Here is a 57671-nt window from a genome sequence, read left to right on the forward strand (position 1 = left end):
TCAGTTTGTAGAAGTCGGTGTCCAGCAGGTTCTGCACAATGCGATCGCCAAAGGCCTTATCGCTCATAACGGGTATCTCCATGCCGGTCGCGCGTTGCCGCCGTGTCCTGGCAGTTCTTGAATGAAGACCGCTAGTGGCGCATATCCGCTGGCGGTTTTACCAGCAATTTTTGTTGCTTGTGCCGGCCTCTTCGCGGGCAAGCACCGCTCCCACAGGTTCTCGGTCGTACATAGAACTCAGGTACGGCTCAAGACTGTGGGAGCGGTGCTTGCCCGCGAAGAGGCCCGAGAGAGCACAGGAAACCTCGCGGACGGCTCTCAAAGCTACACAGAGCTGTCGAGCTGCTCCAGCATCCAGGAGACGAAATCCCGCACCTTCGGTACCTCCGCCGAATGCTCCGGGTACGCCAGGTAATAGGCGTCGTGGTTGGGCATCGCATGGGGCCAGGCGAGCACCAGCTTGCCCTCGATCAGTTCCTCTTCGACCAGGAACCTGGGCAGCAAGGCCACGCCGCAGCCGACCTGGGCGGCGCGGATGCACATATAGAAGGTCTCGAAACGCGGCCCGTGGTAACTGTGCTCGGTGTGATAGCCCTGGCTGTCGAACCAGTCGTGCCAGGCCTGGGGGCGCGAGGCGTTCTGCAGCAGGACCAGTTCGCTCAACTGCGTCGGATCGCTGAAGGGTTGCGCCGGCAGGCAGGCCGGCGCGCACACTGCCACCAGCTCTTCGCCGAACAGCTTCACGCATTCGGTGCCCGGGCGCGAACCCTGGCCGAAATAGAACGCCAGGTCGCTACGGCCCTGCAGCAGGTCATCGGCTTCCTGTTCGTTGCAAAGGTCCAGGTGGATATGCGGATGACGCAGGCGCCAGCCCTTGAGTCGTGGTACCAGCCAGCGGGCGCCGAAGGTCGAGGGCGTGGACACCCGCAGGACTTCGGTTTCACCACCGTAGGAACGCAGATAGTGGGTCGACATCTCCACCTGGGTCAGGATTTTTCGGACTTCCACCAGGTACAGATCCCCGGCCGGTGTCAGTTGCAAGCGTCGCCGTACCCGGCGAAACAGCAAGTGCTGCAACAGCTCTTCCAGCTGCGCCACCTGTTTGCTCACGGCGCTCTGGGTCAGGTTCAGCTCTTCTGCCGCGCGGGTGAAGCTCAGATGCCGGGTGACGGCCTCGAAGCATTGCAGGGCCGTGATCGAAGGCAGGTATCTTTTATTCAGCATGGACGGGCCTTTTTCTTCTGTCTTGCGCTGCATGAATAAATGGAATGATATCTCGCCTAATCGTCGTTTGTTGGCAAAGCTGAAGGCCGCTACAACTGAAGGTCTGAATCGTCGTGTTGTTTTCGACGCAAGCTTTCCGTTTTTTGCCTACAGGAGTGACCCCCATGGTTGCCGCATTGCTTGATCGTCTTGGTGTGAACCCGGCGCTGTATCAACAGGGCAAACAGCCCGTGCATTCGCCGATCGACGGCAGCCGCATCGCCGGCGTGAACTGGGAAGGCCCGGCCGAGGTCGAGCAGCAGGTCAGCCGTGCCGAGCACGCCTTTGATGCCTGGCGCAAGGTGCCGGCCCCGCGCCGTGGCGAACTGGTGCGCCAGCTCGGTGAAGTGCTGCGTGAATACAAGGCCGACCTCGGTGAGTTGGTCTCCTGGGAAGCCGGCAAGATCACCCAGGAAGGTCTGGGTGAAGTGCAGGAAATGATCGATATCTGCGACTTCGCCGTGGGCCTGTCGCGCCAGTTGTACGGTTTGACCATCGCTTCCGAGCGTCCGGGCCACCATATGCGTGAGTCCTGGCATCCGCTGGGTGTGGTCGGCGTGATCAGCGCCTTCAACTTCCCGGTCGCGGTCTGGGCCTGGAATACCACCCTGGCGCTGGTCTGCGGCAACGCGGTGATCTGGAAGCCGTCGGAGAAGACCCCGCTGACCGCGCTGGCCTGCCAGGCTCTGTTCGAGCGCGTGCTGAAAAACTTCAGCGATGCCCCTGAGTACCTGAGCCAGGTGATCATTGGTGGGCGTGACGCCGGTGCCGCCCTGGTCGATGACCCGCGCGTGGCGCTGATCAGCGCCACCGGCAGCACCCGGATGGGCCGCGAAGTGGCGCCGAAAGTCGCCGCGCGCTTTGCCCGCAGCATTCTTGAGCTGGGCGGTAACAACGCGATGATCCTCGGCCCGAGTGCCGACCTGGACATGGCGGTACGGGCGATTCTGTTCAGCGCCGTCGGGACCGCCGGCCAGCGCTGCACCAGCTTGCGGCGTCTGATTGCCCATGAATCGGTCAAGGCGGAGATTGTTACCCGTCTGAAAGCGGCTTATTCCAAGGTGCGTATCGGCCATCCGCTGGAAGGCAACCTGGTTGGTCCGCTGATCGACAAGCAGAGCTTCGAGAACATGCAGGACGCCCTGGAGCAGGCCCTGAGCGAGGGTGGTCGGGTGTTCGGTGGCGAACGTCAGTTGCAGGACAAATTCCCGAATGCCTATTACGTATCGCCGGCCATCGTCGAGATGCCGGAGCAGAGCGAAGTGGTCTGCCACGAAACCTTTGCGCCGATCCTCTACGTGATCGGTTACAGCGAATTCGCCGAAGCCCTGCGTTTGAACAACGCGGTGCCGCAAGGCCTGTCGTCGTGCATCTTCACTACCGATGTGCGTGAGGCTGAACAGTTCATGTCGGCGGTGGGCAGCGACTGTGGCATTGCCAACGTCAACATCGGCCCGAGCGGTGCGGAGATCGGCGGCGCCTTCGGCGGCGAGAAGGAAACCGGTGGCGGTCGCGAATCGGGTTCGGACGCCTGGCGCGGCTACATGCGCCGCCAGACCAATACCGTGAACTACTCGCTGGAATTGCCGCTGGCCCAGGGCATCACCTTCGACTGAGGCTCTGCGCTCGGCCGCAATGTCCGGATGGGCGCGGATTCTGTAGGAGCCGGCTTGCTGGCGATGGCGTCCGTATGGACACCGCAAGGCTCAATGGCCTCATCGCTGGCAAGCCAGCTCCTACAGGGGCCGTGTTCGCCTTGACTGAGCGGTAGGAGGGCAATCTCCCTCGGCACAGTAGATCCTCTGCCACAAGGTCAGTCTGGAGTGTGTTTGTTGGGTTTCATTTTCGGAGTCTGGCAATGCCGTTACGCGAAGAATGTCTATGGGAAACACTGACGCCGCAGCGGCCTGAGGCGCCGTCCTTCAAGGGCGAGCTGAAGGTCGATGTCTGCGTCATCGGCGCCGGTATCACCGGGCTCTCGGCTGCGATTCACCTGCGTGAACAAGGCAAGAGTGTCTGTGTACTGGAAGCCCATCGCACCGGCCACGGCGGTTCCGGGCGTAATGTGGGGCTGGTCAATGCCGGGATGTGGATTCCCCCGGACGAGATCGAAGCCGGTTTCGGCGAAGCGGTGGGCGGCCAGCTCAACCGTATGTTGGGGGCGGCGCCGGCCCTGGTATTCAGCCTGGTGGACAAGCATGGCATCGATTGCCAGCTACGCCGCGAAGGTACCTTGCATATGGCCCACAACGCCAAGGGCGAGGCCGATCTGCGCAGCCGCGAAGCGCAGTGGAAACGGCGCGGTGCACCGGTGCAACTGCTGACTGGCAAGGACTGCGAAACCGCCACTGGCACGAAAAAAATCGGCGCCGCCTTGCTCGACCGACGTGCCGGCACCCTCAACCCCATGGCTTACACCTCGGGTCTGGCCAAGGCCGCGTCGCGGCTGGGGGCGCAGTTGTTCGATCATTCCCCGGTCACCCGCCTGGAACGCCAGGGCCAGCGCTGGTCGGTGCAGACCGCCGAGGGCGCGGTCAGCGCCGAACAGGTGGTGATGGCGTCCAATGCCTACACCGAAGGCGACTGGACCGAGCTGCGGCGCAACTTCTTTCCGGGCTACTACTACCAGGTTGCGTCCAGTCCGCTGACCGAAGAGGCCGCGCGGCAGATCCTGCCGGGCGGGCAGGGCTCCTGGGATACCCGTCAGGTGCTCAGCAGCATTCGTCGCGATGCCGACGGTCGCCTGTTACTGGGCAGCCTGGGCAATGGCAACCAGAAACCGACGTGGTTCCTGCGGGCCTGGGCCGACCGGGTGCAGCAGCACTATTTCCCCTACCTGAAGAAGGTCGACTGGGAGTGCACCTGGACCGGTTGTATCGCCTTTACCCCCGACCATCTGATGCGCCTGTTCGAACCAGCGCCCGGTTTAGTGGCAGTCACCGGTTATAACGGACGTGGGGTGACCACGGGTACGGTGGTCGGCAAGGCGTTCGCCGATTACCTGTGTAACGGAAATCCTCAGGCCCTGCCGATTCCCTTCGCACCCATGCGTCCGATCCCGGCGGTGGGCCTGCGCAGTGGTCTCTACGAGGCCGGTTTTTCGCTGTATCACGCGGGCCAGTGCCTGCGGATTGTCATTTGATACAACAAAAAAAGCTGATTCGGACGGTGCTTTTGTTCGAGACAGCTAGCCTGTAATGGTGCGCGATGTAGCAGTCGCGCACCGCGAGTGTGCACTTCGGTGACGCACGTTGTTACAGGGCGGTTGCACACCATTTGGTGCCACGGTTGCAATAGTGGCACCGATTGGTTGCACCTTTTTTATGAAAAGGTTCCACCTCCCGCGGTTTAGACGGTTGCACGCCCAGTTAAAAAGGGCCCGAAACAGTCCATAAAACAATAAGACAGCGACTTTTTGCAGAACAAAAAACCTATGGCACGCCCCTTGCTCTGAGCATTCATTGAAGTCGCAGTGCCAACTAAAAAAACCTTGGAGCACCACCTCATGTCCCAGACGTTTTACAAGAAAGGCTTTGTAGCCCTCGCAGTGGCTGCTGCATTGGGTGTTTCTGCGTTTGCTCAGGCTGACGTCAAGATCGGCGTAGCGGGTCCGATGACCGGCGCCAACGCTTCTTTCGGCGAGCAGTACATGAAAGGTGCACAAGCGGCGGCGGATGCTATCAACGCGGCCGGTGGCGTCAACGGCGAAAAAATCGTCCTGGTCAAGGGCGATGATGCCTGTGAGCCAAAACAGGCGGTAACGGTCGCCAAGGACCTGAGCAACCAGAAAGTCGCCGGCGTCGTCGGGCACTTCTGTTCCTCTTCCACCATCCCGGCTTCGGAGATCTACGACGAAGCGGGCATCATCGCGATCACCCCGGGCTCTACCAACCCTCAGGTGACCGAGCGCGGTCTGGGTGCGATGTTCCGTATGTGTGGTCGTGACGACCAGCAGGGCATCGTGGCCGGCAACTACATCGTCGATGTGCTCAAGGGCAAGAAAGTCGCGGTCATCCACGACAAGGACACCTATGGCCAAGGCCTGGCGGATGCCACCAAGGCCCAGTTGATCAAGCGCGGTGTGACCCCGGTGATCTACGAAGGCCTGACCCGTGGCGAGAAGGATTTCAGCGCCCTGGTGACCAAGATCCGTGCCGCCGGTGCCGATGTGGTTTACTTCGGCGGTCTGCACCCGGAAGCCGGTCCACTGGTCAAGCAACTGCGCACTGAAGGCTTGAAGGACGTCAAGTTCATGTCCGATGACGGCATCGTCACCGACGAACTGGTGACCACTGCCGGTGGTCCGCAATACGTCGACGGCGTACTCATGACCTTCGGCGCCGACCCACGTCTGCTGCCGGACAGCAAGGCGGTCGTTGACCAGTTCCGCAAGTCGGGCTACGAGCCGGAAGGTTACACCCTCTATGCCTACGCCTCGGTACAGACCCTGGCGGCGGCTTTCAATGGTGCCAAGTCGAACAAGGGCGAAGAGGCGGCCAAGTGGCTGAAAGCGCACCCGGTCAAAACCGTGATGGGCGAGAAGACCTGGGACGCCAAGGGCGACCTGAAGATCTCCGACTACGTGGTTTACCAGTGGGACGCGAGCGGCAAATACCACCAGCTGGAAAAACAGAAGTGACATGACGGCCTGACTCGGCTGGCGCCCCGTGCGCCGGCCTGTCGCCACGCGTGTCGTGCAGTACCTGTCTTTTCTCGTAGAACTGCACATGGCTGTGCTGCGACGGCGGTTGAACCCCGGTCCGTCGCGGTGCGCTTCTGTGCAGTCTCTCAAATGCGTGAGATTGCGTTATGGATGGTATTTTCCTGCAGCAACTGGTCAACGGCCTGACCCTCGGGTCGGTCTATGGCCTGATCGCCATCGGCTACACAATGGTCTATGGCATCATCGGCATGATCAACTTCGCCCACGGCGAGGTTTACATGATTTCCGCTTACCTCGCGGCAATCAGTCTGGCTCTGCTGGCTTACTTCGGTATTGAATCCTTCCCGCTCCTGATGCTCGGCACGTTGGTCTTCACCATCATCGTCACCGGGGTGTATGGCTGGGTCATCGAGCGCATCGCCTACAAACCCCTGCGCAACTCCACCCGTCTGGCACCGCTGATCAGTGCCATCGGTATTTCGCTGATCCTGCAGAACTACGCGCAGATCGCCCAGGGCGCCAAGCAGCAGGGCGTACCGACGCTGCTCACCGGCGCCTGGCGCGTCGATGTCGGTACCGGCTTTGTCCAGCTCACCTACACCAAGGTCTTTATCCTGGTGGCCGCGTTCCTCGGCATGGGCCTGCTGACCTATGTCATCAAGTACACCAAGTTGGGCCGCATGTGTCGCGCGACCCAGCAAGACCGCAAGATGGCTTCGATCCTCGGGATCAACACCGATCGGGTGATTTCCTATGTGTTCATCATCGGTGCGGCCATGGCGGCCCTGGCCGGTGTGTTGATCACCATGAACTACGGCACTTTCGACTTCTACGCCGGCTTCGTCATCGGCATCAAGGCGTTTACCGCCGCAGTGCTCGGCGGTATCGGCTCGCTGCCGGGCGCCATGCTGGGCGGGATCATCCTCGGCATCTCCGAATCGCTGTTCTCCGGCCTGGTCAACTCGGATTACAAGGACGTGTTCAGCTTCTCGCTGCTGGTCCTGGTACTGGTCTTTCGGCCGCAAGGCCTGTTGGGCCGTCCTCTTGTGTCGAAGGTGTAAGCAATGTCCTCAACCACTCAAAAATCGCTCGATATCAAAAAAAGCCTGGTTGACGCCATTCTCGCCGGCCTGGTCGCACTGATTGTCTTCGGCCCCATCGTCGGGGTTGTCCTGGAGGGCTACAGCTTCAACCTGCAACCCACCCGCGTCGCCTGGCTGGTGGCGATTGTGATGCTCGGTCGTTTTGCCCTCAGCCTGTTCCTGCAAACGCCCAAGGGCTTGCGGATTCTCGACGGTTTCGAGAGCACCGGCTCCGGCGTGCATGTGCTGGCGCCGGACTACAAGTCGCGCCTGCGCTGGATCATCCCGATCATGATCGCGATCGCGGTGATCTTTCCGGTGTTCGCCAACTCCTACCTGCTGGGCGTGGTGATCCTCGGCCTGATCTACGTCTTGCTCGGTCTTGGCCTGAACATCGTGGTGGGCCTCGCCGGTCTGCTCGACCTGGGCTACGTGGCGTTCTACGCCATCGGTGCCTATGGCCTGGCGCTGGGTTACCAGTATCTGGGGCTGGGCTTCTGGACCGTCCTGCCGCTGGCCGCCATCACTGCCGCGCTGGCGGGTTGCATCCTCGGCTTCCCGGTCCTGCGCCTGCACGGTGACTACCTGGCCATCGTGACCCTGGGGTTCGGCGAGATCATCCGTTTGATCCTCAACAACTGGCTGTCGCTGACCGGCGGCCCGAACGGCATGCCGGCACCGCTGCCGACCTTCTTCGGCCTGGAGTTCGGCAAGCGCGCGAAGGAGGGCGGGATTCCCTTCCATGAGTTCTTCGGTATCGCCTACAACCCGGATGTGAAGTTCTATTTCATCTACACCGTGCTGTTCCTCGTGGTTCTGGCCGTGCTCTACATCAAGCATCGCCTGACCCGCATGCCGGTGGGCCGCGCCTGGGAAGCCTTGCGTGAAGACGAGATCGCCTGCCGCGCCATGGGCTTGAACCACGTGCTGGTGAAACTCTCGGCATTCACCCTGGGCGCGTCCACCGCCGGTCTGGCCGGGGTGTTCTTCGCCACCTACCAGGGCTTCGTCAACCCGACCTCCTTCACCTTCTTCGAGTCGGCGTTGATCCTCGCCATCGTCGTGCTGGGCGGCATGGGCTCGACCATCGGTGTGGTGATCGCGGCCTTTGTCCTGACCGTGGCGCCGGAGCTGCTGCGCAGCTTCGCCGAGTACCGCGTGTTGCTGTTCGGCGTATTGATGGTGTTGATGATGATCTGGCGGCCACGTGGCCTGATCCGCATCAGCCGCACCGGGGTGACCCCACGCAAGGGCGTCCTGGTGGGAGGGACTGGCCAATGAGTAATGACATCGTTCTGAAAGTCGACAAGCTGATGATGCACTTCGGGGGGATCAAGGCCCTCAGCGACGTCAGCCTGCAAGTCAAACGCAACTCGATCTTCGCCCTGATCGGCCCCAACGGCGCGGGCAAGACCACGGTGTTCAACTGCCTGACCGGCTTCTACAAGGCCACCGGCGGCAAGATCGAACTGAATGTACGCGACAAGCGCACCAACGTGATCCAGCTGCTGGGTGAATCCTTTCGCCTGGGGGATTTCGCTTCGCCGAAAACCTTCTTCAGCCGGCTTTACTACAAGATGTTCGGCGGCACCCACCTGGTGAACCGTGCGGGCCTGGCCCGGACCTTCCAGAACATTCGCCTGTTCAAGGAAATGTCGGTGCTGGAGAACCTGCTGGTGGCCCAGCACATGTGGGTCAACCGCAACATGCTCTCCGGCATCCTCAATACCAAGGGCTACCGCAAGGCTGAAAGCGATGCCCTGGACACCGCGTTCTACTGGCTGGAAGTGGTCGACCTGGTGGACTGCGCCAACCGCCTGGCCGGTGAGTTGTCCTACGGCCAGCAACGCCGCCTGGAAATCGCCCGAGCCATGTGCACGCGGCCGCAGATCATCTGTCTCGACGAACCGGCGGCGGGCCTCAACCCCCAGGAAACCGAAGCGCTGAGCGCGATGATCCGGCTGCTGCGCGACGAGCACGACCTGACCGTGGTGCTGATCGAACACGACATGGGCATGGTCATGAGCATTTCCGACCACATCGTGGTACTGGACCACGGCAATGTGATTGCCGAGGGTGGTCCGCAAGACATCCGTAACGACCCGAAAGTGATTGCCGCCTACCTGGGCGCCGATGAAGAGGAGCTGGTATGAGTCAACCTATCCTCGAACTGAAGAACCTGGAAGTGTTCTACGGACCGATCCAGGCCCTGAAAAAAGTCTCGCTGCACATCAACGAAGGCGAAACCGTCAGCCTGATCGGCTCCAACGGCGCGGGCAAGTCGACGCTGCTGATGTCGATCTTCGGCCAGCCGCGGGCCGCCGCCGGGGAGATTATCTACCGGGGGGTCGACATCACCCACAAGTCGTCCCACTACATCGCCTCCAACGGCATTGCCCAGTCGCCGGAAGGTCGCCGGGTGTTCCCGGACATGACTGTGGAAGAGAACCTGCAGATGGGCACTATCCCCATTGGCGACCGGTTCGTCGACGAGGACATGCAGCGCATGTTCGAGTTGTTTCCACGGCTCAAGGAGCGGCGCAACCAGCGGGCCATGACCATGTCCGGCGGCGAGCAGCAGATGCTGGCGATCGCCCGGGCGCTGATGAGCCGGCCCAAGCTGCTGTTGCTGGACGAACCGAGCCTGGGGCTGGCGCCGATCGTGGTGAAGCAGATCTTCGCCACCCTGCGCGAGCTGGCGGCCTCGGGCATGACCATCTTCCTGGTGGAGCAAAACGCCAACCACGCGCTGCGCTTGTCGGACCGGGCCTATGTGATGGTCAACGGCGAGATTCGCCTGAGCGGTACCGGCAAGGAGCTGCTGGTCAACGAGGAGGTGCGTAACGCCTACCTGGGCGGGCATTGAGCCCTCGCAACAGCGGTTGACAAGGTCACTGTAGGAGCCGGCTTGCCGGCGATGACGCCCTGAAGTCTTGCGTCGCGTTGACGAACGCCATCGCCGGCAAGCCGGCTCCTACAGGTTATGCGCCACCCTGAAACGCCCCGTGATCTTCGGATCCGGGGCGTTTTTTTTTCCTGTCCACAGCCTGGATCGGAAATTGTGGAAAACAATCTGCGCAACCTGCCAAAGTGCGACATGAAACCGCTGCAAATGATTGTTTTGTCATCAATTTGACTTGTCCCCGTTTGCTGTGGAGGTGGCTGTGGGTAACGTGGGAGTAGCTGGCTGAGAGCCTTTGAAACCGTGGCTCGCAGCGCGTTGGTTGTTTTTTGATCGGCTCTGTTTTGCAGAGCGCCAGGTGATTTTGTCAACAGGTTTATTGTCACACCTTGCGCCTGGAAAACACCCGGCACAGCCTGTGGATAACTCTGTGGGCAAACTCTGGAAACATGTCCCTGGACGGCGTAGTTACTGGCCTGGAGCCACTGGGGTGAAATCGTCCACCGGGGCTTTTTCCGCGATGGCTGCACAACGGGTGTTACGGGGTCAAGGGAAAAACTTTGGAAAAAGCGCTGGAGGCCTTGTGTACAGTGCGGTGGAGGGTTTTCGAGTTGCCCCCGGATACTGTGGACGGGGCTGTGGATAAGGTGCGTACAGCAGGCTCCAGGCCACGGCTTGTCTGGCTTTGCTGCGATTGATCGTTTTTTGTACAGAGTTGTGCCGTGCAAGATTCCATTTCTTCACTGGCCGGCGTTGAGGCATGCTGCGCAACGACCGTATTCATATCTGGCGGCCCACGGGCCGAGCAAGGAGAACTCCATGACATCCACGTTGTTTATCACGGGCGCGACTTCCGGTTTTGGCGAGGCTTGTGCCCGTCGTTTTGCCGAGGCCGGCTGGAAGCTGGTGCTTACCGGCCGTCGCGAAGAGCGCCTGAATGCCCTGTGTGCGGAGCTGTCGCAGCAGACCGAAGTGCATGGCCTGGTGCTGGATGTGCGCGACCGCAAGGCCATGGAAGATGCCATTGCCAACCTGCCGCCGAGCTTCGCCAAGCTGCGTGGGCTGATCAACAACGCGGGCCTGGCTCTGGGGGTCGACCCGGCGCCCAAATGCGACCTGGACGATTGGGACACCATGGTCGACACCAACATCAAGGGCCTGATGTACAGCACCCGTCTTCTGCTGCCACGGTTGATTGCCCATGGGCGTGGGGCGGGGATCATCAACCTGGGTTCGATTGCCGGCAACTACCCGTACCCGGGCAGCCATGTCTATGGGGCGAGCAAGGCGTTCGTCAAACAGTTCTCCCTGAACCTGCGCTGCGACTTGCAGGGCACGGGCGTGCGGGTGACGAATATCGAGCCGGGGCTGTGTGAAAGCGAGTTCTCGCTGGTGCGGTTTGCCGGTGACCAGGCGCGTTACGACGCGACCTATGCCGGCGCCGAGCCGATCCAGCCGCAGGACATCGCCGATACGATTTTCTGGGTGCTCAACACCCCGGCCCACATCAATATCAACAGCCTTGAGCTGATGCCGGTGAGCCAGACCTGGAGCGGGTTTGCCATTGAGCGGAACAAGGGCTGATAGGCGTTTGTGAAACCTGTAGGAGCCGGCTTGCCGGCGATGGCGGCCGAAAGATCGATGCAGGGCTCAAGGGCCTCATCGCCGGCAAGCCGGCGCCTACAGGGATCAAGGCTCAGCCGAAATACTCGGCCAGGCCGCTCAGGCAGGTCGCCAGGTGATAAGGCGTGGTCGACGGCATATCGCGCCGGCTGACCTTGCCCTTGGCGTCCAGGCATTCGTGCCAGCCAGCCGGGTGCAGGAAGTGCTGCTGCAAGGCGGCCAACTGACGCTGCAAGCGCGCCGAGTTATCCACACGCAAGGTTAGCGCTCGCAGGTATTCGGCCTGGGCCCAGATGCGTTGGGTGCCGTCGCGCAGGTTGCCGTTGGTGTCGAGCATACTGTTGACCGCGCCGCTGTGCGGATCAACCCCTGACTGCTCGGCAAACGCGAACGCGCGATCCAGTGAGCCATGCAGCGCCGTGCCACGCAGCAAGGGCGATGATTCCAGCAGGAACAGCCATTCGAACTGATGGCCCGGTTCGAACCAGTTATCCACAGCTCCCAGCGGTTTCTCCAGCATCACGCCGTGATGACGGTCGATAAAGCGTTGCTGCATGGCGGCGACCAGAGCCAGCAATGCCTCCTGCGTGGCGGCATCTTCGCGTACCGACAAGGTGGCCAGAAAGGCTTCGGCCAGGTGCATCAACGGGTTCTGCAGCGGCCCGCTGCCCAGCGGCGACCAGTCGCGCTCCAGGCTCGCCTCATACAGGCCGTCGCCATTGGCGAAGCGCACGGCGATCACTTCCAGGGCGGCGTTGAGCACAGACTCGACCAATGGCTCGCGGACCTTGGCCCAGTAGTGGGCACAGGCGAAGAGAATGAAGGCGTGGGTGTAGAGATCCTTGCGGGTGTCCAGCGGCTTGCCTTGCGGGTCGATGCTGTAGAACCAGCCGCCGTACTCGGCATCGTGGAAATGCCGTTGCAATGAGCGGAACAGCGCGCTGGCGCGCTCACCGGCGGCCGGGAAGGCGGCATCGCCGATCAGGCTGGAAAACAGATACAGTTGCCGGGCGCAGGCCATGGCGCGATAGCGTTGCGCGGGCAACGGCCGATGGTCGGCGTCCAGTGCCTCGTAGGGCAGCGCCATATCGGCATTCCAGCCGGGGCCTTGCCACAGCGGCACGATGACCTGGCGGAAATGGTCTTGCACGGTGTTGAACAGTGCGCTCAATTCAGGCGTGGAGGCGGAGCTGGAAACATCGGGCATTGGCTGGCGTCGTCAGGGCAAGGGCAGTTGCGCGACATGTTAACAGGCGGCCGCTGGCGATGCTGTTCCTTGTGGTGAGCGAGTTTGCTCCAATCAATGCCATTCACTTAAGGCCGAACACGGTTCCTGTGGGAGCAGAGCTTGCTCGCGAAGAGGCCAGTGAGAACGCTAAAGGCTTCGCGGGCAAGCTCCGCTCCCACAGAGATAGGGCGTTTTCAGCAGCGCTATTCCTTTACTGAGCGGCATCGCGGCGAGCCCGCGCGCCACAAAATCTGGCTGTCACGGGGGGGGCGCTGTCTAGCCCGCCAGCAACCACACACCGGTCGCCGCCGAAGCGACACCGGCTACCCGCACCAGCGGTGCCGCAGCCTGCGGTAATACCCGCACCACGGCATAGCCCAGCGCATGCAAAGTCGCGGTCACGACCACAAAACCGGCCGCATAGGTCCACGGGCTCGACATCTCCGGCAGCTCCAGACCATGAGCGACACCGTGGAACAAGGCAAACAGCGCCGTCGCCGCCATCGCCAGGCGCAAGGGTGGCCGTACCGCCAGCGCCACGGCCAGACCCAGGGCCAATACCGAGGCGGCAATCCCGCTTTCCAGTGCCGGTAACGCCAGCCCTTCGAAACCCAGTAGCCCGCCGATCAGCAGGGTGCCGACAAAGGTGCAGGGCAACGCCCAGCGCGCGGCGCCTTGTTGCTGCGCCGCCCACAAACCGACCGCGACCATCGCCAGCAAATGATCGATGCCGCCGAGCGGATGGCTGACACCGGCCATCCAGCCGCTGTCGCCATGACCGGGATGGGCAAAGGCGGCGGCTGGCGTCAGCAACAGGGCGAGGGTGCCGAGGATTTTATTCCATGTCATGAGCAAGGCTCCTGGTTTGTTGAGGGGGGGCCAGCATCAGGCCGCGGTCAGCAGGCCCTGGCGTTCGATAAAGGCGACGATGGCTTCCAGGCCATATCCGGTTTTCTGGTTGCTGAAGACAAACGGCTTGTCGCCGCGCATGCGGCGGGTGTCGCTGTCCATCATCTCCAGGGACGCGCCCACCAGCGGTGCCAGGTCGATCTTGTTGATCACCAGCAGGTCGGACTTGCAGATCCCCGGCCCGCCCTTGCGCGGCAGCTTGTCACCGGCCGAAACGTCTATCACATAGATCGTCAGGTCGGAGAGTTCCGGGCTGAAGGTCGCCGAGAGGTTGTCGCCACCGGACTCCACCAGGATCAGGTCGAGTCCCGGGAAGCGACGGTTCAATTGGTCGACGGCTTCAAGGTTGATCGAGGCGTCTTCACGAATCGCGGTGTGCGGGCAGCCACCGGTTTCCACGCCGATGATCCGCTCTGGGGCCAGGGCCTCGTTGCGCACCAGGAAGTCGGCGTCTTCACGGGTGTAGATATCGTTGGTGACCACCGCCAGGTTGTAGCGGTCGCGCAGGGCCAGGCACAGGGCCAGGGTCAGGGCGGTCTTGCCGGAGCCCACCGGGCCACCGATACCGACGCGCAGAGGTTGTGTGTTCATCATGTTCTCCTAGGAACGAAACAGGCGGCTGTACTGGCGTTCATGGGCCATGCACGCCAGGGACAGGCCGAAGGCGGCGCTGCCGATGGATTGACGGTCCTGGGCCGTGGCGGCTTGCTGGGCCTGTTGCAGCAGGGGCAGCAATTCGCTGGTCAGGCGTTGGGCGGCTTGCTGGCCCAGCGGCAGGGTTTTCATCAGCACCGCCAGTTGGTTTTCCAGCCAGCTCCAGAGCCAGGCGGCCAGGGCGTCCTGGGGGCTGATATGCCAGGCGCGAGCGGCCAGGGCCCAGCCGAGGGCCAGATGCGGTTCGCCTTGCTGTGCGAGGAAGGTGCGGGCGGCGTCATCCAGTTCCGGCAGACCACTGAGCAACTGCTGCAGGGAATATCCCATCTGCCGGCTTTCCTGATACAGCTCGCGGGTTTCACGGCTGGCGCGGTGTTCTTCGCCGAGCTGTTTCAGCTCGGCCCAGTTGTCGTCCGCCGCGGCGTGACAGTGGGCGAGCAGCAGCGGCGCTTCAAAGCGGGCCAGGTTGAGCAGCAATTGATCGGCGATCCAGCGCCGGGCGCCGTCCGCGTCCTTGACCCGGGCTTGCTCCACGGCCATTTCCAGACCCTGGGAATAGCTGTAGCCGCCGATCGGCAGTTGCGGGCTGGCCAGGCGCAGCAGCGCCCAGGCCGGATTCATGGGCGCACACCGAACTGGTGCAGGCGCGGCGGGTAGTTGAAGTCTTCGTCGCCGTGGCGGGAATGGTGATGGCCGCCGCCGTAGGCCCCGTGTTCCGGCTGGAACGCTGCTTCGAGGGTTTCGGTATGGGCGCCGAGCTGTTCGAGCATGGCCTTGAGCACGTAGTCGTCGAGCAGCCTGAGCCAGCCGTCGCCGATTTGCAGGGCGACATGGCGGTTACCCAGGTGATAGGCGGCGCGGGTCAGTTCGAAGGCATTGCGGCAGGTGACGTGCAGCAGCTGTTCGGGGCGGGCGCAGACGCGCACGATACGGCCATCCTCAGCTTGCAGGTATTCGCCGTCGTACAGCGGTGGCTGGCCACGTTCGAGGAACAGTCCTACGTCTTCACCCTCGGCACTGAAACAGCGCAGGCGACTTTTGCTGCGGGCTTCGAAGTTCAGGTGCAGCTCGGCGGCCCAGGTCGATTGCGCTTCGATTCTGCGATGAATCACCAACATCAAGAGGCTTCCGGCAATGAGCGATGCTTGAGCTAGAGCAAGGGGCTTGCCAATCGCTCGCCACGTAGGAAAACCCTGTCAGAAAGCGTTGGATGCCTGAAAAGGGAGCGTAGTCATGTTTCAGAATGTTTCAATGTGGTGCGTAGGTGGTATTGGCGCGCTTTTGTGGTGCCTTTCTGGCCTCATCGCCGGCAAGCCAGCTCCTACAGGTCGGTGTTCCACCACTAAGATAGCGTCGTGCTCCTGGGTGGCGGCCGGGATACATTGAATCCTGATGCGGTATGAAACCTGTAGGAGCCAGCTTGCTGGCGATCCGGGTGCAGGCACCCGCTCCGGTTACTCGGTACTCCCGAGTCCTTGCCAATGCTTCAAGCCGATAAAGATGAAGCGCAACTGCTGGGTAATCTTGGCCTGGGGTGTCAGGTGCTCCGGCAGGGGTTCGGAGGGTGGGTCGATGATGTCCGGCAAGGTGGCGAACACGCTCTTGACGATCAGATCGGCCATGACTGCCAATCCGGCCGGGCCCAGATGGTCGAGCTTGGGCATCAGTCCCAGGTCGGTGGCCAGGTCCGTGCTGATATTTTCCCGCAACGCACCGATGGCCTGGCGCACCGGTAGCGAGCCGCCGTATTGCTCACGGGCGAGAAACAGGAACTGCGAACGATTGGCCGCCACTACATCGAGAAAGATCCGTACCGACGCATCGATGATGCCGCCCATGACGAACTCGTTGTGGCGCACCAGCCGAATGGTTTCGCGGAAGGTCTGGCCGACTTCGCGCACCAGGGCCAGGCCGAGCTGGTCCATGTCGTCGAAATGCCGGTAGAAGCCGGTGGGCACGATCCCGGCGGTCTTTGCCACTTCCCGCAGGCTCAGGCTGCCGAAGCCACGGCCGGATTCCATCAGGTGCCGGGCAGCGTCCATGAGCGCATGTCGAGTCTGTTGTTTCTGTTCGGCGCGGGGCAGCATCGCAAAGGTATTTTCTGGATGAAGAGAGCGGCGCACTCTAGCAAATCAGCTTTGTCGGCGTCGAACCAAGAGAGAGGGGAGCGAATGTTCAGAACCCTGAAATGTCAAAGCCCGATCCAAGGGACCGGGCTTTTTTCCAGGCCAGCAAGGCCTTAACTCAGGCTGCTGTTGCGTTCGATCACGCGGTCACCGCCGCCTTCGACCAGGCCTTTCTCTTCCAAGCGAGCACGACCGCCTTCGGCAACTTCGCCATTCTTGCCGGTGAAGGTGTGGTCGGAGCCATCGGCAGCCAGGGTTTGACCTAGAGGTGTACGGTCAGAACCGTTCTCGCTGACGGTTTCGCCGTGCTTGCCGACGTAGGTGTGGTCGGAGCCATCGGCAGCCAGGGTTTGACCCAGAGGTGTGCGGTCAGAACCGTTCTCGCTGACGGTTTCGCCTTGCTTGCCGACGTAGGTGTGGTCGGAGCCATCGGCAGCCAGGGTTTGACCCTGAGGTGTGCGGTCAGAACCGTCGGAAGCCAAGGTTTGACCCTGAGGGGTACGGTCAGAACCATCGGAAGCCAATGTGTTCAGCACTTGGCTAACGGTTGCATGGCTGGCTTGAGCTTGTGGTGCGGCCTGTTCACGGGCTGGCAACGCGTAGGCATTGGCAGCCAGGACGGCAAGGGTGAGGCTAAGCAGCAATTGGCGTTTCATGATCGGGTGCTCCGTAGGAGGGCGATAAAGTGGGTACGAAGCTAATGCTACTCTTGCAAAGTCGATATAAAAGTTCATAAGCGCAATGGTAATAATCAACGGAATTGATTGTTCTACCCAAACCCCTCTAGACCGGGGCTTACAGGCTGTTACCTATGCCCTGTGATGGGTATTTTCGACCCACTGCTGCGCCACACAGGTGCGTGCATGGAACGAAAAACTGGCGGATCGGTCAGGACCGTTCGTTGCCGGCCGTTGTCGATTAATGGCTTTTGGGGTTAAACCTTGTCGGGTATTTGCCGGTCGTAAAGGCATAATGCGTCGATTTTTGGACGCTCAGTCGTTCTAGGAGCCCTGTGCAATGACGCGCACTCGAAAGATTCTTGCCGGGACCGGTGCCAGCCTCGTCCTCCTCTTGGCCGTACTGGTTGCCGTCATCGCCCTGTTCGATTGGAACCGGGTCAAGCCGCCGATCAATGCCAAGGTCTCGGCCGTCCTGCATCGCCCCTTCGCCATCAATGGCGACTTGTCTCTGCACTGGCAGCGGGAAGCGGACGAGGGCGGCTGGCGGGCCTGGGTGCCGTGGCCGCATCTGATCGCCGAGGACCTGACCCTGGGCAATCCTGACGGGTCGAAGAACCCGCAGATGGTCACGCTCAAGCGGGTCGAGTTGCGTCTTTCGCCGTTGCCGCTGCTGGCGCGGCAGGTGGTTATTCCGCGTATCGATCTGACCGAGCCGAATGCCAACCTCGAACGGCTGGCTGATGGCCGTGCCAGCTGGACCTTCCAGTTCGATCCCAGGGACCCGAATGCCGAACCGTCCAGCTGGGTGGTGGATATCGGTGCCATCGGCTTCGACAAGGGTCATGTCACCCTCGACGACCAGAACCTGAACGCGCACCTGGACCTGGTGATCGATCCGTTGGGCAAGTCGATTCCGTTCGGCGATATCGTCGGTGACAAGGCGGCGAAAAAAGCCCTGGAAAAGGGCTCGGCGCCCCAGGACTATGCCTTTGCGCTGAAGGTCAAAGGTCAGTACCACGGCCAGAACCTCGCCGGCAGCGGCAAGATCGGCGGCTTGCTGGCCTTGCAGGACGCCGCCAAGCCTTTCCCGGTCCAGGCCGACGTGAAGATCGCCGACACCCGGATCGCCATCGCCGGGACCCTGACCGACCCGCGCAACCTCGGCGCCCTGGATCTGCGTCTGACGTTGTCCGGCTCCAGCCTGGGCAACCTCTATCCGCTGACCGGCGTCACCCTGCCGGATTCGCCAGCGTATGAGACCGACGGCCATCTGATCGCCAAGCTGCGCGATCCTGCGGGTGCGGCGTTCACCTACGAGCGCTTCAACGGCAAGATCGGCACCAGTGATATTCACGGTGACCTCACTTATCTGGCGAGCCAGCCACGGCCCAAACTCAGCGGCACCCTGGTCTCCAATCAACTGCTGATGACCGACCTGGCGCCGCTGATCGGTGCCGACTCCAACGCCAAGCAGAAGGCCCGTGGCGGTGAAAGCCAACAGCCGGCGGACAAGGTGCTGCCGGTGGAAGAGTTCCGTACCGAGCGCTGGCGCGATATGGACGCCGATGTGGAGTTCACCGGCAAGCGCATCGTCCACAGCAGCGAGTTGCCGTTCACCGACCTGTATACCCACCTGGTGCTCACCGACGGCGAACTCAGCCTGGAGCCCCTGCGTTTCGGTGTGGCGGGAGGCAATCTCGATGCGCAGATCGGTCTCAATGGCCGTACCACGCCGATGCAGGGCCGGGCCAAGCTGACGGCGCGCAACTTCAAGCTCAAGCAACTGTTCCCGACTTTCGAACCGATGCAGACCAGCTTCGGTGAACTCAATGGCGATGCGGACATCGCCGGCACCGGCAACTCGGTGGCGAAATTGCTCGGCAGCGCCAATGGCGACCTGAAGATGCTGGTCAACGATGGCGCCATCAGTCGCGGGTTGATGGAGATCGCCGGACTTAACGTGGGCAACTACGTGGTCGGGAAAATCTTTGGCGACAAGGAAGTGAAGATCAACTGCGCGGCGGCGGACCTGGGGATCAAGAGCGGCCTGGCGACCACCCGGCTGTTTGTCTTCGATACCGAGAACGCGATCATCTACATCGACGGCACGGCCAACTTTACCAACGAGCAGTTGGACCTGAAGGTCACGCCGGAGTCCAAGGGTTTGCGCCTGTTGTCCTTGCGCTCGCCCTTGTATGTGCGGGGCAAGTTCATCAAGCCCGATGCGGGTGTGCAGGCGGTGCCTTTGATGTTGCGCGGTGCGGGTATGGTGGCCCTGGGCGTGATTGCCGGGCCGGCGGCGGGGCTGCTGGCGCTGGTAGCACCCAGTGGTGATGTGCCGAACCAGTGCGCGCCATTGCTGGAGCAGATGAAAGCGGGCAAGGCGCCGAAGACGGTGAAGGGCTGAAAGAGCGACCTGGTACCGTCGGGTCTGCTCGCCACAATGCATTTGTCATCTTCAATGCCGATGCTTTGCTCTTCGCAATGCAGCCAGGCGTTGGCTTTTGACCTTCAGGGACACTCACGGGATGCCGCAAGAACTTGCCACACGTTATCCGCTGGTGCTGGTACCGGGCATGCTCGGCTTTGTTCGCCTGGTATTTTTCCCCTACTGGTACGGGATTGTTCCGGCGTTGCGTCGTGGTGGCGCGCAGGTGTTTCCGGTGGCGGTCTCGCCGCTGCATTCCAGTGAGGTGCGCGGTGAGCAGTTGCTGGCGCGGATCGAGCAGATCCGCCGTGATACCGGGGTCGACAAGGTCAACCTGATCGGCCATAGCCAGGGCGCGCTGACTGCCCGTTATGCGGCGGCGAAGCGGCCGGAGTGGGTGGCCTCGGTGACCTCGGTGGCCGGCCCCAATCATGGCTCGGAACTGGCGGATTATTTTGACCAGCACTATCCCCGTGAGGGGCTGCCGGCTCGTCTGCTCAGCCTGGCGCTTTGTATGGTGGCGCGGGTGATGGGGTGGCTGGACACGGGCCATTACGGGCTGAGGCTGCCGATGGACCTGCCGGCGTCACACCAGTCGCTGACCAGCGAAGGGGTTGCACTGTTCAATCAGCAATATCCCCAAGGGTTGCCGCAGAGCTGGGGCGGGCAGGGCGATGAGTGGGTGAATGGGGTGCGTTACTACTCCTGGTCCGGGATCTTGCAGCCGGGGATCACGGATCGTGGGCGCAATCTGTTCGATGGCACCAACCGTAGTTGCCGGCTGTTCGCCAAAACCTTTGTGCGTGAGGCCGGGCAGTGCGATGGTATGGTCGGCCGCAACAGCTCGCACTTGGGGACGGTGATCGGTGATGACTATCCGCTGGATCACTTCGATATCGTCAACCAGTCGTTCGGGTTGGTGGGCAAAGGCGCGGAGCCGATCCGGTTGTTTGTCGAGCATGCTCGGCGGTTGAAGCAGGCGGGTGTCTGAAGCGAGGTGCTTAAAGCTGATTGCCTTGCCGCAGAGAGTGAAAATGCCATCGCTGGCAGCGGTACTGGCACGTATTTCAGGGTGTAAAAGCGGCAGCTATTCGGCGGGGCGCTGGACTATAGTTCGGTGGTCATCGACGAATCGGTGACCGGTCTTAGCCGATCGAAACTGTTACGAAACGCAGAAGCGCCCTATGATGTCGGCGCTTTTTGCTGCCTGGTTTTTTGCTATGGCGGCTGTACGTGGGACACCTGCGGGTGTGCCGGGTTTCGTAATAGTCCCCGGTCGGCTAACCCGCGTACAGCTGCCACCCTCGTTTGTTTAGCCGCAGATGTTGGTGACTCTATGACTATTACGGAGTGACACCATGACCAATTTCCGCCCGCTACAAAGCAACCTCACTGACGCCCCGGTGCTCTACCTCAAGCTCGATGTCCCGGTGCGCAATCTCTACGAATTTGCCATACAGCGCCTGAAGGCTGCTCGCGACCTGAGCCACAGCCTGACCTGCATGAGCATCGGCAATACCTGCGACCGCGATCTCCAACACTTCGCCTCAGCGGCCTATCTGCTGTTGCAGGATGGCTGCGATGCGTTGGATGCAATGCAGGGGCGATTCACGGATCGTCAGCCAAGTGCCTGGCAGGCCTGATCGGAAAAAACGCGGATCTGAAAACACCACACAACCTTGTAGCAGCGTGGCTTGCCCGCGAAGCTTTTAGCGATCTTGAGGGCCCCTTCGCCGGCAAGCCAGCTCCCACAAGGGATCGCACCCGGTCTCAATCGTGGAAAACCATGCTCCGCGTTTCCCCCATCAACAGCGCCTGATTGCGCTCCGTCACGTCCCGAATGTAATCCCACAACAAGGTAATGCGCTTCAGCTTGCGCAAATCCTCCCGGCAGTACATCCAGAACTGCCGGGTGATATTCACCTCATCCGTCAGCACCGGCAGCAACCTCGGGTCCTCGGCCGCGAGGAAGCATGGCAGGATCGCCAGCGCCCGGCCTTGCTGCGCCGCGACAAACTGGGCGATCACGCTGGTGCTGCGCAAATTCGCCGTGGCATTCGGCAGGGCATTGGCCAGGTACAGCAGCTCATTGCTGAACGCCAGATCATCGACATAGCTGACAAACCGATGCCGCCCCAGATCACTGGCACGACGGATCGGCGGATGCTGGTCCAGATATTCCTGGGTCGCATACAACTGCAAACGATAGTCACACAGCTTGCAGCACACATACGGCCCATGCTCCGGGCGCTCCAGTGCAATGACGATATCCGCCTCGCGCTTGGACAGGCTGATGAAGTGCGGCAACGGCAGGATATCGACGGAAATCGCCGGATACGTATCGACGAAATGGCTCAGCTGCGGCGTGATGAAAAAGCTGCCGAAGCCTTCCGTGCAGCCCATCCGCACATGCCCCGACAACGCCACCCCAGACCCAGACACCTGCTCGCAAGCCATATGCAAGGTGCTTTCGATGGACTCCGCATACCCCAACAAACGCTGGCCTTCGGCGGTCAGCACAAAACCATTGGTCCGGGATTTTTCAAAGAGCAAGGTGCCTAGCGCACCCTCCAACGAGCTGATACGGCGCGACACCGTGGTGTAGTCCACCGCCAGACGCTTGGCCGCGCTGCTAGCCTTGCGGGTACGGGCGACCTCGAGGAAAAACTTCAGGTCGTCCCAGTTCAATGAGCCCAAAGACGTGATGTTTTTTTGCATGTTGGTCCGGTTTTTATGTGCATTCTTATTAGAAGAACGCACATCTATACTCCAAAAACAGTCCAGTCACCATGCTCGGGCGCTGCCTCGCCCGCTACGGATTCGGCCCCACAATAATTCAGGAGACTTCCATGAACGTTTCTCTCAAGCCCGACACCACCCTCAAGACCGCCAAGCTGCTGATCAATGGCGAGTGGGTCGAATCCCAGACCAGTGAATGGCACGACATCGTCAACCCGGCCACCCAGGAAGTCCTGGCCAAAGTCCCGTTCGCCACCGCCGCTGAAGTCAACGCCGCCATCGACGCCGCGCATCGTGCCTTCCAGACCTGGAAGCTGACCCCGATCGGCGCGCGCATGCGCATCATGCTCAAGCTGCAAGCGCTGATCCGCGAACACTCCAAACGCATCGCCGTGGTCCTCAGCGCCGAGCAGGGCAAGACCATTGCCGACGCCGAAGGCGATATCTTCCGCGGCCTGGAAGTGGTGGAGCACGCCTGCTCCATCGGCTCCCTGCAAATGGGCGAGTTCGCCGAGAATGTCGCCGGCGGTGTCGACACCTATACCCTGCGCCAGCCCATCGGTGTCTGCGCCGGGATCACTCCGTTCAACTTCCCGGCAATGATTCCGCTGTGGATGTTCCCGATGGCGATTGCCTGTGGCAACACCTTCGTCCTCAAACCGTCCGAGCAGGATCCGCTGTCGACCTTGCTGCTGGTGGAACTGGCACTGGAAGCCGGTGTACCGCCAGGCGTGCTGAACGTGGTGCACGGTGGCAAGGAGGTGGTGGATGCGCTGTGCACCCACAAGGACATCAAGGCCGTTTCCTTCGTCGGTTCGACCGCGGTCGGCACCCATGTCTACGACCTCGCCGGCCGTCACGGCAAGCGCGTGCAGTCGATGATGGGCGCGAAGAACCACGCGGTGGTGCTGCCCGATGCCAACCGTGAACAGACCCTCAACGCTTTGGTTGGCGCCGGTTTCGGCGCGGCCGGCCAACGCTGCATGGCCACCTCGGCGGTGGTGCTGGTGGGCGCGGCGAAACAATGGCTGCCGGACCTCAAGGCCCTGGCGCTGAAGCTCAAGGTCAATGCCGGCAGCGAAGCGGGCACCGATGTCGGCCCGCTGATTTCCAAACGGGCGAAAGCGCGCGTACTGGGCCTGATCGAAAGCGGTATCAAGGAAGGCGCCAAGCTCGAGCTGGACGGTCGCGATATCCAGGTGCCGGGCTTCGAACACGGTAACTTCGTCGGCCCGACCCTGTTCTCCGGGGTGACCACCGACATGCAGATCTACACCCAGGAAATCTTCGGCCCGGTGCTGGTGGTGCTGGAAGTCGACACGCTCGACGAGGCGATTGCCTTGGTCAACGCCAACCCATTTGGCAATGGCACCGGCCTGTTCACCCAGAGCGGCGCCTCGGCGCGCAAATTCCAGAGCGAAATCGATGTCGGCCAGGTCGGCATCAATATCCCGATTCCGGTGCCGGTGCCGTTCTTCAGCTTCACCGGTTCGCGCGGTTCCAAGCTCGGCGACCTCGGTCCGTACGGCAAGCAGGTGGTGCAGTTCTACACTCAGACCAAGACTGTCACCAGTCGCTGGTTCGACGATGACAGTGTCAACCATGGTGTGAACACCACCATCAATCTGCGCTGAGCGAGGAATCTGCCATGAAGATTGCATTTATCGGCTTGGGCAACATGGGCGCGCCGATGGCGCGCAACCTGATCAAGGCCGGGCACAGCCTGAACCTGTTCGACCTGAACAAGACCGTGCTGGAGGAGCTGGCCGCCCTCGGCGGGACCATCAGCGCATCGCCGAAAGCCGCCGCCCAGGGCAGCGAGCTGGTGATTACCATGTTGCCGGCCGCGGCCCATGTGCGCAGCGTCTGGCTGGGCGAGGACGGTGTGCTGGCCGGTATCGGTCGCGGCGTTCCGGCGGTGGATTGCAGTACCATCGATCCACAGACCGCCAAGGATGTCGCGGCGGCGGCGGCCAAGCAGGGCGTGGCGATGGGCGATGCGCCGGTGTCTGGTGGGACTGGCGGTGCGGCGGCCGGGACTCTGACCTTTATGGTCGGCGCTTCGGCGGAGCTGTTCGCCACCCTGCAACCGGTGCTGGCGCAGATGGGTCGCAATATCGTCCATTGCGGCGAAGTGGGCACCGGGCAGATTGCCAAGATCTGCAACAACCTGCTGCTGGGCATTTCCATGGTCGGGGTCAGCGAAGCCATGGCCCTTGGCGCGGCACTGGGGATCGACACCCAGGTACTGGCCGGAGTGATCAACAGTTCCACTGGGCGTTGCTGGAGTTCGGAAACCTATAACCCCTGGCCGGGGATCGTCGATACGGCGCCGGCCTCGCGTGGTTATACCGGTGGTTTTGGGGCCGAGTTGATGTTGAAGGATCTGGGGTTGGCTACGGAAGCGGCGCGTCAGGCGCATCAGCCGGTGGTGCTGGGCGCGGTGGCGCAGCAGCTTTATCAGGCGATGAGTTTGCGCGGGGACGGTGGCCTGGATTTTTCGGCGATCATCAATGCCTATCGCAAGCCGTAGGTCTGTGGGGGCGGGGATTGGGGGATTGACGGATCGTTGCAGCGCCGCGAAGGGAGCACCGCGGTGTGCCTGCAAGACCGCGGTGCTCCCTTCGCGGGCAAGCTCCGCTCCCACAGGGTTTTTCGTATGACGGTATTGTTGTGTTGGAACACCGCTTTGAATGTGGGAGCGGAGCTTGCCCGCGAAGAACGATAATGCGGTGTATCTGTAAGACCGCAGCCTTCTCTTCGCGGCGCAGCGGCGATGCGACAAGCTCCGCTCCCACACACCTGGCCGCCCAGGACGCGTAGAATCATCCCCCTGAAAATGCTTTCGAGGTGCGGGTGGTGGATCTACAGCAGGGTTTTGTCCTGACCCGGCATTGGCGCGACACCCCCGCGGGCACGCAGGTCGAGTTCTGGCTGGCCACCGACAACGGTCCCCGGCATGTCCGGCTACCGCCGCAACCCTCCGTCGCCTTCATTCCCGTCGCCCATCGTCAACGTGCCGAAGCCTTGTTGCGCGGTGAGCGCGGAGTCGAACTGCGCCCGCTGGAACTGCTGGACTTTCACCACCGTCCGGTTCTCGGCCTGTATTGCCAGCAACACCGGCAGCTGATGAATATCGAAAAGTTGCTGCGCAAGGGCGGCGTCGATGTCTATGAAGCCGATATACGCCCGCCCGAGCGCTTCCTGATGGAGCGCTTTATCACCGCGCCGGTTCAGTTCGACGGCACCGCCAGCGCGGACGGCCCGCTGCTCGATACCCAGATGAAACCGGCGCCGGACTATCGTCCGCGCTTGAAGCTGGTGTCGCTGGATATCGAGACCACCATGCAGGGCGAGCTGTATTCCATCGCCCTGGAAGGCTGCGGCGAGCGCCAGGTGTACATGTTGGGCCCGGCCAACGGCGATGCCACGCAGGTCGATTTCAAGTTCGACTACCGTGACACTCGTGCTGGGTTGCTCGAAGCCCTGAACGACTGGCTGGCCCTGCACGACCCCGACGCGATCATCGGCTGGAACCTGGTGCAGTTCGACCTGCGTGTACTGCATGAGCACGCCGAACGCCTGAAGGTGCCGCTGCGCCTGGGACGTGATGGCGACGTCATGGGCTGGCGCGACAACGGCGCCCGCAATACCCACTACTTTGCCGCCGCCGCCGGCCGCTTGATCATCGACGGCATCGAGGCCCTGCGTTCGGCCACCTGGAGCTTCCCTTCCTTCAGCCTCGAATACGTGGCGCAACACCTGCTCGGCGAGGGCAAGTCGATCGACAACCCGTACCAGCGCATGGACGAGATCGACCGCATGTTCGCGGAGGACAAGCCCGCCCTGGCGCGCTACAACCTCAAGGACTGCGAGCTGGTGACGCGAATCTTCGACAAGACCCAGTTGCTGACCTTCCTGCTGGAGCGCGCCACGGTCACTGGCTTGCCCACCGACCGCAGCGGCGGTTCGGTGGCGGCTTTCACCCATCTCTATCTGCCGTTGATGCATCGCCAGGGCTTCGTCGCGCCGAACCTGGGCGAGCGCACCCCCGAAGCCAGTCCCGGCGGTTTTGTGATGGACTCGCGGCCCGGCCTGTACGAGTCGGTGCTGGTGCTCGATTACAAAAGCCTCTATCCGTCGATCATCCGCACCTTCCTGATCGACCCGGTGGGGCTGGTGGAAGGTTTGCGCCATCCCGAAGACAGTGACTCGGTGCCCGGCTTTCGTGGCGCACGTTTCTCGCGCACGCGGCATTGCCTGCCGGCCATCGTCGAGAGCGTCTGGCAGGGGCGGGAGACGGCCAAGCGCGAACACAACGCGCCGCTGTCCCAGGCCCTGAAGATCATCATGAACGCCTTCTACGGCGTACTCGGCTCCAGCGGCTGCCGCTTTTTCGATACGCGCCTGGCGTCCTCCATCACCCTGCGCGGTCACGAGATCATGCGCCGGACCCGACAGTTGATCGAAGCCCAGGGTTACGCGGTGATCTATGGCGACACCGACTCCACCTTCGTCTGGCTCAAGCGTGCCCACAGCGATGAAGACGCCGCGCAGATCGGCCGTAGCCTGGTGGCCCAGGTCAACCAATGGTGGCGTGAGCATCTGCAACAGGAACTCGGGCTGAGCAGTGCCCTGGAGCTACAGTTCGAAACCCATTTCAGCCGCTTCCTGATGCCGACCATTCGTGGTGCCGAGGAGGGCAGCAAGAAACGTTATGCCGGCCTGGTGACCCGTGCCGACGGTAGCCAGGAGATGATCTACAAAGGCCTGGAAACCGTGCGCAGCGACTGGTCGCCATTGGCCCAGGACTTCCAGCAGGAATTGTATCGGCGGATCTTCGACCGGGTGCCGTATCAGGACTATGTACGTGACTATGTGCGCCGGACTTTGGCGGGGGCGTTGGACGACCGGCTGGTCTACCGCAAGCGCCTGCGCCGCCAGTTGGGCGACTACCAGCGCAATGTGCCGCCGCATGTGCGGGCGGCACGCCTGGCCGATGAGTACAACGATGCACAGGGCCGGCCTCGGCAGTACCAGAACGGTGGCTGGATCAGCTACGTGATCACCCTGGCCGGGCCCGAGCCGCTGGAGATACGCCGCGCGCCGATTGACTACGACCACTACATCACCCGGCAGCTACAACCGGTGGCGGACGCAATCCTGCCGTTTGTGCAGGATGATTTCGGCACCCTGATCGGCGGGCAGTTGGGGCTGTTCTGAGCTGGGTCCCGGGGGTGAACTTCAGCGATATCTGGCACCAGATTGGCGCAAGGTGTGCACCGCTCTCGCTCCTTGGCGCGGCCAAGCCGCCACCCCCGTATCGCTCGAATGATCTTCGGTACGCCTTTGCAGCACAAAAGCGGCCGCGATGCCCTTGCTCGCAAAATAAGCGTCTACGCTGAACGAGCACTCCAATGAACAATTTTAGCCATTGGATGTATCCATTTTTATGCGTTTAGTCGCGTCAATCGAAAAGTCTCCATGCAGTACAGCCCCTTCAAGATCGGATCTGCGTGTACCCATAAGACGGAGCATGATTTTTCTGGCGCGTATTTTGCTGAAGCGTGTTTATCAGGCTTGAGGTTGTAGCCAATATCGCGCGCATATGTATTCAAAAATAACGCCAATCAGAATGCGAAAAATCATGGGAGTTACCCAATGTCTATCGATGCAAATCAGGTCCCGGTGGTCGTCATCACCGGCGCACACGCCCAGCTCTACAACCAGGACCTTGCCCCCACGCCGCCGGAGGGACGCACCTGGGGGACGTTCAGCCTGTTCTCGATGTGGATGTCCGACGTTCACTCGGTAGGCGGTTATACCTTTGCCGCCAGCCTGTTCTTTCTCGGGCTGACGGGTTGGCAGGTGTTGCTCTCGATGATCGTCGGGATCACGATCGTCTACTTCCTGATGAACCTGATCGGCAGGCCGTCGCAAAAGTACGGCATCCCGTTTCCGGTGGTCGCGCGCATGTCTTTCGGTGTCAGGGGCGCCAACCTCGCGGCGGTCGTGCGCGGGGTCGTGGGTATCGTCTGGTACGGCGTGCAGACCTATTTCGCCTCCAAGGCCGTGCAGGTTCTGGTGATCGCGGTGCTGCCCTCGGCGGCGGCGTTCACCCACAACAGCCTGCTGGGGCTTTCCACGCTGGGCTGGATCAGTTTCGCCTTCATGTGGTTCTTTCAGCTGGTGATCTTCCTCGCCGGGATGGAGACGATTCGCAAATTTATCGATTTCTGCGGCCCGGTGGTCTATGTGGTCATGTTCGCGCTGGCTGGCTGGATGATCTCGAAGACCGGCCTGGACAGCTTCTCGATGCAGTTCACCGACAAGCACTTCACCGGCCTGGAGTCGATCGGCCTGATGGCCGGCGCGGCGATGCTGATCGTGGCCTACTTCGCCGCGCTGCTGCTGAACTTCGGTGACTTTTCCCGTTTCGCCAAGACTGAGGCGGTGATGAAAAAGGGCAACTTCTGGGGGCTACCGGTGAACTTCATCGTCTTCGCGATCATCACGGTCATCGTCACGGGCGGTTCGATGAAGGTCTTCGGCGAGGCCATCATGGACCCGGTGCTGATTGTCGAAAAAATCAACAACCCACTGGTCTCGATCATCGGCGCGATCACCTTCATCGTCGCCACCATGGGCATCAATATCGTGGCGAACTTCGTCTCGCCCGCCTATGACATCGCCAATCTGGCGCCGCAGAAAATCAACTTCAAGCTGGGTGGTCTGATCACGTCGATCCTGTCGGTGCTGGTCTGCCCATGGCTGTTCGTCTCAAGTCCCCAGGCGATCACGATATTCGTGAGTATCTTCGGCGCTGTGCTGGGGCCGATGTTCGGCATCATGGTCGCCGACTACTATCGGGTGAAGCGCCAGGTCATCAAGCTGGAGGATTTGTACAGCCTGTCGCCGAGTGGCTCGCTGTATTTCGAAGGTGGTTGGAACACCAAGGCGTTGTTTGCGCTGATCGTGTCGGGAAGCCTGTCGATCGGCCTGGCGTTGCTGGGTGCCTTTGGCTTGATCGTGAATGTCGGTGACTGGGGATGGCTGATCGGTGCCAGCAGTGGCGCGCTTATCTATGTGGTGGCCAGTCGCGTCGGGACGACGGTTTCAGCGCTCGGCGAAACCGTCTAGCAGAACCGCGGGGGCCGGGTGAAACGACGTGACAGGGTTGTCCGTCGGTTCACCAGCGGTCAGTTCCGGCTGCGCGAAATCAGGCGAAGACGAAGTACTTGCGCACGGTTTCCACCACTTCCCAGGTGCCTTTCATCCCGGGTTCGATCACGAAGATATCGCCGGCACGCAGGTGGATCGGCGCCAGGCCGTCCGGGGTGATGATGCAATAGCCTTCCTGGAAGTGGCAGTACTCCCACTTCAGGTACTCGACCCGCCATTTGCCCGGGGTGCAGATCCAGGTGCCCATGATCTTGCTGCCGTCTTCGCTGGTGTAGGCGTTGAGGTTGACGGTGTGCGGGTCGCCCGCCAGTTTTTCCCATTTGCAGGCATCGAGGACCGGCAACGGGTGGGTGTCGCGCAGAACGGTGATCGGTGGATTGGACATGTTGGGCTCCGGGCGCAGGTTCGTGAGGAAGCCTGCACCCTAGCGGTCGCCGGAGCCGGGCAGTTGTCCAGGTTCGACATCGACCTGCCCATGAGCGCATAAAGCCTCGAGCAAGGCCTGGGCGTAACCCGGCAGGTGTGCGAACGAACGGGCGCACAGCAGCAGCTTGCGCCGGGCCCAGGGCTCGGGCAGTGGACGGCTGGTAAAGGCCGCCGCGCCCGGCCAACGCTCCAGGGTCGCCTGGGGCACAATGCCGGGACCGGCACCGCGGGCGACCATGCGCAACACGCCGTCAAAGCTGTCGGCTCGCACCCGCAGTTGCAGGCGCGTTCCCAGGTGCAAGGCCTGTTCCTCCAGGTACACCGCCAGGGCGCTGCCGGCGGGCAGGCCGACCTGTTCGTGGCGCAGGGTATCGCTGAAGCGCAGATGCGGCTGCTGTGCCAGGAGGTGGTCCAGGGGGATCGCCACCACCAATGGATCGTCGCAAAAGGGGCGGGTCTGCAGGTCCAGGGTGTCCACCGCATCGGAGACGATGCCGATTTCCGCCGCGCCCTGGCTGATGGCGTGGACAATGCGCAAGCTGGGCAACTCCTGCAGGTCTAGGTCGATATGCGGGTGGTTGCGCAGGAAGTCGGCGAGCCGTTCTGGCAGGTATTCGCTGATCGCCGCGCTGTTGCCCAGCAGGCGGACCTGGCCTTTCACGCCATGGGCGTACTCGGCCAGGTCCTGGCGCAGGCGTTCGGCCTGTTGCAGCATCAGTCGGGCATGCTGGGCCAGGGCCTTGCCGGCGGGTGTGGGGCTGACGCCACGGCGACCGCGCAGGAAAAACGCTGTGCCGAAGGAGGTTTCCAGGGCCCGTATCCGCGCACTGGCGGCCGGCAGCGACAAATGACTGCGCGCGGCTCCGGCGGTGATATTGCCGGCATCGAGGATATTCAGGTACAGCCGAAGGTCGATCAGGTCAAAGTACATTCATACACTCGATTCGGTACGCCGCTCCCCTAATGTAGGAGCCAGCTTGCTGGCGATGGCGGCCGTCAGGGCAATGCAAGACTCAAGGATCTCATCGCCGGCAAGCCGGTTCCCACAGGTTGAATCTGCCTCTCATTATCCAAGAGGCTAGCTCAATGCATGACAGATTTTCAAACCCATCGCCCGGGTCCAGTCTGTCGCCATGAATACATTCCTCGAGTTTTACCAAAGCCTGGGCCTGGCCCTTTCCCTGCTGGTGCTGGGCACCTTTCTGCTGGCGGGCATGATCAAGGGCGTAATCGGCCTCGGGCTGCCGACGGTTGCCATGGGCTTGCTCGGCCTGGCTATGGCGCCGACGCAGGCTGCGGCCTTGTTGATCATCCCAGCGACCTTGACCAATGTCTGGCAACTGGCGGCGGGCGGGCACCTGTCGACCCTGCTCAAACGTCTGTGGCCGATGTTACTGGCGATCTTCCTCGGCACCGCTGCCGGCACCTGGTGGTCGGGCGGGATGGACGGCGGTCATGGGATGGCGCGGGCGTTGGGCGCCGCCTTGCTGCTGTATGCCTTGAGTGGCCTGTTTCTACCGGTGCTGCGAGTCGGTACTCGAACGGCGCGCTGGCTGGGCCCGGTCTGTGGGCTGGTCACCGGGCTCATCACCTCGGCTACCGGTGTGTTCGTGATTCCTGCGGTGCCTTACCTGCAGGCGCTGGGCTTGAACAAGGATGAGCTGGTGCAGGCGCTGGGCCTGTCGTTCACCGTTTCGACCCTGGCGCTGGCCCTCGCTCTGTTCTGGCGTGGGGCGCTGGGGGAGGGGGCCCTGGGGGCTTCATTGCTGGTCTTGCTCCCGGCGATTCTCGGCATGCTGTTCGGGCAATGGTTGCGCCAACGGGTCAGTGCCACGTTGTTCAAGCGGGTGTTCTTTATCGGCATGGGCCTGCTGGGCGGGCATCTGCTGATCGGTGGTTGATGTTTGACGTAACCGGGAACGGAGGACTCCGGCCCCGGTCTGTTTCAATCAGTCTCGTGGGTAGCTGTGCAGCGGCGTGGTATCGCCAGATGGCCACATCGAGCTTTCGGAGCCGGGCTGGTAGAAGGTCACCGTCATGCTTCGGCGCGAGATTCGTTGCTCAGAGACGACGGGAGAGACGGCGTGCCAGGAGTTGTTCGAACGCACCAGCACGGCAGAGTTGCCCACCAGTGGCTCGACCCGCGCGGCCACCGCGGCGGGGTCCTTGCCGCGCAGGATGTTCAGGCAGCCGCCATGGGCCCGATCCCAGGACTCATTGAAATAGAGAATATGCGTGACCCGTTTGTCCGGCAGGTCCGGATGGGCGCCGAGGCTGGCCCCCGGGCCGTAGTGGAAAACATTCACTTCCATCGGTGCCTGGCGCAGGTCCTGGTCGGTCAAGGCGCTGAGGGCCTCGCGATAGGCGGCGCTGCACAGATCCCGGGCAAGCCGGCGCCAGACATCGCTCAGTTCCGATTCGTAGGCAATGGCCTTGCTACCCATGGGTAACAAGGCGCGGGCCTCATACTCATAATCCTTTTCGCCGCCATAACCGGCCACGGTCTTGAAATGATCGTGGGGATAGGTCGCGGCCAGGGCGGCCGCGTCTTGCGCCGAATACAGGTTGCCGATTTCGGCCCATGCAAACGGGTCGCTCTTGAGTGCGCCGTGTTTGAGCGCCGACAGGTTCAGGATGGGTTGCATTTGTCGCGCTCTCAATTTTCTGAAACCACGCCCCAGCGAGCGCAAAGGCGCTGTGAGTTTGAAACTGTTGGAGTTTTGCAGCGTCATGATCGCCTTCTCGCTGAGCGCAAGTTGTTCTGTCAGTAGGAAGATCTGTCGCTGCCGTGCGTTGAGCTCGATATTCAGAAAGTCGAGCGTAGGTGCTGGCGGTTCTGTCAGTGCCGGGGGCTGGTTATCGCCGCGTTCAAGCAAGGTGGGCAGATGTTGCCAGAAGCGATTGAGGGCGCGGCGCGACGAGGTCTTCCCTTGGACGATGATGTTCGCGACCTGGTCCCAATAGGTGTTCAGCTCCACCGCTGCGGTTTTTAGCGACAGGGGCGGCTGGGTTTTGCCAATCCGTGAAGTGAACCATTGCACCGTCAGTTCTTCCTCTTTCGGCAGTGCATGCATCTGACCCATTTTGGCCAGTGCGGTGTATTTGCCAGTGCTCAGGTCCGCTGTGGAAAACACCGGCACGCCAAAGACCAGGGCGCTGATGGACAAGTGATAGCTGTGACCGATGACCGCTTGGGCATGGCCGAGGATCTCCGCCAGCAGTAGCGGGTCCGGCCAGAAAGGCAAGGTGATGGTGTTGGGGATACGCGTTGTCACCACCATGTGATGGTCACCCAGCACCGGGCCGATCGGCATGACCAGCAGGCGGTAGCCGGCTAACGCCTCCGGGTGTTGTTCGAACAGTTGTAAAAACGGCTCAACCACGTGAATCGACTGGATAACGATATACGGCGCACCCAGCCCGCAGGTCCCGCACAGCTTGGCAAAGGCCGCGCTGGGGTGTTGCTCGTCGATCAGGCTCGGCAGGTTAAAGGCGGTATCGGGCAGCACTTGAATGTCGGTGTTGGGGCTGAGCTCTCTCAGGCTGGCGCGTGACGGCTCATCCCGGACCCGCACACATTGGCTGTGTTCCAGCGCGAGCTTGAGCAGGGGCGTGCTCCACTCGGGAATATCATTGCAATGCATGCCCGGAGCGTTCCAGACCACCGGGACGCCATGCTGCTGGGCAATCAGCGCCGGCGATAGCCAATAACCCGTGGGGTGATGAATATCCGGGCTGGGAGGCGCGTAGCCATGGGCGACGACCTTGTCGAAGCGGATGATGAAACCACCGCCGATCAGGACGCCGTCGAGTTGCTCGGCCAATTCCGGCAGTTCGGTTAGCGAAGTAACGGTATAGGGCCACTCGGCTTGAGTTTTTGCATTGTAGGAAAAACGATGCAGTTGAACCGAGCCAAGGCGCTTGCTTAATTCGGCTTCGGCGAGGATCGGGAACAGCAAGTCACCATAGTTCTCTACATCGAAAGTGCCGAAGATTCCGATGTGCCAGGTACGTGCAGTCATTTGCATGGTGCGATTCCGTTATTGAATAGAGGATTTTCCCGGGCGGATACGTCGACGGCCTGTAAACCCAGATCGACAACCCCAAGAAAATTTTCGGCGTTGGGCAACATCTCGAAAGCCAACGGCGCGACTTGCTTTTCGATCAGTTGGGCGGTGTGTTCGATCAGCCCATCCATGAGTTTGAGGGTGATGTGATAACGACCTGCCGCCAGCTTTGCCTTGAAGGTGATAGTGATTGAAGCGCGCTGCCAGCCGTTTTCCTCCGGCTCTACCGAAAGCGCCAGGTTGGCGCCGCCGATGACCAGCAGGTGGGCTTCTTGAAGGGTGAGGCTGATCGACGGGTGGCGGACCGATGTTTGAATCCGGGCCTGGACGTGGATCTCGATATTTTCGCCGTACAGGTAGGCGGATGTCAGCGCTTGTGTATTGGTGAACACGGCGCTGCTGATATGCCCCTCGGTGGTGCCGAAGGCGATACCGTCCCGGGTGTCGAGGAAGGACTTGCGTGTGACGGCGATATTGCCTCCGGAGGCCCCGCGTCGCTGTTCATCACGCATGTCGAGCAGGTACAGCTCGGCCATGTCTTCGGGAGTACCGCTGGCAACCAGTTGGCCTTGGCGCAGGTAAATCACCCGGTGGCAGAAGCGTTTGACCAGGCTCATATCGTGGGACACGAACAGCAGCGTGGTGCCACTTTTGGTCAGGGCCTCCAGACGGTTCAGGCACTTGAACTGGAAGGCCGCGTCGCCCACGGAAAGCGCTTCGTCGACGATGAGGATGTCCGGCTCCACGCACACCGATACCGCAAAGGCCAACCGTACCAGCATGCCGCTGGAGTAGGTCTTGGTCGGTTGGTCGATAAAGTCGCCAATGTTGGCGAAGGTCTGGATCTCTTCGAAGCGGGCGTCGATCTGCGCCGACGTCAGGCCCAGGACCGCGGCGTTGAGGTAGACATTCTCTCGACCGCTGAATTCCGGATTGAAGCCAGAACCCAACTCCAGCAGGGCGGCAATCCGGCCTCGGACCTGGAGGTTGCCCTGGGTGGGCGTCAAGGTGCCGCAGATCAACTGCAAGAGCGTGGATTTTCCGCTGCCGTTGCGGCCAATAATGCCGACGGTTTCGCCTCGGCGAATTTGCAGTGACAGGGCTTTGAGCGCCCAGAACTCACGATAAAACTGCTTGCGGTTGCGCAGCAGCATTTGCAACAGGCGGTCTTGGGGAGCGTCGTAGATCTGATAGCATTTGCTCAGGTCTTGGACATCAATTGCGAAATCAAGCGACATTGGCAAGTCCGTTACACATCATACAAGCATCCTTAAAGCACCCGTCTCGTTTGCCTCGGTGCATAACCGAAAGGTCGGTGAGGCACAGTTGTTTTCGTTGTCGGCGAAAGGAGTCGTTCTTTTCTCGGCTTTGAGCGGGAGCCTGTCCCGTGTCTATCGTGTCATGCTTGCGCGACTGAGAATAAGTGATAATTGAGGCTTTCGATATATCGAATTATACCGGTGTGGCAAACAGTCTGTCTTGAAGCGCAGCGACGTGGAACAGGGCGAGTTTTGCCGGGATATTGGCGTCAATAAGCCTCTAAAAATCGTAAGTTAGTTAAGGGAAGCAACGTCTGAAGACGGAGCAGGCCAGTGTGATAATTGTGTTTGGATTAATACATTTCAGACAAAATAAAGTGGCCGTGGAATACGGCGACTGTTGAGCAAGTTTTCCATGAGGGATAGCGGTTGAAAGCCAGATCCGATGAGTTGCAGATCTTCGTGTGTGTCATCGAGTGCGGCTCGATTTCCGCCGCGGCTGAACAGGTCGGCCAGACGCCCTCGGCGGTCAGCCGGAGCCTGTCGCGGCTTGAGGCCAAGTTGGAAACCACCTTGATCAACCGCACCACGCGGCGCATGGATTTGACCGAGGAGGGCAAGTTCTTCTTCGAGCGGGCCAAGCAGATCCTGGCGCAGATGGATGAACTGGAAGAGCGGCTGTCCTTGCGTCAGCAGACGCCCGCCGGACGCCTGCGGATCAATGCCGCTTCGCCCTTCATGTTGCACGCGGTGGTGCCTTATATCGCGGAGTTTCGCCGCCTGTATCCGGATATCCAGCTGGAGCTCAACAGCAACGACCTGATCATCGACCTGCTGGAGCAAAGCACCGATATCGCCATTCGTATCGGCAACCTGGCGGACTCGACCCTGCATGCGCGCTCCCTGGGCAGCAGCCCGCTGAATATCCTCGCCAGCCCCGCGTACCTGGAGACGCATGGGATACCGGCCAGCGTCAGCGAGTTGTCCGGGCATACGTTGCTCGGGTTCACCCAGACCGAAAGCCTCAATCACTGGCCGTTGCGGCATGCCCAGGGCGACCGCTGGCAGATCCAGCCGGGCATCAGCGCGTCCAGCGGCGAGACCTTGCGCCAGTTGGCGCTGGAAGGGCAGGGCATTGTCTGCCTGTCGCATTTCATGACCCATCAGGACATTCAGGCCGGGCGCCTGCAGGTGATTTTGCCCGAGGCCAACAGTGGCTATCGCCAGCCGATTCACGCGGTGTACTACCGCAACTCGCAACTGGCATTGCGGATCCAGTGCTTCCTCGATTTTATCCAGGGCAAGCTGGCGGGTTATGCCGATCCGGTGTTGGTCGGTTAAGGCAATGCGCCGCCTGAGACCACGGCGTCACCTGTAGGCGCCGGCTTGCTGGCGATGGCGGTGGTGAATGTGGCATCGCAATCGCCGGCAAGCCGGCTCCTACAAGGACCGTGCAGAGTCAGCGTTTTACGGGGAAGTGCCGGTTGTACTCAGGCAATTCGTGATTCCTGCGCAAGAGTGAATTGGGTCATCCAGGCTTATTCGGCACGGATAAGTCTTCGATACTGGATCCATCACTGACCCCTGCACGGAGTTTCTCCATGAACGTTTTCATTACCGGCGCCGCCGGCTTTATCGGCGGCTCCATCGCCACCGGCCTGGTCAAGGCCGGTCATCAGGTCACGGGCCTGGTACGTAGCGCCGGGCAGGCCGAAGACATGCGCCAACTGGGCATTACCCCGCTTATCGGTACCCTGGATGACAGCACCCTGCTCGCTGAGCAGGCGCGTCGGGCCGATGCGGTGATCAACGCCGCCAGCAGCGACCATCGGGGTGCGGTTGAAGCCTTGCTCGGCGCCCTGCGCGGTTCCGACAAGGTGTTCCTGCACACCAGCGGTTCGAGCATCGTCGGCGACGCATCCGGCGGCCTGGCCAGCGACAGCATCTACCACGAAGACCAATTGCCCGCACCCACCGTCGACAAGGCCGCGCGCGTGGCCATCGACCATCTGGTGCTGGACGCGGCGGCCTTTGGCGTGCGTTCGGCGGTGCTCTGCAACACACTGATCTACGGCCACAGCCAGGGTGTGAACCGCGACAGCGTGCAGTTGCCGCGGCTGCTCAAACAGGCGCGCAAGAGTGGCGTGGTGCGGCATGTCGGCACGGGCCGGAACATCTGGTCCAACGTGCATATCGATGATGTGGTGGCGCTGTATCTGCTGGCACTGGCCAAGACCCCGGCGGGCGCCTTCTACTTCGTGGAAAGCGGCGAGGCGGCGTTTTTCCAGATGACCACCGCCATGGCCCGGGCCCTGGGCCTGGGTGAACCGCAGGACTGGCCGCTGGCCGACGCCGAGGCCGAATGGGGTTATGAAATGGCCAACTATGGCCTGGGCTCCAACAGCCGGGTGCGCGGCAGGAAGGCCCGCGAACTGCTGGGTTGGGTGCCCAAGCGCACCTCGGTGACCGAGTGGATTCTCAACGAGATGGTGTGAAGGAACAGCGGGTCGATCGCTTCCGGGCCTGGGTGGCGATCAGCCCGACCAGGCTCTGGGATCTGCTCGCTTGTCTGCGCGCACGGAGGCTTTACGACGCGGTTTTTGCGAGGCGCTTCGCGCTTTTAGTAGTAGTGGCATCTGGCTATTAAAGAATCTGCTTTCCAGGCCGAAGCGCTTTAACTCAGGTAGCCAGGAAGACCCGTCATGAGCTTCGGTAAAACCACTCCCATCTTGCGTATCGAAGACGAAGGCAAGGCCTTGGCGTTCTACGTTGACTTCCTTGGGTTCAGCGTCGATTGGCGGCACCGTTTCGAGCCCGGGTTTCCCCTGTACCTGCAAGTGTCCCGGGGGGATTGCGTGCTGCACCTGAGCGAGCACACTGGCGATGCCGCGCCGGGGGCGGCGTTGCGCATCGAAACCGACGAACTGGAAGGCTTCAGGGCGCAGTTGCTGGACAAGGCCGGCGATGCTGAACCGCTGGAGATCCAGGCGATGCCCTGGGGCAGCCTGGACATGGCGATTTACGATCCGTTCGGCAATCGGCTGGTATTTACCCACGCGATTTGCGTCTGACAGCGTCCGCCGGCTCCACAGTTTCCGTTCTGTGGGGCCTGGCGAGACAGTGGCGTTACACGCGGAAGTGGCTGACCATCATCTGCAACTGATTACCCAACCGGGCCAGCTCGACGCTGGACGCCGCGGTTTCGTCGCTGGCGGCGGCGGCCTGTTCGGACACATCGCGCACATTGACGATACTCCGGCTGATTTCCTCGGCCACCGCGCTCTGCTGCTCGGCTGCCGCGGCGATCTGCTGGTTCATCGACTGGATGTTCGACACCGTGCGGGTGATGTTCTCCAGTGAGACGCCGGCCTTGCGGGTCAGGGCGACACTGCTGTCGGTCAGGTTGCGGCTGTTGTTCATCACGTTCGCCACTTGCTGGGTACCGTTCTGCAAGGCGGCCACCAGGCCCTCGATCTCTTCGGTGGACTTCTGGGTACGCTGGGCCAGGCCGCGCACTTCGTCAGCCACCACGGCAAACCCGCGTCCGGCTTCACCGGCCCGGGCCGCCTCGATGGCGGCGTTGAGTGCCAGCAGGTTGGTTTGTTCGGCCACGGCCTTGATCACATCCATGACCGCGCCGATCTTGTCGCTTTCCTGTTGCAGCACGGTCATGGCTTCGGTCGAACGCACCACTTCGGTGGCCAGGCGTTCGATCTGGGCAATGGCCTCGCCGACCACCTTGTCACCTTCACGGGCTTCACCGTCCGCGGCGGCGGCGGCCTGGGAGGCCTGTTCGGCATTGCGCGCGACCTCCTGAACGGTGGCGGTCATTTCGTGCATCGCCGTGGCCACCTGATCGGTTTCGATTTTCTGGCTGTTGACCCCGGCGCTGGTCTGTTCGGTGACCGCCGAGAGTTCCTCGGCGGCGCTGGCGATCTGGGTGACACCATCGCGGATACCGCTGATCAGGTCGCGCAGGGTGCTGCCCATGCGCTGGATGCCTTGTTGCAGCACACCCAGTTCGTCACGGCGGGTCACCACCAGGTTGTGGGTCAGGTCACCGGCGGCAATGCGCTCGACCACACCGAGGGTCTCGCGGATCGGGCGGGTGATCTGCCGAGTGATGACCACAGCGGCGAGAATCCCGACCAGCAACGCCAGCAGCGTACTGCCCAGTTGGAAGGTGCGGGCCTGGGCGCTTTCGCTGTCGCGTCGGTCCAGTTGGATCTGATACAGCGCTTCGCTGCGAGTGACGATGTCGGTGCCCTGGTCGGTCATTTCCTTGCGCGCCTGGGCGATGCCGGCGTTGGCCGCTTTGTAGGCCTGCAAGGCGCTGCGGTAGTTGCCCAGGGCCGTCTCGAGCTGGGTCACGGAGGCCTGTTCGGCACTGCTGAAGGCTTGCGCCAGTGCTTTGAGCCCGTCGATCGCTTCGCTCAACTGATTGAAGGCTTTCTGCTCGGTGTCCGGGTTGCTGTTGGCGGCATAACCGCGCACTTCATAGCGGGTCAACTGAAACTGTTCCTTGGCCCGGGTGATGGCCTGGAAGCGTTCGAAGCGGCCTTCCTCGCCAGGCTGCATGTTCAGCACCTGGTCGTGGATGGCGTTGATCAGCTTGTTGACGGTCTCGGCGTTGTCACCCATGGTCTGGCGGGCGCCGTTGCCGGTGCGATAGGCATCGCGCATCTTGTTCAGCGATTGCTGGTATTGCGAGATAAGGTCGGCCTGCTCTTTGAGCAGCTTGAGGTTTTCCGGGCTCTTGAAGCTGCCGATCAGCTTTTGCTGCTGGGCGATGAAGGCTTCCAGGGTGACCTGCACGTTCTGTGCGGCGGTTTCGTTGCCATCGGCCAGCATATATTGCAGGCGGGCCACGCGCAGTTTGGTCAGCGAGGCGTTGAGCTGGGTGATGTCGCTCATCCAGTTGCTGCGATCGATCAGGCCGCCCAGGCTGTTCCAGCCGGTCAGGGCCAGCATGGTGGTCAGGAGCAGCACCAAGCCGAAACCCAGGCCAAGTTTCAGGTTGACGCTGATATTGCCAAACCAGCTATTCATCGAATTCCTCCAGGAACGTTGTGTTGCGTGCTATCGGGTGGCTGGAAGGTGTTGTTTTTGGAGCCAGCTGAATTTGTTGGTAGAGCTTCTATCGGCGGTAACACAGATAGCTGAACGATATTTTGTCATACAGCATGTTTCTGTGTTGTGGGGGCGAGGATAGCCGTGTTTGTCGTTTGGCTGTTCGTGAAGTCGGTTTCGGGTGAAAAAAAACCGGCGCTACGAAGGCACCGGTTTTTTGGGGGGGAGCGTATGGGGGCGTTTATTGCCCGTAGAAGTTATACAGACGCTTGCCGCCGATGGTGACACTGCTCAGGACCTTGGCCGGTGCCGGAGGTGCCGGGATTTTCAGGCCCTGGTCGACAATGACCACATTGTCCGGCGAGGCAGCCAGGAAAGCGCTCAACTCGGCTTCGGTCATCAACACTTGTTGCTGGCGTTGGGTATAGAACACGGTCGAGGCCAGGCGCTCTTCCGGCTGGAACAGCGCAACCTGCTTGCCGTGGGCCTGCAGTTCGATGACCTGGTCGGTCAGCGGTTTGAAGGAGTTCTTGACGTCGGAGCGCGACTCCAGCGCTGCCGCTACCAGGTAGCCGCCGACCACCAGCGCCATCAGCCCCATTGCCAGGGGCCGGTGATGTTTCACCAGTTTGGCGCTGAAGGTCGAACTGGCCGAGCGTCGACGCAGCCACTCGAGGATCACCACCGAGTACTCGGCGGCGATGATGGCGGCGGCCGGAGCCATGGACATCAGGTAGACCATGCGCTTGCTGGAGGCCAGGGTCAGCAGGGTGAACTGGGCCAGGATCCAGACACTGGCGAACAGCAGGTGGCGGTTGTCCACCAGGCGTTTGCGCAGGTTCCACAGGCCCAGGTACACCAGCAGGTTCCAGGGCAGGAAGGCTTCCGGCAGCTTGGCCAGGTAGTAGTAGAACGGTTCATAGTGTCCGGCGGAGGTGAAGGAACCGCTGAAGCGGCCGACGCTGTTGGCCCACAGCACTTCGCCGATGGCCTGCAGGCCGCCGCGCTGGTAGAGCAGGCATAGCCAGATCAGCAGGGGGATCAGCCCGAGCGCGGTGAACAGCGCCGGACGCAGCCAGTCGCCAAGGCTGAAGCGTTTGTCGATCAGGCTTTGGCTCACCAGGTAGACGAAAATCACGATACCCGGCAGGGCAAGGCCCAGTACGCCCTTGCTCAGGGTCGCGATCACGATGCCGAGGGCGAAGACACACCAGGCGCTGAGGCTCGGGTTACCTTTTGCGCGTTGCTCGGTGGCGCGGAAGAAGGCCAGCAGGGCCAGGGTCACCCCGAGGCTGAGCAGCGCGTCTTCGCCGACCTGGCGCGCGTTGCCCAGGTAGCTGGCCATGGTGGCGAGCATCGCGGCGGCGGTCCAGGCCAGTACGCTGGGGCGACCGATTTTGCGCAGAAACGCAAAGAGCGCAAGCACCGTGAACAGGCCGGCGAAGGCCGAGGCGAGGCGCACGGCCAGGGGCGTGCCGCCAAACAACTGGATGGCGCCGGCGTCGAGCCATAGGCTCAGCGGTGGTTTTTCCAGGAAAGGTTCACCCAGCAGGTGCGGAGTGACCCAATCCTGGGTCAGGTGCATTTCCATCGCGATCCCGGCCACCCGGGATTCCGTGGAGCCTTGCAGCTCGTGGTTACCCAGTCCGAAAAAGAACAGTAGGCCACCCAGAAGGAGCAGGAGGAGAAAGGGGCGTGTCATTCGCATAGTGATACCGAAAGAGAGGAGCGGGTCGCAAGGCAAGCTGTGGATTGGAAAAGTATACGGGGCGATTTCTCAACATATTGTGAAGAGCCGTCGCCCCAGAGTGTTCCAAGATATTTCAGTCGCCCAGCGCCTCACCCTCGCGCCGAGGATCGGCGCCGCCGGCCCATGACGACTGCCCCTTGGCATCGCGCACGCGCATGATCGCCTGGGTGCCGCTGGTCATGTCCAGCTCGCTGACGGGGTGTCCCTTGTCCTGCAATGCTTTCACCAACTGGGCTGAGAACAGGCCTTGTTCCAGTTCGGTAGGGCCATTGCGGCTGCCGAAGTTGGGCAGGTTGATAGCCGATTGCGGATCGAGCTTCCAGTCCAGCAGGCCGACCAGGGTCTTGGAAACGTACTCGATGATCTGCGAGCCGCCGGGCGAGCCGACGGTACCGAGAAACTCGCCACTCGAACGGTCGAACACCAGGGTCGGCGCCATGGCCGAGCGTGGGCGTTTGCCCGGCTCGACACGGTTGGCCACCGGCTTGCCGTTTTCACTCGGGATGAAGGAGAAGTCGGTCAGTTGGTTGTTGAGGATAAAACCCTCGACCATCAGGTGTGAGCCGAACGAGCTTTCCACCGTGGTGGTCATCGACACGGCACCGCCCTGGTCGTCCACGGCGACGATCTGCGAAGTAGAAATGCGCATTGGCGAGCGGTCCGGGGCCAGGGCCACCTGGATGCCGGCCGGCACGCCGGGCTCGGCCTGGCCCAGGCTGCGCTCACCGATCAGGCGGGCGCGGCTGGCGAGGTAGGTGGGGTCGATCAGCCCGGCGACCGGGACCGGGATGAAGTCGCTGTCGGCGACATACAGACCCCGATCGGCATAGGCCAGGCGGTCGGCTTCGGCGATCAGGTGCACGGCTTGCGGGCGCGGTTCGAGACCGGCGGGGCTGGCGCTTTTCACCGGACCGAGCGCTGACAGCGCCTGGCGTTTGTCCTGGGCCTCGAGAGCCTGCAGGGTGCCGAAGATCTGTGCGATGGCGATGCCACCGGAGGAGGGGGGTGGCATGCCGCAGAGCTGCCATTGCTTGTAGTCGGAGCACAGCGGCGTGCGTTCCTTGGCCTGATAGCTTTGCAGGTCGGCCAGCGAGAGCGTTCCGGGGTTGGTGCTGCGATTGACCGCCGCGACGATCTCCTCGGCGATGACGCCCTTGTAGAGCGCATCCGTGCCTTCGTTGGCGATGCGCTTGAGCACGGCGGCCAGTTGCGGGTTCTTCAGCATCGTACCGACGGCTTTCGGGCTGCCGTCGGCATTGAGGAAGTACGCGGCCATGGCCGGCGAGTGGGGCAGGAACGGACTGGCGACGATCTGCTTGTGCAGGCGCGGTGAAATCGGGAAGCCCTGTTCGGCCAGGCGGATGGCCGGGTCGAAGAGCTTCGCCCAGGGCAGGCGGCCCTGGCTGCGATGGGCCAGTTCAAGGGCGCGCAGCACCCCGGGCGTACCGACCGAGCGTCCGCCGATCTGGGCCTGGGTGAAGGCCATTGGCGTGCCGTCGGGTTTGAGGAAGAGTTGCTCGGTGGCGCCCGCCGGTGCGGTTTCACGTCCGTCGTAGGCATGCACCTGTTTGCCATCCCAGACCATGATAAAGGCGCCGCCGCCGATGCCGGTGGCTTGCGGTTCCACCAGGGTCAGTACGGCTTGCATGGCAATCGCCGCATCCACGGCTGAGCCGCCCTGGCGCAGGATCTCGCGCCCGGCCGCGGCCGCCAGCGGGTTGGCCGCCGCGGCCATGTGCCGGGTGGCGTGTTGGGTGAGCATGCCCGTGCGATAGCCCGTGCCGATTTCCGGGGCGTCGGGCAGGCGGGTGTCGGCTGAGGCAAACGGGACGTTGCAGAGGGTGAGCGCGAGGCTCAGGGTCAGGGCGCGAAGAGGGAAGCGGCGTGATGGAAAACGTGAGTGCACTGTGTAGGCTCCTGCCTTGGACATGCGGAGCACTATAGTCCGGGTGCGTTGGCTGGAACAGTCGTCGAACGGGGGGATGCAAAAGTGTCAGCGCCGCCGGCACAGGGGGACGGTGACGGCGGCGCTGAACTCAATATGCCCGGATCCAGCGCACTCTCGTCGAGGCCTGGACCGCCCCGCCGCCGCCACCCGTGCTGGGCGGGGTGGTGGTGATGGTCTGGTCGCTGGTCACGCTCGAGACGTCGACGGCGATGCCGCCCTGGGAAATGGTGGTCGTGCTGGTGCCGTTGCCACCGCTGGAAAGCGCGCCCTTGATACTGGTGGTGGCCCCCGTGGTACTGACGAGACCGCCGAGGATGACGTTGCCGTATAGGGTCCAGCCGCTGCTGTTCAGCCCGCCGTTGGCTTCAATGGCGATGTTGCCGATGGGCAGGCCGCTGTGGCTGACGTTGGAGGCGTCGGTCCAGGTGGTCAGGGCCCCCGCTGTCTTGTCGCACAGGTTGGTCGGGTAGAACGACCCGCCGCACAGGTTGGTGTAGCCGGAGAAGTTCGGCGAGTACAACGGCACCATGCCGCTGCTGGTCAGGGTAACGTCGCCCTTGTTGTTATTGCTGCTGTTGCTGTTGCTGAGCACGGTATTGGTCAGCCGGGTCAGGCTCTGCACGCCATCGAGGGTGATATTGCCATCGAACCAGAGCACACCTGGCGGCATGGCCTTGATACCCGTAAAGGTCCAGCCGCTGCTGGGGGTCGCACTGCTGCCGCAACTGGTGTTGCCATAGTTGCAGATCATGAAGTTGGCGCCCAGCAGGGTGCGCATATCGGTTTTCGTGAGGTCATAGGGCCCCGCTGGCACTGCCGTGCCCGCGGAGGTTTTGACGTTCTGAATCGTCAGCGTCGGTGTGCTCCCGGAAAAAGCGAACACATAGTTGGCCTGGCTTTTCAGGGCCGTGACGTCCACCGTGGAGACGGTGATGTTGCAGTACGGCACGCCGGGCAGGCCGGGCGAGGCGCCGGCGACATTCTGCGTCAGGTTCGCCAGTGCCGTGCCGGTGTAGGTCGTGCCGTCCTGGTTGAGCAGCGTGCCGGCGATCTGGCTGGCCGCGCTGAATGACGGGGTATTGTATTGCTTCACGTTCAAATTTCCGCCGCCCTGGAACTGACCTACTGTCGCGGTGAGGATCGATACGTCGCTGTTGGCTTTGAGTGTGGTGTAGGTGCCGCTGAAGCCGGTGATCGCCAGGGTGTTGCCCCACAAGGTCCCGACGGTGCCGGTCAGGAAGTTGACGCCGCCGCCGTATATCGAGTTGTAGGTCAGCGAGATGCTGGCGGGCAGGGTGCCGGTCCCTGAGATCAGCACCGCGCCGGCCGTGGTACTGATGACCCCACTGGATTGGCTGACCTTGCTCAGGTCCAGGGTATAGACCGTGCCATCGGTGAGGGTGATCAGTGCGGTGCCGGTGCTGGCGGCGGTGATCGAGTTGTCGGTGTTTTTTGTGCCGCCGACCAGGGCGGTGCCGATCGTCGATCCGCCCGACAGCACATTGGCCTTGAACGCTCCCGCCGTGATCGCCACATAGCTGCCGCCGGACTGGGAGATGTTGATGGTCTTGGCCCCCACGGTCAGGTTGACCGGCTGGCTGCTGGAACTAAAGGTAAAGGTACCTTCGGTGTTGAGGGTTGCATTGTCCGCGATGCCACCGCCACTGAGGTTGATACCGCCCTTGGCGCAACCGGAGACATAGGCTTTCGAACCACTGGAAATGCTCAGCGTGCCCATCACGGCGATATTCGCCAGGGCCGTGCCGTTGGTGATCGACAGGCTGCCGCCGCTGTAGTTGAAGTCGCCGTTGAACTGCAGTGCCGGCGGCAGGTTGCCGCTGGTGACCGTGCTCGCGGCACTGGCTGGGGTCAGCAGATAGACCACTTGCACCGTGTTGGTCGCCAGGTTGCCGCTGGCGGTGATGGTCGCGGTGACCAGGGTGCTGCTACCACTGGCGACCTTGGAGATGATCTGCGCGCTGAGCTTGGTGTCGCTGATGGACAGGCTGCCCACCTTGACATTGGCCAGGGTGCTGTCTTGCAGCAACTGCGCCTGCAAGTACAGGCGCACCCATTCCACGCCGCTCCAGACTCGCGATTCCGCCGGCGAGCTGGCGTGGGCCGCCAGTTGCTGCTGCTGGGTCGCCCGTATGCCGTACATCATTCCCAGCGCGCTCACGGTCAGGGCCATGCCGACGAACAGGATCATCAGCGTTGCGGCCATGCCGCGCTGAGCGGCGCGTGTCGATGTGGAAAACGATGGGGCTGGCATCGAGAGCTCGCTCAGGAAGTGGGTTTTTCGAAATTGATCAGACAGGCCGTTGCCTTGCTTTTGACATAGGCGGGCTGGGCATTGCTGCTGTTGGGGTCCAGCGTGCTGTTATTGGCGCTCAGGCTGACTTGCAGGCGGTAGGCGGTATTGGTGCTGTCGGTGGTGCGGCCGTAGGGCCAGCAGGTGGCGAAGCCCACCGAAAACAGTGTGGCACTCTGGCCGGCTTCGATCAGCGTGGTGCTGGTCCAGGTGGTGGTGTTCCATTGCGTCGAGGCCTGGGTACAGCCGGCCGCGCCCTTGAGGCTGACCAAGGCGCCGTTGATGACCGCCAGCCCCGCGCAACTGGCCGTCGTCGCCGTGGCACTGGTCTGATAGGACCAGACAATGGCGTTGCCCGTGATGCCGTTCGGTGCGGCGCTGGTCAGGGTCGGGAAGTTGGCCTGAGCGGTGGCGGTGCCGGCCAGGGTGCCGTTGGTCAGGGTGGCGCCGGACAGCAGCACGAAATAATTGTCGATATCGGAGCTGGCGCGGGCGGTGGCACTGCCGCTCCAGAAACCGCCGTTCATCAGTTCTCGTTGGGCTGTCAGCAGGGCCAAGGCCACCTGGCCATCTTGCCGGGCGCTCTGGATCGATGCCGCCGAGGTGTAAACCAGGTTTTTATACAACGAGAGCATGGCCAGGATGCTGAGCAGGGAAATGACCGTGCCGACCATCAGGCTGATCAGCGTGAAGCCACGCTGATCGCGGCTCATGAGTCGTCTCCCACGCGGATGATGCCACCCAAAGTGCTGCTGTCCGTGGAGCCGGTGGTCAGCACTACCGAACTCTGCGGCGTTCCGCCGGTGAGCGTGTTGGTGCCGACGGTGACGGCTGAGGCGCTGGTGCAGGTTGCCGTGATCGTCAGGGGGGTTGTCTGGGTGGGGATGGAGACGACGAGCAAGGCGGTGTTGGCGGCGTTGTTCGTACACAACTGCGCGCCATACTGCTCCAGCAGACTGCGCATCTGGGCGACCACGATATTTTCCAGTTTCATGTCCCGCTGGCTTACCGCCGCCCGCGACGCGGCATAGGTGATGCCCAGGCCGACAATCGCCATCAGCAGGATACCAATCAGTGATTCGAGCAGCACGTCGCCCCGTTGTCGCTTCGAGGCCAGCTTATATAATCGGGACATCGACTGAACTCTCGCTGCCGGCCGTGACTTGAATGGTGCTGGTGGTGCACGAGCCGGAGCTGACTGCAAAACCTCGGTTGTTGAAGGCGATGCAGACCAGATCGACACCGCCAGTCTGGATCACCGCGGCGTTCGGAAGCAAGGTGCTCCAGATCTGTGTGGTCGCAGTACAGTCGATGGCGCTGGAAAGGCTGTACAGCCTGAGGTTCTGCCCGGAGCGGCACAGTACGGCAGCGGGCGCGGAGTCCTGCATTTTACCCTGGTTGCGCAGGGCGATTGCCTTGGCGCGGCTGATCCCTTGTTTCAAGAGGCCGGCGGCATCGCGCTGATAACCACTGTTGGTCCATGACTGGGTCAAGGGCATCCCCACGAACAGCAGGAGGCCGAACAGGGTGATGGTAATCATCAACTCGATCAGGGTGAAGCCGCGACTGTTCATTACAGCCAGCCGCCGTTATACGAGCTGCAGGAAGCGATGTTGCGATTATTGCCTTGATCCAGCGTGATGACGCAGCCATTGACACTGCCGCTGCTACCCGTTGCGGTCACGGTATAAGTTGTGGCGGTGGAGCTGATGGAGTAGCTGAACAGGCTGGACTGGCTGGGTTGCCAGCCTGACGACGGGGCGGTGCAGGGTGTAGGGTTGCCAATCAGTGCGCACTGGATCGAGGTTATGCCGCTGGCCGTCGAGACCGGGTAGGCCAACTGTTTCTGATAGTAGTTTTCCAGATTGAGGCTCAGCGCGACCAGGTCGGCCTGGGCCGCCTTGATATCGCTCTTGGTGATGTAGCTAGTGTAGGCCGGAAGCGCAATGGCGGCGAGGATCGCGACGATGGCGACGGTGATCATCATTTCGATCAGGGTGAATCCCGATTGTTTTCTGGCGTGGTTCATAGACATTTGATTAGCGCGTCCCCGTGACCCTGTAGTCAGGTCGCATTATGACATCAGTGAGTCGCACTTCGGTGACCGGATCAGGGTGACTGGTCGGATCTGCAGAGCATTTCATCGTCGGTGTTGTCCCGGGCCCCGTTAGCCTCATCAATTATTCGTCGGCTTGCGCTGATATTGACCGAACATAAGCGAGCAATAAGCAGGCCCATGCTCGGTCGGCTTCAGTAGTTTTTGGCTCGACCCGAGGGGGTCACGCCATCGCCAACTGGACCACCTTGAAAATCACCATGCCCATGGCGACAACCAGGTAACCGCGCAGCACCCCCATCCAGATCCGATTGCGTTGCGACAGGACCATGGGCTTGAGCTTGTTCAGCGCTGGCATGCGCCAGGAGTTCATCATTTCCTGGGTGAAAGTGCTCGCCTTGTCGGTCAGGCCGGCCTTGTCCACGGCTTCGCGGGCATGCAGTACGTTGACCGCGATGGCGATGACCAGGCCGACGATACCGCCGCCGATCAGAATATCGGTGATGGTTTCACCGGACATGTCCGGGAACGCCACGGCCGAGGTCAGGACCACGGACAACAGCACCAGTATCGCGACGATGACCGCGGTCACCACATTGGTGAAGCGCTTGTTCACCCAGGGGCCGAGCACTTCCTTGTCATTACACAGTAGCAGCAGGAACACCGTGGCGCTGGGCAGCAACACGCCGGCCAGGGTCTGTACCGCGTTGGTCAGCAGGCCCAGCGGTACGCCGGGGATCAGCACCAGGGCCGCGGCGACGGCGATCAGGCCGCAGTACATCAGGTAGAAGCCCTTGGCGTCGCCGGGCTTGCGGTGCAACGAGTGCTTGAGGCTCAGGACATCGCCCAGTGCATAGGCGGTCGACAGCGACACCGCCATGGCGCCGATGATACTGGCGTCGATCAGTGCGACCGCGAACAACACACCCGGCAGGCGCCCGTGGTACTTGGCGATACCGGCGGCGATGGCGCCGGCGTCAGTGAAGTTGCCGAACTCCGGGTGGCCGACGAAAACCTGCGCGGTGAAGGCAATCATCGCCACCGCCCCGATCACCACCATGGCGATGCCCAGCCACAGGTCGGCGCGTTCGTACTTGATGAAGCGCGGGGTGATGCGCTTGTCGATCACGTAGCTTTGCTGGAAGAACAACTGCCAGGGCGCCACGGTGGTGCCGACAATCCCGATGATCAGCAGCAGCACCTCCGACAGCTTGCCGTCAGCCGGCAGTTGCGGGGTGAAGAAGTCATGGGCGACCTGCGTCATCGGTGGGTGGATCATCACGAAAATCGGCACCAGCAGCAGGCTGCCGAAGACCAGGATCAGGGCGAACCGCTCGAAGCGTCGGAAATTGCCCGTGCATGCCGCCAGCATGATGAACACCGCGGCCAGGCACACGCCGGCCACCTTGGGCACGCCGAGGAAATCCATCCCCAGGCTGATACCGATGAATTCGGTGACGATGGTCAGGGCGTTGAGGATAAACAGGTCGATGGCGCTGAACGCGCCCCAGAACTTGCCGAAGCGGTCGAGGATCAGGCGGGCATGGCCGACACCGGTCACCACGCCCAGGCGCAGGACCATCTCCTGGTTGACGTAGAGCACCGGGATCAGCAGGGCCAGGGTCCACAGCAGCAGCGTGCCGTAGTTCTGGCCGGCCTGGCCGTAGGTGCTGAACGCCCCGGCGTCGTTGTCGCCGACCATCACGATCAGGCCCGGGCCGAGGATGGCCAGCAGGGTTTTGAGGCGATGCATCCAGCCGTTGCGTGGGGCGATATCGTCATGGCGGATGGTGCCGAAGGCTCCGCGGATATCGCCGATGTGGGCGCTGTCGAGAACAGCGGACTCTGCATTCAAGTTGGACATAGTGAGTTCCTCCAAAGCGTGGCATTGGCAGCCGCTTTTTGGTTTCCCACGGACAGGCGAGCACGGGTCTTCCTTCTCCTGGCCACAGTCCGTGGGCGTTGCTGGAGACGAAATGACAGGCATTCCTGGCGTTACGGGAAGCGCAAATAAATTGGGTGTTCAACCGCTGACCGAGGTCGGTCCGGGTTGCTTGGAGGTCACACGGAAGGGAACTGCATAAAGCGCGGGGCGTTCGAGCGGGGGGAGATCAACCAGGGTCAGTCCTACCTGCCAGGCGGCACCATTCCAGTCAGTGTGACCGGCCTACTAGAGCTGGGGTCCATGGGAGTTCTCCGTGGTTATTTGCGCTAATGTAACAAAATGTGAGGAAAGGTGGTGAGTGAAAATTTATGAAACTTTTATAGGGAGCAACAACCGGTCGAGAGGCTCCTTGAGGGCCGCAGAGCCGGTTCTTGTTGTTTTGCATCGGTGATGCAGGTGCCTTCTTGTGCCTGCACGCGGCAGGCATGGATTCAGAACTGCTCGGCTTCCAGCCCGAACAACGACGCACTGCCTGCGCGAATGCTTTGTTCCAGACTCAGGATGCGCGGCAGCAAGCGGCTGAAGTAGAACTGCGCGGTGGCCCGTTTCGCCCCGTAAAACCCTTGATCCTCGTCGTGCTTGTCTTGCGCGACCTGGGCCATGCGCGCCCAGAGATAGGCGTAGGCGACATACCCCAACAGGTGCAGGTATTCGACGCAGGCGCTGCCGATGATATTGGGGTTGTGCGCGGCCTGCTCCCGCAGCCAGTCGCTGAGGTTTTCCAGGCGTTGCACCGCGTCCAGCAGGTCATTGCTGTAGGCCGCGCCGGGCCGTTCGGCATAGTCGCGAATCTCGGCGGTGAACAGGCGCAGGGCGACCCCACCGTTGCCCACCACCTTGCGGCCCAGCAGGTCGAGGGCCTGGATGCCGTTGGTGCCTTCGTAGATCTGCGCGATGCGCACGTCCCGCACCAACTGTTCCTGGCCCCATTCGCGGATATAGCCGTGGCCGCCGAAGATTTGTTGGCCGTGGATGCAGCTGTCCAGGCCAGTGTCGGTGAAAAATGCCTTGGCCACCGGGGTCAGCAGGGCGACCAGGGCCTCGGCGTTGTGCCGTTCATCAGGCTGCTCGGAGAACTTGGCCAGGTCCAGTTGCTGGCCGACATAGCTGGCGAACGCGCGGCCGCCTTCGGTCATGGCCTTCATGCTGAGCAGCATGCGCCGTACGTCGGGGTGGACGATGATCGGGTCGGCGGCCTTGTCCTTGGCCACCGCCCCGCTCGGGGCACGGCTTTGAAGGCGTTCGCGGGCGTAGGTCCGGGCGTTCTGGTAGGACGTTTCCGCGCACCCGATACCCTGGATGCCGATGGACAGGCGCTCGTAGTTCATCATGGTGAACATCGCCGCCAGGCCCTTGTTGGCCTCACCGATCAGCCAGCCGCTGGCGCCGTCGAAGTTCATCACGCAGGTGGCGGAGGCCTTGATGCCCATCTTGTGTTCGATCGAGCCGCAACTGAGCGCATTGGCGGCGTCCAGATTGCCGTTGGCATCGACGAGGATTTTCGGCACCAGGAACAGCGAGATGCCTTTGGGGCCCGGTGGTGCATCCGGCAGCTTGGCCAGCACCAGGTGGATGATGTTCTCGGTCAGGTCCTGTTCGCCGCCGGTGATAAAGATCTTGCTGCCACTGATGCGGTAGCTGCCGTCGACCTGGGGTTCGGCGCGGGTGCGGATCAGTCCCAGGTCGGTGCCGGCATGGGCTTCGGTCAGGCACATGGACCCGGCCCAGCGGCCTTCGTACATCGGCGGCAGAAAGCGCTCTTTCAATGTCTGGGTGGCATGGGCGTCGATGGCCAGGCAGGCCCCGGAAGTCAGTGCCGAATAGAGGGCGAAGCTGGAGTTGGCGCCGTAGAGCATTTCCTCGAATTGCACGGCGAGCATCTTCGGCATGCCCATGCCGCCGAATTGCGGGTTGCCGCTGAGGCCGACCCAGCCGCCCTCGATATAGGTGGCATAAGCTGCCTTGAAGCCTTTCGGGGTGCTGACCTGGCCGTTGTGCCACTGGGCGCCTTCTTCGTCGCCGCTGCGGTTGAGCGGGGCGATCAGGTTACCGGTGACCTTGGCCGCTTCTTCAAGAATCGCATCGGCGGTCTCGGCGTCGACGGTCTCGGCCAGGGCCGGCAGGCGCGCCCAGAGCTGGCGGGCATTGAAGACTTCATGCAGTACGAAGCGCATGTCGCGCAGGGGCGCGTTGAACTCGGGCATGGCGGGAAACATCCTGCAAATAGGGAATGGAAACACGGCGCGGCGGCGCCATGGGCAATGCGCGTCACCCCAGGCGTCGGCAACACCCTGGGTCGATAGGTAAAGGCTAGAGGTTTTTCGCCATATCGCGCAGGACGAACTTCTGGATCTTGCCGGTCGAGGTCTTGGGCAACTGGGTGAAGACCACGCTGCGCGGTACTTTGAAACCGGCCAGGTGTTCGCGACAGAAGGCGATGATCTCAGCTTCACGCACATCCTGATGATGGGCCTTGAGGGTGATGAAGGCGCACGGCGTTTCCCCCCACTTTTCATCCGGACGGGCCACCACCGCGGCTTCCAGCACCGCCGGATGGCGATAGAGCACGCCTTCGAGTTCGATGGTGGAGATGTTCTCGCCGCCGGAGATGATGATGTCCTTGAGCCGGTCGCGGATCTCCACGTAACCGTCCGGATGGGTCACCGCCAGGTCGCCGGTGTGGAACCAGCCGCCTTCGAAGGCTTCGGCCGTGGCGCTGGGGTTCTTCAGGTAGCCCTTCATCACCGTGTTGCCGCGCATGAAGATTTCGCCGATGGTCTGGCCATCGGCGGGGACCGGCTCCAGGGTTTTCGGATCGGCCACCATCAGACCTTCGAGGGTCTGGTAGCGCACGCCCTGGCGCGCCTTGACCTGCGCCCGCTCTTCCAGCGGCAGTTCATCCCAGGCCTCATGCCAGGCACAGATGGTCACCGGGCCATAGACCTCGGTCAGGCCGTAGACGTGGGTGACCTTGATGCCCATGGCTTCCACGGCGCCAATCACCTTGGCCGGTGGGGCGGCGCCGGCGACCAGGGCGTTGACCGGATGATCGATTGCCGCCTTGGCCGACTCGGGCATGTTGACCAGGGCGTTGAGTACGATTGGCGCGCCGCTCAGGTGGGTGATCTGGTGTTCGCGGATCAGGTTGAGGATCTTCTGCGGGTCGACCCGGCGCAGGAACACATGCACCCCGGCCATCGCGGTCACTACCCAGGGATAGCACCAGCCGTTGCAGTGGAACATCGGCAAGGTCCAGAGGTACACCGGGTGGTTGCCCATGCTCCAGATCATCTGGTTGCCGAGAGAACTGAGATAGGCGCCGCGATGGTGATAGACCACGCCCTTGGGGTTGCCGGTGGTGCCGGAGGTGTAGTTCAGGGCAATGGCTTGCCATTCGTCCTGCGGCCACTGCCAGTCATAGGCCGGATCGCCCTCGGCCAGCAGCGCTTCATAGTCCAGGTCGCTGACGGCCTGGCCTTCGCCGTATTCCGGGTCATCGACATCGATCACCAGCGGCGGGTGGTCGAGCATGCCGATGGCGGCCTGTACCACGTCATGGAACTCGCGGTCGGCGATCAGCACCTTGGCTTCGCCATGGGCGAGCATGAAGGCAATGGCTTCGGCATCCAGGCGCACGTTGAGGGCGTTGAGCACCGCGCCGATCATTGGCACACCGAAGTGGGCTTCGAGCATGGCCGGGATGTTCGGCAGCATCACCGCCACCGTGTCATTGCGGCCGATGCCGCGCCCGGCCAGCGCCGAGGCCAGGCGTCGGCAGCGCGTGTAGGTCTGGGCCCAGGTGCGGCGGATCGAGCCGTGGATCACGGCGGGGTAGTCGGGGTAGACCTTGGCAGTACGCTCGATAAAACCGAGTGGAGACAGGGCAATATGATTGACGGCAGTTGGCGCGAGGCCTTGCTCGTAGATGGACATGGTTCGGGTACCCGGTGGCTGATTATTAGCTCTATGTCCGAGGTGCTCGGTCTTTACCGATCCCCTCGATGACTTATCCGGGGTGTTTTATATAATGTTTGTGGATTGATATGGAAGTACTACCTGAGTTGTATAGTATATCTACTATAAGAATTTCAAGGTTCAAATCATGACCGCAATACTGCCCATAAAGTCGCGATTGGCCCGGCCTTTCTCCAGGCGGGGGCCGCGATGACGTCCGCCGCCATTGGTCTGGCGCAGGGTTCGCCGTTACTGGACCACGATCCGCAGCCGAGCCTGCTGCTCGATGCCCGGGCCCGACCGCTGGAGCTCAACAGGGCGTTGCTGGCGTTGCTCGAACAACTACCGCTAGCTGATGCGGTGAGCTTGTTGCCGGTCAATCACCAGCCGCTGGTACGCGCCTGCCTGGACCAGCAACGGGCCATCGAAGGTGTCGAGGCGCAATTCGAGCAGCGGATCCTGGTCTGGACCTTTATTCCCGACCCGCAGGAAAACCGTGTGCTGGCGCGCTGTCGCGAAGCCACCGCGCAGATCCTTGCCGAACGCGAGTCGGCCACGGCCAGGCGTCTCTACCGCCTGATCACGGAAAACACCACCGACCTGATTTCCCGGCATACCCCCGACGGCTGTTTTCTCGATGCGTCCCCGGCGTCCTCGACCTTGCTCGGTTACTGGCCCGAAGAGTTGCGCGGTCGCCTGGCCCACAGCCTGTTCCACCCGCAGGATCTGGCCGGCCTGGTACACCGTACCCGTGACGCCCTGGAGCAGGACGGTTATCACACCATGACCTATCGCATCCGCCATCGCGATGGCCATTACCGTTGGTTCGAGACCGCCTGCCGGGCGATTCGCGAAACCTACACCGGGTCGGTGGTGGAAGTGGTCAGTGTGTCGCGGGACATCACCGCCCGGGTCCAGGCCGAGGAAAACAAGCACCGGCTGGCGGAGGTGGTGGAAGCCAACCCTGACCCGGTGTTGTTCATCGAGCCCCGTGGCGCTGTCACTTATCTCAACCCGGCGGCCCGGCGCACGCTCAAGTTCGCTGAGCAGGCGACGATGCCGAGCCTGGACGAATTTCTGGCCGCCGATGTGCTCGCGGCGCTGCAGCGCGAGGGCTGGAGTCGTGCCGAACGGGATGGTCGCTGGAGCATCGAGGCTCGTCTGCAACCCCTCGATGGTGGAGCCTCGGTGCCGGTGTCGTTGATGCTGCTGGCGCATCGCTCGGCCAGTGGTGAACGCTTCTACTCCCTGGTCGCTCACGACCAGAGCGAGCGCGAATTGCGCGAAGCCCAGCAGCGTCATCACCAGGATGAACTGGCCCACACCGCACGGCTGGTGACCCTGGGCGAGCTGGCCTCGGGCATTGCCCACGAGATGAATCAGCCGTTGGCGGCGGTGGTCAATTACGCCAGTGCCAGCCAGCGTTATTTGCAGGCCATGGACAGCAATCCGCAGGCCGTCGAGCGGGTGGCCCAGGGCCTGGAGCGCATCGCCGTGCACGCCAATCACGCCTCCGAGGTGATCAAGCGGCTGCGCGCGTTTCTGCGCAAGGGGCGGCGGCGCATGGAGGCCCTGGATATCAGCGAAGTGGCTCGCGAGACGGTGCGTTTGTGTGCCTGGGAAGCCAGTGCCTGCCAGGTGACGATCGAGGAGCGCCTGCCGGATAATCTGCCGCCGGTTTATGCCGACCGGGTGCTGCTGGAGCAGGTATTGCTCAATCTGTTGCGCAATGCCATCGATGCCAACCGCGAGGTGCATCCGCGGCAAGCCTCGCGAATTATTCTGGCGACCGAGCGCGGCCTGGATGGTGGCGTGGAGGTGAGTGTCAGTGACCAGGGCCCCGGTGTTTCCTTGGCGCAGTTGGAACTGATCTTCACCCCGTTCTACACCAGCAAGGCCAACGGCCTGGGCCTCGGGCTATCGATGAGCCGCAGCATCATCGACGGCTTCGGTGGCGAGCTGCAGGCACAGCCCATGGCCAGCGGTCTGCGGATGCGCTGCCGCTTGCCAGCGCAATAATGCGTCGGCCGAAAAAAATAACAACAGGAGTAACGCAATGGTGAGTGTGGCGCAGCAGCTGGTCTATGTGGTCGACGATGACCAGGGCATGCTCGACTCGACGGTCTGGCTGCTGGAGTCGGTCGGCCTCAAGGCGCTGCCCTTCACCAGTGGGCGGGACTTTCTCGACGCCTGCGATGCCCGGCTCAATGCCTGTGTGCTGCTGGATGTGCGCATGCCGGGCATGGGTGGTTTGAATGTGCAGGAAGAGATGAGGGCGCGGGATATCCGCTTGCCGGTGATCTTTGTCAGTGGCCATGCCGATGTACCGATCGTGGTGCGGGCGTTCAAAGCCGGTGCTCACGACTTTATCGAAAAGCCCTATAACGAACAGTTACTGCTCGACAGCGTGCAGCAGGCCTTGAGCCGGGCCGATGACAGCCAGAGCCTGAGCGAGGGGCAGGCGCGGGTCCAGGCTCGGCTGGATAGTTTGACCCCGCGAGAGCGTGATGTGCTGTTGCCGCTGGTGCAGGGCTACGCCAACCGGGAAATCGCCGAGCAGTTGGGGGTCAGTGTGAAGACCATCGACCTGTATCGCTCCAGGGTCATGAAACGCATGGCGGCGCAGAACCTCCCGGATCTGGTGGGGATGGTGATTGCGGTGGGGTTGGTGGATCCGTTGAAGTTGCGTTGAGCTGTCAGGAGACGCTCGTTGCAATCAAATCCCTCGCGATTATCTGACAGTGCTCCCTGCGTTCATTACAGCGCTGACCATTGATGCGTGGACCGTCATCATTGGGTTCACCGCTGTAGCGCTCCGCTATTTCATGCAGCACCTGAGTGACGAGTCCACCGTCACTCAGTGAGGTGCAAGTCTCCACGATGGGCGATATGGATCTTGTTGCCATCCGGGTCACGAAGGTAGGCACCGTAGTAGCCGTCGCCATAGTGAGGCCGAGGCCCCGGTGCGCCTTCGTCGACTCCGCCGCTATGAAGACCTGCGGCATAGGCTGCATCCACGACTTCCTGAGAGGGTGCAGAGAAAGCCAGCATGCTGCCGTTGCCAGGGGTTGCCGGCATGCAGTTATAGGGCGAATAGACGTAGAACCGAGGCAAGGTGCGATCAGGCATGACCCAGCAAGCGGCGGCTGGGCCTCCGTCAGGCGTGACCGTGCGCCGGCGCAGGCCCAACGGAATCAAAACCGCGTCGTAGAAGGCGGCGGCCTTGTCGAGATTGTTTGTTCCGACAGTCACATGGCTGAACATTTCGGCTCCTTCGAAGGTGTTGGTTTCAAGAGTATCGCAGTCCCACTCTTCAAGGGCGCAGCCATCTCCTGGACGTCTCGCTTTAGTGATTATTGTTTTCACGGTGAGGTTGGGCAACTACGCCAGTTTGGCCACCTGCTGG

General features: G+C 62.0%; 47 protein-coding genes and 1 pseudogene (1 of these 48 only partly in view). 21 read left to right on the forward strand and 27 right to left on the reverse strand.

Going from position 1 to position 57671, the window contains the following annotated elements:
- Positions 1 to 67 carry the 5' portion of a nicotinate phosphoribosyltransferase gene (gene pncB, locus AC07T0_RS11640; protein ID WP_495001312.1) on the reverse strand. Its footprint begins 1133 nt before the window's first position, so 67 of the gene's 1200 nt are visible here — the first part of the coding sequence; its start codon is at positions 65 to 67; its stop codon lies beyond the left edge, outside the window.
- A 257-nt stretch (positions 68 to 324) separates the two neighbouring features.
- Positions 325 to 1224: a LysR family transcriptional regulator gene (locus AC07T0_RS11645; protein ID WP_495001313.1), complete on the reverse strand. Its 900-nt coding sequence runs from the start codon at positions 1222 to 1224 to the stop codon at positions 325 to 327.
- Positions 1225 to 1388: 164 nt separating this feature from the next.
- On the opposite strand from AC07T0_RS11645, the gene amaB reads away from it, so the two are divergent.
- The 8 genes from amaB to AC07T0_RS11685 all read left to right on the forward strand — a co-directional run bounded on the left by amaB (position 1389) and on the right by AC07T0_RS11685 (position 11494).
- Positions 1389 to 2879 carry an L-piperidine-6-carboxylate dehydrogenase gene (gene amaB / locus AC07T0_RS11650; RefSeq protein WP_495001314.1) on the forward strand — a complete coding sequence of 497 codons (1491 nt, stop codon included), beginning with the start codon at positions 1389 to 1391 and terminating at the stop codon, positions 2877 to 2879.
- A 242-nt stretch (positions 2880 to 3121) separates the two neighbouring features.
- Entirely contained in the window at positions 3122 to 4405 is a 1284-nt protein-coding gene (amaA, locus tag AC07T0_RS11655) for an L-pipecolate oxidase (RefSeq protein ID WP_495001315.1), read from the forward strand.
- Positions 4406 to 4768: 363 nt separating this feature from the next.
- On the forward strand, positions 4769 to 5902 hold the full coding sequence (locus tag AC07T0_RS11660; RefSeq protein ID WP_177098582.1) for a branched-chain amino acid ABC transporter substrate-binding protein: 1134 nt from the start codon (positions 4769 to 4771) through the stop codon (positions 5900 to 5902).
- A 170-nt stretch (positions 5903 to 6072) separates the two neighbouring features.
- A complete protein-coding gene (locus AC07T0_RS11665; RefSeq protein WP_100939679.1) occupies positions 6073 to 6987 on the forward strand; it encodes an ABC transporter permease subunit in 915 nt (304 codons plus the stop codon).
- A gap of 3 nt (positions 6988 to 6990) precedes the next feature.
- Positions 6991 to 8289, forward strand: coding sequence for a high-affinity branched-chain amino acid ABC transporter permease LivM (livM, locus tag AC07T0_RS11670; protein WP_495001316.1), 1299 nt, complete (start codon positions 6991 to 6993; stop codon positions 8287 to 8289).
- Positions 8286 to 9161: an ABC transporter ATP-binding protein gene (locus tag AC07T0_RS11675; protein WP_495001317.1), complete on the forward strand. Its 876-nt coding sequence runs from the start codon at positions 8286 to 8288 to the stop codon at positions 9159 to 9161. Before livM ends, AC07T0_RS11675 begins: the two co-directional genes overlap by 4 nt.
- Positions 9158 to 9874, forward strand: coding sequence for an ABC transporter ATP-binding protein (locus tag AC07T0_RS11680; protein ID WP_121136216.1), 717 nt, complete (start codon positions 9158 to 9160; stop codon positions 9872 to 9874). Before AC07T0_RS11675 ends, AC07T0_RS11680 begins: the two co-directional genes overlap by 4 nt.
- Before the next feature lie 855 nt (positions 9875 to 10729).
- A complete protein-coding gene (locus AC07T0_RS11685; RefSeq protein ID WP_495001318.1) occupies positions 10730 to 11494 on the forward strand; it encodes an SDR family oxidoreductase in 765 nt (254 codons plus the stop codon).
- 112 nt (positions 11495 to 11606) lie between these two features.
- On the opposite strand, the gene AC07T0_RS11690 is transcribed toward AC07T0_RS11685, so the two are convergent.
- From AC07T0_RS11690 to AC07T0_RS11720, 7 genes are all read right to left on the reverse strand, one after another.
- Positions 11607 to 12740 (reverse strand): AGE family epimerase/isomerase, encoded by a 1134-nt coding sequence (locus AC07T0_RS11690; RefSeq protein ID WP_495001319.1) that lies wholly within the window; start codon positions 12738 to 12740, stop codon positions 11607 to 11609.
- Between the two features lie 297 nt (positions 12741 to 13037).
- Entirely contained in the window at positions 13038 to 13610 is a 573-nt protein-coding gene (locus AC07T0_RS11695; protein ID WP_495001320.1) for a HupE/UreJ family protein, read from the reverse strand.
- A gap of 36 nt (positions 13611 to 13646) precedes the next feature.
- Positions 13647 to 14261, reverse strand: a complete 615-nt coding sequence (gene ureG, locus AC07T0_RS11700; RefSeq protein ID WP_495001321.1) for an urease accessory protein UreG — start codon at positions 14259 to 14261, stop codon at positions 13647 to 13649.
- 9 nt (positions 14262 to 14270) lie between these two features.
- On the reverse strand, positions 14271 to 14945 hold the full coding sequence (locus AC07T0_RS11705) for an urease accessory protein UreF (RefSeq protein WP_495001322.1): 675 nt from the start codon (positions 14943 to 14945) through the stop codon (positions 14271 to 14273).
- Positions 14942 to 15442, reverse strand: a complete 501-nt coding sequence (ureE, locus tag AC07T0_RS11710; RefSeq protein WP_495001323.1) for an urease accessory protein UreE — start codon at positions 15440 to 15442, stop codon at positions 14942 to 14944. Before ureE ends, AC07T0_RS11705 begins: the two co-directional genes overlap by 4 nt.
- 336 nt (positions 15443 to 15778) lie before the next feature.
- The gene (locus AC07T0_RS11715; protein ID WP_495001324.1) at positions 15779 to 16411 is read right to left on the reverse strand and encodes a TetR family transcriptional regulator; all 633 of its coding nucleotides are present in this window, start codon (positions 16409 to 16411) and stop codon (positions 15779 to 15781) included.
- Positions 16412 to 16563: 152 nt separating this feature from the next.
- A complete protein-coding gene (locus AC07T0_RS11720) occupies positions 16564 to 17106 on the reverse strand; it encodes a hypothetical protein (protein ID WP_495001325.1) in 543 nt (180 codons plus the stop codon).
- 361 nt (positions 17107 to 17467) lie between these two features.
- On the opposite strand from AC07T0_RS11720, the gene AC07T0_RS11725 reads away from it, so the two are divergent.
- From AC07T0_RS11725 to AC07T0_RS11735, 3 genes are all read left to right on the forward strand, one after another.
- Complete coding sequence (locus AC07T0_RS11725) at positions 17468 to 19537, forward strand: AsmA family protein (RefSeq protein WP_495001326.1); 2070 nt, start codon at positions 17468 to 17470, stop codon at positions 19535 to 19537.
- A gap of 121 nt (positions 19538 to 19658) precedes the next feature.
- Positions 19659 to 20549: an esterase/lipase family protein gene (locus AC07T0_RS11730; protein ID WP_495001327.1), complete on the forward strand. Its 891-nt coding sequence runs from the start codon at positions 19659 to 19661 to the stop codon at positions 20547 to 20549.
- A gap of 367 nt (positions 20550 to 20916) precedes the next feature.
- Positions 20917 to 21201: a hypothetical protein gene (locus tag AC07T0_RS11735; protein WP_495001328.1), complete on the forward strand. Its 285-nt coding sequence runs from the start codon at positions 20917 to 20919 to the stop codon at positions 21199 to 21201.
- 127 nt (positions 21202 to 21328) lie between these two features.
- Here AC07T0_RS11735 and AC07T0_RS11740 read toward each other — a convergent pair whose 3' ends face one another.
- A complete protein-coding gene (locus AC07T0_RS11740; protein WP_495001329.1) occupies positions 21329 to 22276 on the reverse strand; it encodes a LysR family transcriptional regulator in 948 nt (315 codons plus the stop codon).
- 131 nt (positions 22277 to 22407) lie between these two features.
- Here AC07T0_RS11740 and AC07T0_RS11745 point away from each other — a divergent pair, with 131 nt between their 5' ends.
- The 4 genes from AC07T0_RS11745 (at position 22408) to AC07T0_RS11760 (ending at position 29437) form a co-directional block, all read left to right on the forward strand.
- On the forward strand, positions 22408 to 23931 hold the full coding sequence (locus AC07T0_RS11745; protein WP_495001330.1) for a CoA-acylating methylmalonate-semialdehyde dehydrogenase: 1524 nt from the start codon (positions 22408 to 22410) through the stop codon (positions 23929 to 23931).
- Positions 23932 to 23945: 14 nt separating this feature from the next.
- The gene (mmsB, locus tag AC07T0_RS11750; RefSeq protein WP_495001331.1) at positions 23946 to 24830 is read left to right on the forward strand and encodes a 3-hydroxyisobutyrate dehydrogenase; all 885 of its coding nucleotides are present in this window, start codon (positions 23946 to 23948) and stop codon (positions 24828 to 24830) included.
- A 326-nt stretch (positions 24831 to 25156) separates the two neighbouring features.
- Complete coding sequence (locus AC07T0_RS11755; protein WP_495001332.1) at positions 25157 to 27520, forward strand: DNA polymerase II; 2364 nt, start codon at positions 25157 to 25159, stop codon at positions 27518 to 27520.
- A gap of 438 nt (positions 27521 to 27958) precedes the next feature.
- Complete coding sequence (locus AC07T0_RS11760; RefSeq protein ID WP_495001333.1) at positions 27959 to 29437, forward strand: NCS1 family nucleobase:cation symporter-1; 1479 nt, start codon at positions 27959 to 27961, stop codon at positions 29435 to 29437.
- A gap of 79 nt (positions 29438 to 29516) precedes the next feature.
- On the opposite strand, the gene AC07T0_RS11765 is transcribed toward AC07T0_RS11760, so the two are convergent.
- Positions 29517 to 29864 (reverse strand): cupin domain-containing protein, encoded by a 348-nt coding sequence (locus tag AC07T0_RS11765; protein WP_103496138.1) that lies wholly within the window; start codon positions 29862 to 29864, stop codon positions 29517 to 29519.
- A gap of 39 nt (positions 29865 to 29903) precedes the next feature.
- Positions 29904 to 30836 carry a LysR family transcriptional regulator gene (locus AC07T0_RS11770; RefSeq protein WP_495001334.1) on the reverse strand — a complete coding sequence of 311 codons (933 nt, stop codon included), beginning with the start codon at positions 30834 to 30836 and terminating at the stop codon, positions 29904 to 29906.
- Positions 30837 to 31038: 202 nt separating this feature from the next.
- Here AC07T0_RS11770 and AC07T0_RS11775 point away from each other — a divergent pair, with 202 nt between their 5' ends.
- Positions 31039 to 31806: a sulfite exporter TauE/SafE family protein gene (locus tag AC07T0_RS11775; RefSeq protein ID WP_495001335.1), complete on the forward strand. Its 768-nt coding sequence runs from the start codon at positions 31039 to 31041 to the stop codon at positions 31804 to 31806.
- 48 nt (positions 31807 to 31854) lie between these two features.
- On the opposite strand, the gene AC07T0_RS11780 is transcribed toward AC07T0_RS11775, so the two are convergent.
- Together AC07T0_RS11780 and AC07T0_RS11785 are read right to left on the reverse strand one after the other, a co-directional pair.
- On the reverse strand, positions 31855 to 33933 hold the full coding sequence (locus AC07T0_RS11780) for a polysaccharide pyruvyl transferase family protein (protein ID WP_495001336.1): 2079 nt from the start codon (positions 33931 to 33933) through the stop codon (positions 31855 to 31857).
- On the reverse strand, positions 33924 to 35210 hold the full coding sequence (locus AC07T0_RS11785; RefSeq protein ID WP_495001337.1) for an ABC transporter ATP-binding protein: 1287 nt from the start codon (positions 35208 to 35210) through the stop codon (positions 33924 to 33926). Before AC07T0_RS11785 ends, AC07T0_RS11780 begins: the two co-directional genes overlap by 10 nt.
- A 450-nt stretch (positions 35211 to 35660) precedes the next feature.
- Between AC07T0_RS11785 and AC07T0_RS11790 the strand changes: the two genes are divergently transcribed.
- From AC07T0_RS11790 to AC07T0_RS11800, 3 genes are all read left to right on the forward strand, one after another.
- Positions 35661 to 36572, forward strand: coding sequence for a LysR substrate-binding domain-containing protein (locus AC07T0_RS11790; protein WP_495001338.1), 912 nt, complete (start codon positions 35661 to 35663; stop codon positions 36570 to 36572).
- 260 nt (positions 36573 to 36832) lie between these two features.
- Positions 36833 to 37726 (forward strand): NAD-dependent epimerase/dehydratase family protein, encoded by an 894-nt coding sequence (locus tag AC07T0_RS11795; protein WP_495001339.1) that lies wholly within the window; start codon positions 36833 to 36835, stop codon positions 37724 to 37726.
- A gap of 207 nt (positions 37727 to 37933) precedes the next feature.
- Positions 37934 to 38302 carry a glyoxalase superfamily protein gene (locus AC07T0_RS11800; protein WP_495001340.1) on the forward strand — a complete coding sequence of 123 codons (369 nt, stop codon included), beginning with the start codon at positions 37934 to 37936 and terminating at the stop codon, positions 38300 to 38302.
- Positions 38303 to 38357: 55 nt separating this feature from the next.
- On the opposite strand, the gene AC07T0_RS11805 is transcribed toward AC07T0_RS11800, so the two are convergent.
- The 12 genes and pseudogenes from AC07T0_RS11805 to AC07T0_RS11860 all read right to left on the reverse strand — a co-directional run bounded on the left by AC07T0_RS11805 (position 38358) and on the right by AC07T0_RS11860 (position 54244).
- On the reverse strand, positions 38358 to 39221 hold the full coding sequence (locus tag AC07T0_RS11805; protein WP_495001439.1) for a methyl-accepting chemotaxis protein: 864 nt from the start codon (positions 39219 to 39221) through the stop codon (positions 38358 to 38360).
- 39 nt (positions 39222 to 39260) lie between these two features.
- Positions 39261 to 40280, reverse strand: a pseudogene (locus AC07T0_RS11810) (methyl-accepting chemotaxis protein); the annotation flags it as partial.
- Between the two features lie 262 nt (positions 40281 to 40542).
- The gene (locus AC07T0_RS11815) at positions 40543 to 42009 is read right to left on the reverse strand and encodes an ArnT family glycosyltransferase (RefSeq protein ID WP_495001341.1); all 1467 of its coding nucleotides are present in this window, start codon (positions 42007 to 42009) and stop codon (positions 40543 to 40545) included.
- 115 nt (positions 42010 to 42124) lie between these two features.
- Positions 42125 to 43957 carry a gamma-glutamyltransferase gene (gene ggt / locus AC07T0_RS11820; RefSeq protein WP_495001342.1) on the reverse strand — a complete coding sequence of 611 codons (1833 nt, stop codon included), beginning with the start codon at positions 43955 to 43957 and terminating at the stop codon, positions 42125 to 42127.
- 130 nt (positions 43958 to 44087) lie between these two features.
- Entirely contained in the window at positions 44088 to 46271 is a 2184-nt protein-coding gene (locus AC07T0_RS11825) for a beta strand repeat-containing protein (RefSeq protein ID WP_495001343.1), read from the reverse strand.
- 11 nt (positions 46272 to 46282) lie between these two features.
- The gene (locus tag AC07T0_RS11830) at positions 46283 to 47023 is read right to left on the reverse strand and encodes a PilW family protein (RefSeq protein WP_495001344.1); all 741 of its coding nucleotides are present in this window, start codon (positions 47021 to 47023) and stop codon (positions 46283 to 46285) included.
- Positions 47020 to 47445 carry a hypothetical protein gene (locus tag AC07T0_RS11835; protein ID WP_495001345.1) on the reverse strand — a complete coding sequence of 142 codons (426 nt, stop codon included), beginning with the start codon at positions 47443 to 47445 and terminating at the stop codon, positions 47020 to 47022. Before AC07T0_RS11835 ends, AC07T0_RS11830 begins: the two co-directional genes overlap by 4 nt.
- Positions 47429 to 47884, reverse strand: coding sequence for a pilus assembly FimT family protein (locus AC07T0_RS11840; protein ID WP_495001346.1), 456 nt, complete (start codon positions 47882 to 47884; stop codon positions 47429 to 47431). The genes AC07T0_RS11835 and AC07T0_RS11840 overlap by 17 nt, the downstream gene beginning before the upstream one ends.
- Complete coding sequence (locus AC07T0_RS11845) at positions 47884 to 48345, reverse strand: type IV pilin protein (protein WP_495001347.1); 462 nt, start codon at positions 48343 to 48345, stop codon at positions 47884 to 47886. The genes AC07T0_RS11840 and AC07T0_RS11845 overlap by 1 nt, the downstream gene beginning before the upstream one ends.
- Before the next feature lie 244 nt (positions 48346 to 48589).
- Complete coding sequence (locus AC07T0_RS11850; RefSeq protein WP_495001348.1) at positions 48590 to 50230, reverse strand: Nramp family divalent metal transporter; 1641 nt, start codon at positions 50228 to 50230, stop codon at positions 48590 to 48592.
- Positions 50231 to 50742: 512 nt separating this feature from the next.
- A complete protein-coding gene (locus tag AC07T0_RS11855) occupies positions 50743 to 52515 on the reverse strand; it encodes an acyl-CoA dehydrogenase C-terminal domain-containing protein (protein WP_495001349.1) in 1773 nt (590 codons plus the stop codon).
- A 106-nt stretch (positions 52516 to 52621) separates the two neighbouring features.
- A complete protein-coding gene (locus tag AC07T0_RS11860) occupies positions 52622 to 54244 on the reverse strand; it encodes an acyl-CoA synthetase (RefSeq protein ID WP_495001350.1) in 1623 nt (540 codons plus the stop codon).
- A 231-nt stretch (positions 54245 to 54475) separates the two neighbouring features.
- Between AC07T0_RS11860 and AC07T0_RS11865 the strand changes: the two genes are divergently transcribed.
- Complete coding sequence (locus tag AC07T0_RS11865; RefSeq protein ID WP_495001351.1) at positions 54476 to 56284, forward strand: PAS domain-containing sensor histidine kinase; 1809 nt, start codon at positions 54476 to 54478, stop codon at positions 56282 to 56284.
- A 37-nt stretch (positions 56285 to 56321) separates the two neighbouring features.
- Complete coding sequence (locus AC07T0_RS11870) at positions 56322 to 56957, forward strand: response regulator transcription factor (RefSeq protein WP_495001352.1); 636 nt, start codon at positions 56322 to 56324, stop codon at positions 56955 to 56957.
- Between the two features lie 161 nt (positions 56958 to 57118).
- Here AC07T0_RS11870 and AC07T0_RS11875 read toward each other — a convergent pair whose 3' ends face one another.
- Positions 57119 to 57529, reverse strand: a complete 411-nt coding sequence (locus tag AC07T0_RS11875) for a VOC family protein (RefSeq protein WP_495001353.1) — start codon at positions 57527 to 57529, stop codon at positions 57119 to 57121.
- Positions 57530 to 57671: the final 142 nt, after the last annotated feature.

The sequence above is a fragment of the Pseudomonas sp. GW821-FHT04D07 genome, from assembly GCF_059420225.1.

Coding starts and splice junctions, on each gene's coding strand:
- AC07T0_RS11645 (WP_495001313.1), bottom strand. CDS start 1,224: ATGCTGAATAAAAGATACCTGCCTTCGATCACGGCCCTGCAATGCTTC.
- amaB (WP_495001314.1), top strand. CDS start 1,389: ATGGTTGCCGCATTGCTTGATCGTCTTGGTGTGAACCCGGCGCTGTAT.
- amaA (WP_495001315.1), top strand. CDS start 3,122: ATGCCGTTACGCGAAGAATGTCTATGGGAAACACTGACGCCGCAGCGG.
- AC07T0_RS11660 (WP_177098582.1), top strand. CDS start 4,769: ATGTCCCAGACGTTTTACAAGAAAGGCTTTGTAGCCCTCGCAGTGGCT.
- AC07T0_RS11665 (WP_100939679.1), top strand. CDS start 6,073: ATGGATGGTATTTTCCTGCAGCAACTGGTCAACGGCCTGACCCTCGGG.
- livM (WP_495001316.1), top strand. CDS start 6,991: ATGTCCTCAACCACTCAAAAATCGCTCGATATCAAAAAAAGCCTGGTT.
- AC07T0_RS11675 (WP_495001317.1), top strand. CDS start 8,286: ATGAGTAATGACATCGTTCTGAAAGTCGACAAGCTGATGATGCACTTC.
- AC07T0_RS11680 (WP_121136216.1), top strand. CDS start 9,158: ATGAGTCAACCTATCCTCGAACTGAAGAACCTGGAAGTGTTCTACGGA.
- AC07T0_RS11685 (WP_495001318.1), top strand. CDS start 10,730: ATGACATCCACGTTGTTTATCACGGGCGCGACTTCCGGTTTTGGCGAG.
- AC07T0_RS11690 (WP_495001319.1), bottom strand. CDS start 12,740: ATGCCCGATGTTTCCAGCTCCGCCTCCACGCCTGAATTGAGCGCACTG.
- AC07T0_RS11695 (WP_495001320.1), bottom strand. CDS start 13,610: ATGACATGGAATAAAATCCTCGGCACCCTCGCCCTGTTGCTGACGCCA.
- ureG (WP_495001321.1), bottom strand. CDS start 14,261: ATGAACACACAACCTCTGCGCGTCGGTATCGGTGGCCCGGTGGGCTCC.
- AC07T0_RS11705 (WP_495001322.1), bottom strand. CDS start 14,945: ATGAATCCGGCCTGGGCGCTGCTGCGCCTGGCCAGCCCGCAACTGCCG.
- ureE (WP_495001323.1), bottom strand. CDS start 15,442: ATGTTGGTGATTCATCGCAGAATCGAAGCGCAATCGACCTGGGCCGCC.
- AC07T0_RS11715 (WP_495001324.1), bottom strand. CDS start 16,411: ATGCTGCCCCGCGCCGAACAGAAACAACAGACTCGACATGCGCTCATG.
- AC07T0_RS11720 (WP_495001325.1), bottom strand. CDS start 17,106: ATGAAACGCCAATTGCTGCTTAGCCTCACCCTTGCCGTCCTGGCTGCC.
- AC07T0_RS11725 (WP_495001326.1), top strand. CDS start 17,468: ATGACGCGCACTCGAAAGATTCTTGCCGGGACCGGTGCCAGCCTCGTC.
- AC07T0_RS11730 (WP_495001327.1), top strand. CDS start 19,659: ATGCCGCAAGAACTTGCCACACGTTATCCGCTGGTGCTGGTACCGGGC.
- AC07T0_RS11735 (WP_495001328.1), top strand. CDS start 20,917: ATGACCAATTTCCGCCCGCTACAAAGCAACCTCACTGACGCCCCGGTG.
- AC07T0_RS11740 (WP_495001329.1), bottom strand. CDS start 22,276: ATGCAAAAAAACATCACGTCTTTGGGCTCATTGAACTGGGACGACCTG.
- AC07T0_RS11745 (WP_495001330.1), top strand. CDS start 22,408: ATGAACGTTTCTCTCAAGCCCGACACCACCCTCAAGACCGCCAAGCTG.
- mmsB (WP_495001331.1), top strand. CDS start 23,946: ATGAAGATTGCATTTATCGGCTTGGGCAACATGGGCGCGCCGATGGCG.
- AC07T0_RS11760 (WP_495001333.1), top strand. CDS start 27,959: ATGTCTATCGATGCAAATCAGGTCCCGGTGGTCGTCATCACCGGCGCA.
- AC07T0_RS11765 (WP_103496138.1), bottom strand. CDS start 29,864: ATGTCCAATCCACCGATCACCGTTCTGCGCGACACCCACCCGTTGCCG.
- AC07T0_RS11770 (WP_495001334.1), bottom strand. CDS start 30,836: ATGTACTTTGACCTGATCGACCTTCGGCTGTACCTGAATATCCTCGAT.
- AC07T0_RS11775 (WP_495001335.1), top strand. CDS start 31,039: ATGAATACATTCCTCGAGTTTTACCAAAGCCTGGGCCTGGCCCTTTCC.
- AC07T0_RS11780 (WP_495001336.1), bottom strand. CDS start 33,933: ATGCAAATGACTGCACGTACCTGGCACATCGGAATCTTCGGCACTTTC.
- AC07T0_RS11785 (WP_495001337.1), bottom strand. CDS start 35,210: ATGTCGCTTGATTTCGCAATTGATGTCCAAGACCTGAGCAAATGCTAT.
- AC07T0_RS11795 (WP_495001339.1), top strand. CDS start 36,833: ATGAACGTTTTCATTACCGGCGCCGCCGGCTTTATCGGCGGCTCCATC.
- AC07T0_RS11800 (WP_495001340.1), top strand. CDS start 37,934: ATGAGCTTCGGTAAAACCACTCCCATCTTGCGTATCGAAGACGAAGGC.
- AC07T0_RS11805 (WP_495001439.1), bottom strand. CDS start 39,221: ATGGGCAGCACCCTGCGCGACCTGATCAGCGGTATCCGCGATGGTGTC.
- AC07T0_RS11815 (WP_495001341.1), bottom strand. CDS start 42,009: ATGCGAATGACACGCCCCTTTCTCCTCCTGCTCCTTCTGGGTGGCCTA.
- AC07T0_RS11825 (WP_495001343.1), bottom strand. CDS start 46,271: ATGCCAGCCCCATCGTTTTCCACATCGACACGCGCCGCTCAGCGCGGC.
- AC07T0_RS11830 (WP_495001344.1), bottom strand. CDS start 47,023: ATGAGCCGCGATCAGCGTGGCTTCACGCTGATCAGCCTGATGGTCGGC.
- AC07T0_RS11835 (WP_495001345.1), bottom strand. CDS start 47,445: ATGTCCCGATTATATAAGCTGGCCTCGAAGCGACAACGGGGCGACGTG.
- AC07T0_RS11840 (WP_495001346.1), bottom strand. CDS start 47,884: ATGAACAGTCGCGGCTTCACCCTGATCGAGTTGATGATTACCATCACC.
- AC07T0_RS11845 (WP_495001347.1), bottom strand. CDS start 48,345: ATGTCTATGAACCACGCCAGAAAACAATCGGGATTCACCCTGATCGAA.
- AC07T0_RS11850 (WP_495001348.1), bottom strand. CDS start 50,230: ATGTCCAACTTGAATGCAGAGTCCGCTGTTCTCGACAGCGCCCACATC.
- AC07T0_RS11855 (WP_495001349.1), bottom strand. CDS start 52,515: ATGCCCGAGTTCAACGCGCCCCTGCGCGACATGCGCTTCGTACTGCAT.
- AC07T0_RS11860 (WP_495001350.1), bottom strand. CDS start 54,244: ATGTCCATCTACGAGCAAGGCCTCGCGCCAACTGCCGTCAATCATATT.
- AC07T0_RS11865 (WP_495001351.1), top strand. CDS start 54,476: ATGACGTCCGCCGCCATTGGTCTGGCGCAGGGTTCGCCGTTACTGGAC.
- AC07T0_RS11870 (WP_495001352.1), top strand. CDS start 56,322: ATGGTGAGTGTGGCGCAGCAGCTGGTCTATGTGGTCGACGATGACCAG.
- AC07T0_RS11875 (WP_495001353.1), bottom strand. CDS start 57,529: ATGTTCAGCCATGTGACTGTCGGAACAAACAATCTCGACAAGGCCGCC.